Origin of the sequence: Carnobacterium sp. ISL-102 (assembly GCF_018612935.1) — a bacterium.
GTDB classification, from domain to species: domain Bacteria; phylum Bacillota; class Bacilli; order Lactobacillales; family Carnobacteriaceae; genus Carnobacterium_B; species Carnobacterium_B alterfunditum.
The window spans coordinates 1-57671 of sequence record NZ_JAGGRF010000021.1; the positions used below are offsets into that span (position 1 = coordinate 1).

Consider the following 57671-nt stretch of genomic DNA (forward strand, 5'->3'; position numbering starts at 1 on the left):
TTAACAATTAGGGCTCAACTCAGTTCAGTTCAATAGCTAGAAAGTAAGGCGTAAAATAGAATAGCTACAAGTGGCTAACTTAAACTTGAAATTTTCGTAAATTGTTTGATTGAGATTTCAAGTATTTTATATGTAAATAAAATTAGTCCAAAGGCTAAAGCTAAGGAACTTAATTGCATTAAAAAGCTACCTATAGTCGTATGAAGTACATTATTCAAAATAAATGTTACAGCTGCATATGAAATTGCTAGGATCCAAAATTGTTTTTTTTTTATTTTCATTATGTCACTCCTTTTGTACAAGAAAAAGTCTATTTTTATTGTCATGCTGCTTGAAAAAATAAGTGAAATTATTTTTGGTAAAAAACTTTTAAAATATTTGTTAAGTGAAGTATTTCAGGTTATCCTTAGAAAATTCTTCAAATGTGCGAGGTTTTCTATGAGTTAATTCATAAAAACCATTAGTAATTTCTTTAGCTGTTCCCATTCTTGTCATAAAATATAATGCTACTGTCACGTTGACATAGGCTTTATCTAAACCTCTTTTTTTAATGTAATAATTTCTGTATTTCAAATAGCCAGGTTTTGTATACGTAATCTTTCTTCCTGTTACTTTGCTCAAAACCTCTGCTACTTCAAAGTAATCCAAAGCCTCTGGACCGGTTATTGTATGTGCTGTATTTTTGTATTTCTCTGGATTATGAAGTAAAACAGCTGTTGCAAATCCTATGTCAGCGGCGTCGATAAAGCTAGTTTTACTTCTTCCAGCAGGAATAAAAATTTTATTTTCTTCTCTAATTTCAGTAGAGTGAATGCCAGATAAATTCTGCATGAAAAATCCTGGGCGAACATGAGCATAAGGAATTTCTAGTTTTTCAATATATTTTTCGATTTTATGGTGAGGAGGTATTGGATTATTTTCAACACCCATCAAAGAAAGAAAGGTCACTAGTTTAATATTATGAGCTTTAAATGCATCAATGATCGGATATAGATCCTCGGGCTTCCCAAGGTGAGGAGGTCGCATAAGAAATACTCTATCTACACCCTCCAATGCTTTGTCGAAAGTGGTCTTGTCTTGAAAATCAAAATAGACCGTTTCAACCTGATTCCCAAATAGATCACTTAATTTTTGAATATTCGTACCTGCAGCCACTACTGGTTCTTTAAGTTTCACTAATTCTCTTGTTACATAGCTTCCGACATTCCCTGATGCACCCGTCACTAATACCTTCATCATTCTCACTCCTCACTTAATAGTTCATTTGCTTCTTGTAGCAATTGAATGAACAAACTAAATTTTTGATCCCCCATTTTCTCTTCAAGTAAATCCATGGTTCTAAGGTATTCTTTAGCTGTAGATTCCAGGAGTTCATGGCCTTTTTCGGTAACTTCTACCGTATAACTTCTTCTGTCTATTTTAGAGGGTTTTTTAATTAAATATGTTTTTTTAATTAGTGAATCAATCATATCAGTAACAGAAGGTTTTGCTATTCCGAAGAAATTACTTATCATAAGCGGTGTCACTTTATCTTCACTTTTTTGCACATATATTAATGCACCCATCTCACTGGCTCTTATAGGTATACCCATCTTTTTATTCATCTGGAGACGGCAAAACCTTGAAACAACATCCCTGCTATCCATTATACTTTCTTTCATAAATACACCTCAATATAGTTAGTTTAACTAACTATATTGTATCTGATAAAAAATAGTTGTCAATTGATAATTCCCCCTAATTAGTGAGGATTATCAGCATAGATTAGTCTTGGTGGATAATTTCATTATATGAATCAGTTTTAAAATTAATTTAGAAAAAGCTTGCTAATAAAATAGAAATAGTTTAACATTTAAATCGTAATCGTTTCGTTTTAAATATAATTTATAACTGTAATACATAAATTGTACCTTTAAGAGAAACTGAATTAATTAAAAAATAGGTGGGTGTGTAAGAATGAAAAAGGTTAACACAGTAAAGTTATTATTATCATTGATTGGTTCAACTGCCTTATTAGTAGCCTGTGGAACAGAAAGTTCTCAGTCTGGAAGCACCAGTGAAGTAGAAAGCAGTGAGAGCAACAATGAAAAATTGCAAATTGTAACTACTTTTTATCCCATGTACGATTTTACAAAAAATATAGTTCAGGATACTGCTGATATTTCTTTATTAATACCTGCAGGAACAGAACCACATGATTTTGAACCAAGTGCAAAAATGGTTGCAGATATCGAAAATGCTGATGTTTTTATTTACAATAGCGATGATATGGAAACATGGGTACCTAGTGTATTAGAAAACATTAAAGATAGCGAGACAGTAATTGTTAATGCAAGTGAAGGAATAGACTTTATTCATAATGAAGAATTGGAAGAACATGATCATGAAGAAAATCATGTAGAAGATAGTGAAGAAGATCATGTTCATGCTATTGATCCTCATGTATGGTTAGATCCTGTTTTGGCTCAAACAGAAGTATTGACTATTCAGGCAGGTCTTATAGAAGCGGATCCAGATAATGTAGACCTTTATGAAGCTAATGCTGAAACATACATTCAAAAATTAGCTGACTTAGATCAAGAATTTGAAAAAGCATTTGAAGGAGCAGAAAATCGTACTTTTGTTACTCAACATGCAGCGTTTGCTTACCTTGCTCAGCAATATGATTTGACTCAGATTGCAATTTCAGGATTATCTCCTGAATTAGAACCAAGTCCAGCAAAGCTAGCAGAATTGTCTGTTTTTGCAAAAGAAAACAACGTAAACTATATTTATTTTGAAGATAATGCTTCTTCTAAAATAGCTGAAACATTAGCAACTGAGGTTGGCGTAGAATTAGCTGTGCTAAGCCCAATTGAAGGAATAACTCAAGAAGATCAAGATGTAGGTATAGACTATATTCAACTCATGAAAAATAATCTTGAATCTTTAAAGAAAAGTATTAATTAATGGCTCTTAGTTATAATTGAATTAAGTTCGTAGTTTAACCAAAAAGCAATATTTGTTAAGCATGTTTATATGTTAGACTTAGTGAGTATTTTATTTACTACTTTTTAACACTAAGAAATGAGGAACAGCTATGATTGAATTTAAGTACGATACACAATTATTAATAGAAGGTGAAAATTTATCTGAAGATACTATTAATCAAAATATAACTCAAAATTTTGAAGGAGATTGCTTACTTGTTGTTGGCGATTCTGATTTAATAAAATTACATTTCCATACAAATAAACCTTGGGAAATTGTAGAATATTGTTCTTCTTTGGGTGAAATATTTGATATTGTTATCGAGGATATGAGTAGGCAAGAAAGAGGATTGCAAGGTTAATGATAAGGTGAAATATACTGACCCCCAAATGTTAGACCAAAAATCTAACGTTTGGAGGTCATTTTTTTATGGCTAAATATAATTTTGAATTTAAATGGATGGTCGTGAAGGAATACATAAAAGGGCTTGGTAGATATAAAAAGTCTTCTATCCACTGATCATCCATTTCTTCTGACAAAGGACATTTTAGCCCCTTTTCTTTAGCCAGCTGAAGTATTTCAGTAACTTTCGGTCGACCGTTCCCAGTGCTTGCCGAAATAGCTTGTAAACTCACATCATTATCGACCATTTTCATTCTTTTACGACAGTGAAAATTATACAAAATACCTCCGATACAATAGTTTTGCACATGTCTGTGCTCCTTTATTATATGGGAGGTACTGTTATTTTAGTTCAATTATTATTTTGATGGTAGCCTTCTTGACAATGTGTGGTGATCTTTGTGTCACTGGCTGGTAATAATCATGTCACTAATGATAATTCACAGTGGCGGATATCAATATTTTCTAATGATAATAGTAACTCATTAACAAAACTGCTATATAGTTATCTGCATCTTGAAAGAACCGTCAGTACTTTTTCTTTACTGATTATACCAATTAGTAAAATATACTTTAGAATCTGATTTGTCACACTAAGCTAGACAAATCAGACGATTACAACAATGAATGCGGACAATGAAATAATCAGTAAAAGCTGCAGCTGCCCCTTATTCATTACAAGGAGCAGCTTTTTTTGAATGTTTCATAAGGTCTATTTTTTAAATTTCTTTGACACAGAATTTTGATGGAGATGACCTCGATGTTCTGAAAGGTTTACTCTAGACCTAATTCTTTTGTACGCTTCCTCAGAGATTCCTCCTGGTCTACAATAGTCTGAGGCCAGTCAACGAATTTCCGCAACTCTTCAGGATTATAAACCACGTGCCCCGGTAAACTCTCGGGGAGCTTCAGCCAGTGCTTAGCGTAACGTCCTTTCGGATCGTAGCGAATGCCTTGACCCACTACATTAAAAGCGCGCAGTTCACGCATATCCGTTCCAACGCCTGCCTGATAGGCCCAGTTCCCGTAATTGCTTGCAGGATCGTAATCAATCAGCTGTTCTTCAAAGTATTTTGCCCCCCAAAGCCAGTTGACAGCAAGATTTTTCGTCAAAAAGCTTGCTACGTTTTGTCTTGCCCGATTACTCATGTAGCCTGTGGCATTCAATTCCACCATGGCCGCATCAACCAGCGGATAGCCGGTTTCGCCTTTTTTCCAGGCTTCAAAGTGCCTCAAGTCGTCATGCCAGATCAATTCCTTTTCCAACAAACCTTTCTTTAAAAATAAGCGCTCTTGCGTAGCCAGCATGAGCCACTGAAAATACTCACGCCAAAGTAATTCAAAAAACAACCAATAACTGGATTCATTTCTACCGTGTTCGGCTTCCATCTGCATAATAGTCTGATACACCCTTTTCGGCGATAAACAGCCGTTTGAAAGCCAGAATGACAGCTTGGAGCTGTCATCAAAAGAAAGCAGTCCGTCACGTGTCTCTTTGTAGGTGAAGAGGTGCTTCGGATCATCTACATAGGCATGAAGTCGTTCAAGACCTGCCGTTTCTCCACCCTTCACAATACCTGTGCTTCCGGGATATTTGTCCTTTAACTCTTCAAGAGCTATAGGCATTTTAACCAGTCTTATTTCGGGTTGTTTCCCCGATGCTTCCTGAATCACATCCCATTCTGATCCGGTGTATGGATGATTTTTTTTGGGAACAGACAGCTTTGTTTCAATTTTTTTTCTGAATCGTGTAAAGGACATGGGAAATGCCGCAAGTTCGACAGGCAGCTGATCACGCCTGAACAACATATGCCCCTCACTCACATGCCAGTTAGTCTCGGACATCTTTGCCATAAGTCTTGACAAATCCTGACGTTCCTCAAAACCCGGATGGTCATGCACAAAAACATGCTCAATACGCTGGTCGATCAGCCAATTCGATAAAACCGTTTTAATTTTTCCGTGTAAAATTGTAAGTCTGATTCCATAAGTATGCAGAGAAGTTGCCAAATCCTCCAGACTTTCAATCAAAAAGCGTCGTCTATTTGCTCCTATCCGCTTCATATTCAATAGGTCTTCTTCATCAAAACGCTCGTCCCACACAAATACGGCATGCACTCCTTCACCATTTTTAACCGCATTCAAAAACGGCTGATGGTCATGTAGTCTTAAATCGTGGCGAAACCAAATGGCATTCATCTTTACCCACTCCTCTATCACGCTGTATATGTTATTTCTACACTTCTCATTCTGATTTGTCAAATTAAGCTAGACAAAATATCTTCACTCATATAACTAAAAAATACTTCCAAAGGTGTTTGATACTTTAATGATTTTCTTGGAATATTATTTCTCTTGTCTGCAATGGAGGAAACAAACGATTGGTCGACTTGATTAAAGTCCATTTCTTTTGGCAAGCCATCTTTTCGGAGGAGACCGTTAGAATTTTCGTTTAAAGCGTGTTGTGAAGGTGTTCCAGGATCCGCAAAATAAATGGCGATATCGTGGCGGTTGCATAATGATTTCCAGTTAGAAAATTCTTTTCCACAATCAAACGTGATAGAGCGGAATAAGTTTCTTGGAATGACTTGAAACCAATGATTCATAGCTGTTTCAATGTCGCTGGCCTTATGTCCATCAGGTTTCAAGGTAATAATGACTTTCGACAAACGTTCCACTAACGTTATGACCGCACTTTTATGCTGGACACCTACAATGGTGTCGCCTTCTATATGTCCAAATTCTTTAGTGAATTGAGGGTAATCTTTCTCTCTTTCTGAGATATTCCGCTTGAAAGCCTGTTTTCCCCGACGTTCTTTATGACCATTTGGCTTTCTCTTCCCCTTCATTGGGAGTGTGGTTTCATCAAAGATTTTTTCTTTGAATTGGCGGTAAAGGGTACGAACAGAACACTTAATGGACTCTTCCGCCCGACCAATAATGACATCAGGAGTCCAACCTTGAGTAATTTTCTCTTTGATGTAGGTCTGTTGTTTCTTTGAAAGGATGATTTTATGACGGCCACAACGCTTCTTGTTTTCTTGGTACCGCTAGTAATAGTCAAGGGCTGTATGGCCTTCTTTAAAGAAATTAATGACGTTATAAATGGGTGTTCGCGTTCGATTCAAATAAGCAGCGATTTTCGCAACTGGGATACTTTTGTGGTAATAAGATTCTATCATCACTAGCTCATCCGTGGTAAGATGTGTGTAGGTCATTCGTGATCACTCCTATGTCTTCTTTTGTCGGAAATACATTTTGAGTGTACCACGAATGGCTTTTTTATTTGTCTAGCTTAATTTTAAAATCGGCGATTTAAAACATCTCAATACATGAAATCAGATAAAATAATGTATCGAAGAACTTACTTTGACAAGGTTTTTTCTCATCATTTTAATCAAAAAAGATAGAAACTTACTTTAAAAAATAAGTTTCTATCTTTCATAGTGCGTCCAAGCAGACCAAATAATGACTTCTTTTGCGTCATTATCTACCGAATAAACCAACCGGTGTTGAATGTTTAAACGGCGTGAATAGTTATCTTTTAAATTACCAACTAATTTCTCATAAGGCAGCGGATTTTGAAACGGATTCTCTTTTAATACGTCCATTAAATCTTTAAATTTTTGATCTAAATGAGCAGATTTTAAATTTTTAAGGTCTTTCATAGTTGATTTTGCTAATTTTACAGAGTATCCCAATCGATATCCTCCAATGCAACAAATTCATTTTCTTGTTCACGCTGGTGAATCACATCAGCTACTCCATAAGAATGAAGGTACAAGGTTTCTTGAATAGCATCCCAGTCTTTTTTACTGACCATAACCGCTTCACTTTCTTCATTTTTTCCTGAGATATAAACGGGTTCATTAGTTTTATTAACGTCTTTCAATAATTGGTAAAAGACTTTTCTAGCTTGACTAGGGTTTACGATCGACATAAACTATTCCTCCTTTTAGTTTCTTTTATTATAACGTACTTATTCAAGTACGTCAAAACGATATGAATACATGAAAATGCTTAAAATAGTGTATGTAGAATCTTATTTTACTAAGGTTCTTTTTTATCAGTATACCTAATACAATTAATTTTTAGTTACACTGGTGAAAGGGAGGTGACTTATGGGAATCTTTAAAAGTATGATAGAATTTAAATGGCCTATATTGCTTTTTGAATTAATTTTTTTGATTGGTGGAATTTTGCTAATAACTACCGGAATTAAAATACAAAAACAAAGCCAAACCTCAGCTTTAATTAGTATAGTTATAGGGACAATAATTACGTTAATTTCACTTTATATACTCTTTTGGACATTTATAGTTGGATATAATTCTTAACGAGCTGAGATTTACCAATTCTAATTACTTAGATACATGAAATTACATAGAATCATGTATTGAAAGACAAGAGATTAATTTGTACGATTTCTACCGTTTTTTTCTGTTATTATAAAAATAAAAACCAATCAAAATTAATAACAATATAGGTATTCCATAAGCTAAAACTCCTACTAATCGATCTGCTAAAAACAAAATAAAAAACCTCTTTTCAATTTTTATTTATAGTATGACATAAATCAAGGAAATATATTCGTCTAGGTTAATCTTAAATTTGTTTTTTTGAAATTACAATACATGAAATTATATAAAAACGTGTACCAAGAATACTGTCTCTATAGGGTTCTTTTTTTATAGTGACCTTCAATATAGGAACGTATGATATAACGAATGAAATCATGTATCGCTTTTGTTAGAGGAGAGGACTTTTAAATGAGCTACAATATCCAACCATTATATACTCAACAAGAAATAAACGCATTTTTATTCTGTTTAAGACGCAATAAAAATGCGGATCAGGTCAGAAAGATTCATGACAATAAAAACATGACGAAAGAGAAATTCGCCGGCTTCAAGTATTTGACCCTATACAGATCCAATGCCAACTAGGCTACGTTTATGCTTGATAGGGCGTTGAATGATAATGAACTTCTCACTCTTCTTATTTTTTAATTATTACCGTAAAGCATTAACTTTTCAGCTATTTGACCTAATTTACGATTGTTTTTTAATTGAATCACATAGTGATCAGCCTTTGCTTCACGTAGATCATACAGGCCAAAAGTAGCAAACCCATTATCTCCACAACCTTTCTTTTTCACAAATCCCTTATAAAATATAAGATTTACTGGTCATATATATTAATAAGCAACCTACCTATTAATTTTAAATCACGCTGTTCAGCAATACGATAACCACTTTTGGTTATATCCGGAAGGCTGCCTTCTAAAATTTGAGTTATTTTTTCTTTGAAGTCGTAGATAGTAATTCCTTTATACACCGTTTCACCATCTGACAGCCAATCTTTATACACAGGAATGTCCCTGATCAAAACAGGTATTTTAGAAGCGAGAGCCTCAAGTAAGACTATACCCTCCGTTTCCTCATGTGTCAGAAACAAGAATAAATCACTTCCGCAATAGGCATCTCTCAAATCATTTCTATTTACATAGCCGGGGAAATGAAGATTTGGCAAAGACTTTTCAATTATTTCCCTTACTGAATGTGGGACAAGATGTGAGTTTGTATATCCAAACCAGTAAAACTGATATTCCGGCATTTGCTCTGCTATCTTTACAAAGTCTAAAATACCTTTTCTTTCAATATAGTGCCCAACTGAGATGATTGCTTTTTCTTGTTCCTTCAAGTCGTATTTATCACGGAACCTTTTGCGTGCATCGTAATTCCGTTCAAAATAATCAATATCAACTCCATTGGAAAGGCTAAATATAGGACGTTTTAATCCATAACTCTCTAATAACATTTTTGAATACTCTGTAGGTGTAATAACGATATCAGCACTATTATAGCAATAAATTATCCATTTTTTTAAAATTGGTGCAAGCAAATTTGAACCCCGAAAAGAATTTTTAAAATCTTCCATAGTAGAATGTGCATAGTAAATAACCTTTTTGCTTTTCCTCTTTGACATTATGCTCATGATTCGGGAATCCGGAAAAATAGTATTAAGATGAATAATATCAAAATCATCTCTGCTATCCATAGTATAAGGAATACCTAATAGTTTTAAGGTCTTTTCCTGTTGGCGTACCGCTTGTCCTATACCGCTTTTATTCACTATCTTCAAAGATCCTGAATACAATAAAACCTTCATTTATCTTGCCATACAAAATAAACATATCTTAGTATCATCATGCTTTTCCTCCTTAAATTAATTGAGCAGCTGAACTAACCATTGGAAAACGGCGTTTAGTCCAAAACTATAAGCTGCTATTCCAAAAGGCTTTCCTAATAGAATGATCAGTGTAAATTTTAATAATCTCATTTTTGTTGTCCCAGCGAGATAACACAAAAAATCATCTGGAGCAATCGGGAAAATAATTGCTAGTGTAAATAAAACTGAAAAGTTTTTATTTTCTGTCCATTTCATGTACTTGCCATGCAATCTAGGGATAAAGAGTGATTTAATTATTCGCATACCATACCGTTTAGCAATCAAAAAAGCTAAAACCGATCCTATACATATGCCAACATAGTTATAAATAAACCCCATTTGAGGCCCAAATATCACTAATCCCCCGAGCATTCCGATTCCACCAGGTAAGATAGGAAACACAACTTGAATAGCTTGAAAAACAACAAATATGATTGGTGCCCATATACCAAACTTTTCAAGGTAGGCATTTAATGCACTTTCCGAGTATAAAATTTTTGTATACATACCGTAAACAATAAAAAATATGAATGCTACTGTAATTAAAACGGCCAAAACATCCATTTTTTTCCTCTTGTTTTTACTTTCCATAATCGATTACTCCTATTGTATTTATTGCGCACTATCCTAGTCAGATGTATCCCATAGCTTTTAATGATGATGATTTATTGTAGTCTGATAAATTTGTTCAACTCTCTTTGCAAAATCATTTGAAGAACAGTTACCTTTTACAATTTCTCTAGCATTTTTACTTAAACGCTTTTGTAGCCCTTCTTTTTCTAGTATCTCATCTAACTTCTCTTTAAACTGTTGAAATGATTGATATTCCCAACCATTTACACCATCCACAATCACGTTTTCCAGACATTGATCTTTTCTGCAAAGAGCCGGAATCCCGTTAGCTAATGCTTCTATATAAGTCAATCCTTGTGTTTCGCTGTTTGATGCACTAACAAATAGATCCCCCAATTGGTAATAAGAACTCACTTCTTGTGAACAAATCATTCCTGTAAAAATAACATGATTGGAAATACCCAAATCTATTACGCGTTTTTCTAATGCTGCGCGATGTGGTCCATCACCCACTATTAGCAAGGTGATATTCTGTCTGTTTAATTGTGAAAAAAAGAATAATATCTCTTCTAGATTTTTTTCTTTTGCTAGTCGCCCGACATATATAAGCACACGGTCATTAGAGGGAATACCTACCTTGCTCCGAAGTCTTTCTTTTTCTATGTCATCCAACTGGATTTTAACTCTCTCTAAATCTATCCCTGTTGGCACAACTTGTATTTCTTGTTTCACGCCGTAGTCAACTAGTAAGGAACGCACTTTATCAGTAGGCGCGATTACACACTCACTGTGACTCAAAACTTGTTTAGTAAAAATTGCAACCATCTTTTTACCCCATTTTTTATTCGGTGAAAAATAATGAGTATAATCTTCATATAAAGTATGATAAGTATGAATAATTGGTATATCAACTTCCTTTGCTATCTGTTGTGCCATAAAAAATGTACTAAATTCACATTGCGAATGGATGATATCTGGATACCAGTTAACTAATTCCTGAATATATTCCTCATCAACAGAAAAGGCCAGCCTTGCATTAGGATATATTTTACCAACACCAGTAGATCCAATATATATAACCCCATCTTTATGTGATGACTTCCTATTCCCTGATAATGTGAGTATTCTGACCTCATGCCCTAGTTTTTGTAACCCATTCTGTAAATTGACTATAGATGTGACCACTCCATTTATAGCAGGGACGTACTGATCAGTTGTAATTAAGATTTTCAATCGTCTTCCCGCCTTTATAGTTTTATTTATGTCTATCATCTTGAATGATTCATATTAAGAGTTTAAATAACGACTAAAAAATCTTTTTTTCAATCTATCTTGCTACTAACAAATTTTTTTTGGTTTATATCTACCTTCTTTAACTTTCTTGTTTAGACAACCTGAATTCAATTAATTAACTTACAAGATGTTATACTGGGACCAATGAAGTTGGAAATAGTGAGACCTTACTTAATTTTAAACTAATTTTCTAAATAAAAACAATCATATACTTAATTATAAATTATTTGAATTAATCTGCGTATAGTAAAAGTATCAAATTTAAAGGAGACTACATATGACTATTTTATTCCTGTACTACAATGAAGGGGTTGTTCTAAAAGCATATGAACTAGAAGAACACTATTTTGTATAATTTAGCTTTCTTGAATTATGTGAACCATATTCTAGCCCTAATAAGCTTTTTGCTATTGAATTATCAAAAGAATTAGCTGATCTTCACACTAAAGATTTGCAAAATTTAAAGAAAATGCTTAAATTCGATGAAGATTTAAATTCTCCTTTTTCCTAAAATAATTTACTTGTTAGTTTACTATACTCTTTTCTAAAAATAATATATGTTTTTAAATGGAAAAGTATAAATTAGCATGCATTATTTACTTGGAGGAGTACCTATGAAGAAAATAAGATTCCTTACTCTTATGCTATTATTTGCTTTATTTTTTACTGTAATTAAAGATGTTGAAGCTGCAAGTTCGGTTCAGGTTCATTTTTTTAATATTGGTCAAGGTGATGCTACCCTGATTTAAACGCCTAATGAAAATATATTAATTGACGGTGGCGATAAAGGTAAAGGTCCCGAGGTTGTTAAGTACTTAAAGAAATATAAAGTTACTACTTTAACTACGGTTATATCCGCTCACCCGGATGCTGATCACGTCAGTGAATTAGCTTATGTCATTAAAAACATGAAAGCGAATAAAGTTTATGCACCGAATATAAGTTATACTACTCAAGCATATAATGATTTTCTTTTATCAGTAAAAAACAAAAAATTAAAAATTACGGTTGCTAAACAAGGAGTTGAAACTCCTACAATAGCCAAAGATATTACGTTGAAATTTCTTGCTTCAGTAAAAACATATGCTAAAAGTGATTTGAATAACTGGAGTGCTGTTTTACATCTTAAACATAATAAAAAAGCATTCTTATTTATGGGTGATGCCGAAGCAAAAGCAGAAACCGATATGCTAGCAAAAAATTTAATTTCTAAAGTTGACGTTTTAAAAGTTGGTCATCATGGTTCTAAAGATTCAACAACTGCAAACTTATTAAATAAAGCGAAACCTACATATTCTGTCATTTCTGTAGGTAAAAATAGTTATGACCATCCTACTTCAACTGCTTTAAATCGATTAAAAGCTGTAAAATCAACTGTCTATCGAACAGATAAATCTGGTAATGTTATATTTACATCTAATGGTTCAAAAATTACGGTAAAGACGGTGAAATAAAAATGAAAAAAGGTATTATTGATCGTTTTGAAGGTAACCTAGCAGTAATAGAATTTGATTCTGACATGCGTGATATTCCCAAAAAAAAAGTTACCTGAAGGTAGTGAAGTTGGTGACTTGCTTATTTTCGATGGTGATTCGATTACTATTGATAAAGCTGGTACGGATAAATTAAGAACAGAAATAGAAGCTCTGATAAAAGAATTATTCGAAGAAGAATAGAGTTTTCCCGTATAGAAATAGCTCTGCCCTTTCCAGGGTAGAGCTATTTCTTTGTTAACAGCTTTTAAAGAACAATTTGTATCTATAAATTATCAGTATCAGCATCGTTGTGATAAAAAGAAGTTGATTATGCTTCTAAAATCTATAAAGCACAGAGTTGGTCACATCTACGAAAAATTTATATTAAATCTAAGAGTGAAGCAACTGAATTAATCAAATAATTAGGAATAATTGTTTACCTAAAATATCTCCTCAGGTTTTCTGTAATCCAAATGCTTTTTTATTATTTGAAAGTGGGGCAAATGTAAAAGATGTACAAGAAAGTTTAGGACATACAAGTATTCAAATTACTTTAGCTATTTTTACCCACGTTACTAGAAAATCAAAAAATAATATAACCGAAAATTTGCTAATTACGCTACTCGTTAAGCAGAAAAGGTCAATAAAAAAAAGACACTCTCCAAATATTGGAAAGTGCCTTTGAACATTGTAATTGAATGGTACTCGATTTCTCGCGAAATCTCCGTCCCATACTGTATCCGTAAGCGAATGAATTCGCAACGGCTCCAGCAATATTAACGTTTTGAGAATTGTGAAGCTTTACGCGCTTTTTTAAGACCTGGTTTTTTACGTTCAACCATACGTGGGTCACGAGTTAACAGACCTGCTGCTTTTAAAGCAGTACGGAAGTCTGGATCAACTTGTAGTAACGCACGAGAGATCCCATGACGGGCTGCTCCTGATTGTCCAGTGAATCCACCACCATTTACGTTTACATGTACGTCGTAGCTACCTAAAGTTTCTGTAAGAGCTAAAGGTTGTTTAACAACTTCGTGTAAATATGGGAATGGGATATATTCAGTGATGTCTCTTTTGTTCATGATGATTTTTCCAGTACCTGGTACTAAACGTACACGGGCAGTTGAATTTTTACGTCTTCCTGTTGCAATATATTGTGCTTGTGCCATCGATATTCCCTCCTTAAATTAAGTTTGTGATGTCTAATACTTCAGGTAATTGCGCTTGGTGATTATGTTCTGCTCCACCGTAAACATGTAATTTCATGCCTTGAGCGCGACCTAAAGTATTTTTAGGAAGCATACCTTTGACAGACAATTCGATTAATTTACGAGAATCTTTAGTACGTAATGCACCAGCAGAGATTTGTTTCAATCCACCTGGATTACCATCGATGTTACGGTAATAGATTTTGTCAGTTGCTTTTTTACCAGTTAATTTCGTTTTGTCAGCGTTGATTACGATTACGAAATCACCTGTATCAACATTTGGTGTGTAAGTTGGTTTATTTTTTCCACGTAAAATAGCTGCGACAACACTTGACATACGTCCCATTGGGATATCAGTTGCGTCTACCACATACCATTTACGTTCTACTTCATTTGGTTTTGCCATATAAGTTGTACGCACGTTTTATTCCTCCATATTCTTATCTGTTTGTTTGAATGCACAATAAGTTTCCGGGGCTCATCGTGGGGGCAAACAATACCATTTAATATTTTAACCTTTATAATGAATTTTGTCAATTATTTTAATAGAAATAAATTAATTTTTTCATATCTTGAAAATTTTGGATAGGCTTATCGATTTTATATTTTTAACAATGGGGTATGGTGTCACAAGTTTAGTTGTAATTTCTGGAGGAATAGGGGTTGCTTGTAGCTATGTCAAGGATTTAATGCGAATTACAAAGCATTAACGCTTTAGTGCTTATGCTTTGTTTGAGGCTTAAAAGTCTGAAGATTAAGGGTTTCAAGCTTCAGGCGTTCCCATAGCTTTCCACAAGCAAACCCGTCCATTCCAGAAGAAATTTTAGTTTAATCTACCTACACTATTTAGTTTGTACTGCTCTATTTTTTAAAACTACGAACTTTTCATATCAACTGTAACGACTAATCTAAAAAGTAAGCCATCAATAGGTCATCAATAAACTGGCCTTCGATCCAAAATTCATCTTTCAAACGCCCTTCTACTTGGAAGCCGTTTTTTTGATATAAGTGGATCGCTGCCGGGTTCGTAGACAATACGCGCAAGCTTAATTTGTGGATTCCTTGTTTAACCGCTAAAGCCTTGATAGCCGTTAGCAAGGCTGTTCCTACACCTTTACCTTGAAAAGCTGGATGAACGCCTACATCGACTTCCCATACCTTCTGGTGAGTCGTCAAGTTAGTTGGTGGATGGAATCCTAAAAATCCTGCTATTTCTTGGCTATTGGCTGCTAATGCGACTAGTTGGGAACCAGCGGAATAATGCTTCTGGTAATCCGCTACTGTTTCATAAGTCGTCACATGGGGCGTATTACCTAAATGCCAGATTTGATTTTCAATGGTTCTCAATTGGGGAAAGTCTTTTTGTTCACTTAACCGAATAATCCAATTCATTCTGCACCTGCTTTTCTACTACAATGCCTTCTTGATGATCAAAGTCTTTTACAGCTTCTGATGCTTTATAATAGACTTCCATCAAATACAATCCTTGAGGTTTAGCAGTTGGACCAGCTTCATCGCGGTCTTGAACTGCCAGCAGCCGTTTGATCTCATCTGCCGGGCGCAGCCCATTAGCAATTTGCAGTAATGTGCCGACAAATATGCGGACCATATTGTACAAAAAGCCGTTTCCCCTAAAGGTAAAGATCAATTCATTGTTGAAGACATCTTTTACGACACTAGCTTCATAGACCGTGCGCACTTTGTTTTCTCTGCCGCTGTTGCTGGCACAAAAACTGGAAAAATCGTGTTTTCCTTCAATATCTTTTAGCGCATTTTCTAATTTTTCCATATCGATCCGATAAGGGTGATGCAACGTATACAACCGTTTAAACGGATCTGGGATCTCGTTTAGATCGATACGGTATTGATATTTCTTTCCAGATGTATTGTAACGGGCATGAAAATCAGTCTCGACGATCGAAACGTCTTTCACAAAAATCTCATCCGTCGTTAAACTGTTTAATGCACGCTGCATATTTTTAGCTGGGATCATAAACGGGTAATCAAAATGAATGACTTGCCCTTTGGCATGTACCCCAGAATCGGTCCGTCCTGATCCGTAAATGATTACTTTTGTGCCTTTAGTCATGATTTTCAAAGCTTTTTGGATCTCGCCTTGCACTGTACGATCGTGTGTTTGGATTTGAAACCCAGCAAAATGTGTTCCGTCGTATTCCACGATCATTTTATACCGTATCCATTCCATTTGTTCAACTCCTTTTAAACTAACTTGTTCTTAGGGCATTAAAAGTCAAAGAACCTTTCATAGCTTAGCAGAAAGGTTCTTTTTCCTCTTGCATCAATTTCGCAATACGACTAATCCGACTGTCAGTAAAGCATACGCCATCATAGCGGTCGTGTCACGTGAGACCCACTCGAGTTGACGGTATTTCGTTCGTCCTTCGCCGCCTTTGTACCCTCTGGCCTCCATGGCTGTTGCCAATTCTTCTGCACGGTTAAAGGAACTGACGAATAATGGGATCAAAATCGGAACGATGGCTTTCATTTGTTGAAAAATATTGCCTTCTCCAAAATCAACTCCACGAGCACGTTGGGCATTCATAATTTTTTCTGTTTCATCCATCAATGTCGGCACAAAGCGCAATGCGATCGACAACATCAAGGCAATTTCGTAAACAGGTACTTTAACGACTTTCAAAGGACGCAATAAATATTCGATCGCATCCGTTAATGATAACGGCATAGTGGTCAATGTCAGCAATGTCGACATGAAGATGATCAAGACAAAGCGGCAAAAGATAAATACTCCGTTCAGCAAACCTTCTCGAGAGACGATGATCGGACCCCAATCAAAGTAGACCGTACTTCCACCCGTAAAGAGCACTTGCAAGACGACCGTAAAGAGGATCAGCCAGATCAGCGGCTTGATGCCATTGATAAAGAAACTCAACTTGATCGTCGATAAGCCGATCGCTGTTAATGCGAACAGCAATAACAGCAGATAGGTTTGCCAATTATTGGCTAAGAATATGATTCCGATAAAAATAACAGTACTTAAGAGTTTGGCACGCGGATCTAATTTATGGATCCACGAATCCCCAGGAATGTAACGGCCAAAAATCAATTTATCCATCATTCAGCATCACCTGCTTTTGAATCATTTGGCTGCTGTTTCAAGGCTTTAGCGATCTCATCCGCTAAATCAGCTGTTGTTAATGGCAATCCATTGAAGACAAGACCTGTTTTTTGGCTCAAGAGGCTGCCGAATGAAACTGTTGCAGGAACACCTAATTGTTTCGATTCAAGCCAAGCTGCGTCTTTAAACACGTCTTTAGGCGCACCTTCTTTAATGACCGTACCTTTTTCAAGTACCACCATATGATCTGCGTAATTTGCTACGTCATCCATTTGATGTGTGACCAAGATGATCGTCAATCCTTGCGTTCGATATAATCGATAGAACATATCCATCATTTCTTTTCGTCCTTGCGGGTCTAAACCAGCAGTCGGTTCATCTAAGACCAACACTTCAGGTTCCATCGCTAAAACGCCGGCAATTGCCACACGTCTCATTTGGCCACCAGACAGGTCAAATGGTGAGCGTTCCATATAAGACTCATCTAAGCCCACAATTGGCAGCATACGCTTAGCTAATGCAATGCCCTCTTCTTCAGTAGCGCCAAAGTTTTTTGGTCCAAAAGCGATATCCTTTGCGACAGTTTCTTCGAATAATTGCGATTCAGGAAATTGGAAGACGATCCCCACTTTCTTGCGGATGCCTTTCAAATTCTTATTGTTTGATTGTGATGTGATGACACGGTCGCCAATGGTCACCGTTCCTTCACTTGGTTTCATCAGTGCGTTCAAATGTTGCAGCACGGTTGATTTCCCACTGCCGGTGTGACCTACTAGAGCTGTAAAGCTGCCTTCTTTGATATGTAGATCGATATCGTAAAGGGCTTTATTTTGGAAAGGTGTTCCTTTTTGGTAAGTATAGCCTACTTTTTCGAAAGTAATGTCCATAGCCAGTCCACCATCCCTTCCTCAGTCAAATAATCTGCTGGAACCTCAATACCGCGATCTCGCAGATCACTTTTCAGCTTTTCAGCAAATGGCAGATCAAGACCCATTTCAATGAGTTGTTCGCCATAAGAAAAAATCTCTTCAGGCGTTCCTTCTTTTACCAATTCGCCATTTTTCATCACTAATACACGGTTAGCATTTGCCGCTTCATCGATGTCATGTGTGATCGATATAACGGTTAAATTCGCTTTTTCTTTGATCTCCTTGACCGTAGCCAGAACTTCTTGTCTGCCTTGAGGGTCAAGCATACTGGTAGCTTCATCCAAAATAATGATCTGTGGGCGCAAAGCTACTACACCTGCAATAGCTACCCGTTGTTTTTGTCCACCAGACAAACGAGCCGGTTCTTTTTCCATAAAATCTTGCATATTCACTCGTGTGATCGCACTTTTAACGCGTTCGATCATTTCATCTCTAGGAATGCCTTGGTTTTCTAGTCCAAAGGCAACGTCATCTTGCACGGTCGATCCCACAAATTGATTGTCCGGGTTTTGAAAAACCATTCCAACCATCTCACGGATATCCCAAATGTTTTCTTCGCTTAAAATAAGCCCGCCAACCGTCACCTCACCTTGACTAGGAGCAACCAATCCATTAATGGTCTTTGCAAGCGTTGATTTACCAGAACCATTATGACCAATGATCGCGATCCATTCGCCTTCTTCGATTGACAGAGAGATATTGCTTAGCGCTGGTCTATCATCGGTTTCATGATACTGATAAGAGATATCTTTTAACGTTATAATTTTATCCATTGAACATTCCTCACGTTCTTTACACTGAAAAAAGAATGCTTTCTCATCCAGTTTTTTAAATACAAAGTTAGTTAAGCCTAACAAAAAATAAGGCACGTTGCAATAAGCTCAAAAATTATCCCTTTTGTTAACTCTTAAATCACTTATTGCCTTAACAGTATAACATTACACAATCTTTTTCGGGGGGTGTCATGACATTATTTAACAGAATTTTTAATATTTTTATGAAAAAACCTTATTTTAAAATTGATTTCCTCTTTCATGGATGAATGAACACATTTTATGGCTCTACTTGTTCATGAGAGCCACCTTGAGGAAAGAGCGACAAGTCTTTTAGGTCTCACTCATCCCATGAAGCGCTGTTGCATAGACAAGTGACACCTATTCTTTTCTCCACTTGTTCGTCAAAGAGCATTTTTACCCCTTATCCACGAAGGATAGCGACCCCATAGCTCCACAAGCAAACCCTTCCATTTTAGAATAAATTTTATTTTAAAATACCAACACTATTTGTCATATAATCCTATTGTTTAGCATATATATCTTTTTATACTAAAAAAGGAAACAAATATATGGACACCCCCACCTATTTGTTCCCTTTCTTAAGACAAAAAAAAATCACTTTCTTTTGATGAATTTACCCCTCTTGAATGAGCAATCTCAGTTCAAGAGAAGTTTCGAGCTAGACTTAGGACCAAAGTTTATTGATCCCATCATCATAACACTCTTTACATACATCCAAAAAGTGAAGCAAATTGAACTTAACTATTTTTCATATGCACTAAATACACGCGGCAACTCGTCATTTTAGCAGCATCTTCAAAATTAAACTAATTCAATAATAACCATTGGTGCAGCATCGCCGCGACGTGGTTGAGTTTTCATGATACGTGTGTATCCACCTTGACGCTCAGCGTAACGTGGAGCAACATCGCTAAATAATTTCTGTAAGACTGATTGAACAACGATATCTTCGCCTTCTTCTTTAACAGAAGCGACTTCATTGCGTACGTATTCTGCAGCTTGACGGCGTGCATGTAAATCGCCTTTTTTGCCTAAAGTAATCATCTTTTCAGTTGATTTACGGACTTCTTTAGCACGAGCTTCAGTTGTTACGATGCGTTCGTTGATGATCAAATCAGAAGTTAAGTCGCGTAGCATTGCTTTACGTTGTGAACTTGTACGTCCTAATTTACGGTAACCCATTGTACATTTCCTCCCTTGTTACAGTACTAGTCGTCTTGGCGTAAGTTTAAGTCTAATTCAGCTAACTTAAATTTCACTTCTTCAAGTGATTTACGTCCTAGATTACGTACTTTAATCATTTCAGCTTCAGTTTTATCAGTTAACTCTTGAACAGAATTGATTCCAGCACGTTTCAAACAGTTGTATGAACGAACAGATAGATCAAGTTCTTCAATCGTCATTTCAAGCATTTTTTCTTTATGCGTTTCTTCTTTTTCTACCATGATTTCAGCTTTACGAGCTTCATCAGTTAGATTTACAAAGACGTTTAAATGTTCTGTAAGAATTTTAGCTGCTAGACTTACAGCTTCTTCTGGACTAATCGAACCATCGGCCCAAACATCAAGTGTTAATTTGTCAGAAATATTTTTTTGACCCACTCGAGTATTCTCGACTTGATAATTCACACGACTGACAGGGGTGTAAATTGAATCGATTGGCAATACGCCGATAGGCATATCATCTTGTTTATTATGTTCAGCTCTTACATATCCTCGTCCTGATTTTGCTGTCATGCGTATATGGAAACGTGCGCCTTCTGCAACTGTACAAATGTACAAGTCAGGATTTAAAATTTCAACATCGCTATCATAAATGATATCGGCTGCTGTTACAACAGCTGGACCTTTAACATCGATTTCAATCGTCTTGTCTTCACCAGAATATAACTTGAGAGCAAGTTTTTTAATATTTAAAATGATTGATGTTACATCTTCAACAACACCATCGACAGTTGAAAATTCATGTAATACACCATCAATTTGAATAGTAGTTACTGCTGCTCCTGGAAGAGAAGACAACAAAATACGACGTAGTGAGTTACCTAGCGTTGTACCATAACCGCGTTCAAGTGGTTCTACAACGAATTTACCAAACTTGGCATCATCGCTTATCTCAATCGTTTCAATTCTTGGTTTCTCAATTTCGATCATTCTATCTATACCCCTTTCAAAACGTTAAGTTCATGTTAATGAGTGCTACCTACAATAAATGAAGCGGCTCTCAATTAAACACGACGGCGTTTTGGAGGGCGGCATCCATTATGAGGAATTGGAGTTACGTCACGAATTGCTGTAACTTCTAGACCTGTAGCTTGTAAAGAACGGATTGCTGCTTCACGACCAGAACCTGGTCCTTTAACTGCAACTTCTACAGTTTTCATTCCGTTTTCCATACTTACTTTAGCAGCTGCTTCTGCAGCCATTTGTGCTGCAAATGGAGTAGATTTTTTTGATCCGCGGAATCCTAAAGCTCCGGCTGAAGACCATGCAATCGCATTTCCATGTACATCTGTAATCATTACAATCGTATTATTAAAAGTAGAACGAATATGTGCAACTCCGCTTTCTACATTCTTTTTAACACGACGTTTACGTGTAACTTTTTTTGCCATGAGGTTACCTCCTTACTAGTGTTTTATTTTTTCTTGCCTGTAATTGATTTAGCTGGGCCTTTACGAGTACGCGCGTTGTTTTTCGTGTTTTGTCCACGAACTGGTAAACCACGGCGATGACGTATACCTCGGTATGATCCGATTTCAATCAATCGTTTGATATCTTGGCTTACTTCACGACGAAGGTCACCTTCAACTTTTAATTTATCAACTGTCGCACGAATAGCGTCTAATTGATCATTTGACAATTCACGTACACGAATTTCTTCTGATACGCCAGCTTCTTTTAATATTTCTTGAGCTGTGTTTTTACCGATTCCATATATATAAGTTAGAGAAATTACTACACGTTTATCACGTGGAACATCTACACCTGCAATACGAGCCATTAACAATTACACCTCCTGTTTTTTTAAAATGATTATCCTTGGCGTTGTTTGTGTTTAGGGTTTTCGCAAATCACCATAACACGTCCTTTACGACGGATAACTTTGCATTTGTCACAAATTTTCTTTACTGATGGTCTTACTTTCATGAACTATACCTCCTATTTTATTGACGGAGTACAATTATTTAAAGCGATAAGTTATGCGACCACGTGATAAATCGTACGGGGACAACTCAACTGTTACTTTGTCTCCTGGTAGGATTCTAATGTAGTGCATTCGGATTTTACCTGAAACGTGAGCCAATACAACATGGCCATTTTCAAGTTCGACTTTAAACATTGCATTCGGCAAAGTTTCAACGACTATTCCTTCAATTTCAATGACATCGTCTTTCGCCACGCCTAGTACCTCCTTAAAATTGTTTCGCATTTTCACGCGATAAACAGTGAGCGCACTTAGCCCTCACCTTCTATTTTTTTAATCTTCTTATAATAACACAACATATCAGCATTGAAATGTCAACACCTCGAATATTGTACCACAAATTAAATATAGTGACAAGTAGCCTCGCTCGATTACTAATCAAACAACTTTAATCGTGAGTTAGCTGGCAGTGATTTATATCAAGAAAATAATGAAGCCATTGTTCCTCTGTTCAATTACTTAGCGTTCTCAATTATGTTTTGGACATTTTTAAAAACATCTTTAACATCTTCTTCACCATTTACAGTGTACAACACATTACGTTCTTTATAAAAGTCTAGTAAAGGTTCGGTCAACTCAAGGTTAACACTAATACGATTTTCAACTGTTTCAGGTTTATCGTCGTCTCTTTGATAGAAATCATGTCCGCCACAACGATCACACGTACCTTCAACCACTGGTGGTTTATTGATTTTATGATAAGTCGCGCCACATGAACGACAAATGATCCGTCCAGTTAAACGTTGCATTAAAATATCTTTATTAACACTGATGTAAACAACAGCATCTAATTTTTTGTTTAGATCTTTTAAAATTTCTTCCAAAGCGTGCGCTTGGTTAAGCGTTCTTGGAAAACCATCTAATAAAAATCCATTTTCAGTATCTGCTTCAGCCAAACGTTCTTTTACAATTCCGTTTGTAACTTCATCAGGCACCAAATCACCTTTGTCCATATAAGCTTTAGCTTCTAATCCTAAGGCTGTTTCATTTTTGATTGCAGCTCGGAACATATCCCCTGTTGAAATATGCGGCACATGATATGTGTCAACAATTTGTTCAGCTTGCGTTCCTTTTCCTGCACCAGGAAGACCCATTAAAATGAGATTCATAATTTCCCTCCTTAAATGTAAGAATGAGTGCCGAGGAAAATCCCCAACACTTACTTCTTATTGTATAAAGCCTTGATAACTTTTTTTAGACATTTGACCTTCAAGTTGTCTCATAAGTTCTAATGCAACACCAACTACGATAAGTAGGCTAGTACCACCTAGAGAAACAGATTGAGGTAAATCCCAAATGTTTGACGCAAGTATAGGCAGTATTGCAATAACACCCAGATAGACCGCTCCGACTGTACTCAACTGTGATAACGTTGTTGAAATAAAATCCTGAGTGGGTTTTCCAGGGCGCACACTAGGAATATATCCGCCTTGTTTTTGTAAATTCTCAGCGACTTTCTCTGGATTCACTTGAATGAATGCATAGAAATAAGTAAAGACTACAATTAAAACAGTATAAATAACTGCTCCGATTGGTTCTTGCAAATTAAATACTTTATTTAAAATAATAAACCACTGTGCATCTGCATTCGAAGCACTAAAGAATCCTAAGATCGTTTGTGGTGTCATAATAAATGAACTTGCAAAAATTACTGGAATAACACCAGCTGAATTTACTTTTAACGGCAAGTGAGTGTCCTGACCTGAGCCAGCTGAGCGTTTTGAGTATTGAACAGGAATCTTTCTTTTTGCATTTTCGACATAAACGACGGTTACAACAATTGCTACAAAAGCAATGGCAATTAAGACCGAGAAGAGAATAGCTTGCGCCATTTCATCTCCAGCATTTCTTATTTGCGAATTGTAAAAACCACTTAAATCAGAAGGTACTCGAGCAATGATACCTGAAAAGATAATCATTGATATCCCGTTACCAAAGCCTTTAACTGTAATTTGCTCACCAAGCCACATAACCAACATTGTTCCGGCAGTTAGCATAACGGCAATCATAAGGTACGTATCCGTGCCGGGATTGAGAACCAATCCAGATCCCGTTAGAGCGTTAAATCCGTACGAGATACCGATTGCTTGAACAAACGCCAAACCAACCGTTAAGTATCTTGTAACTTGATTTAATTTTCTACGACCTACTTCGCCCTGTTTTGCCCATTCAGCAAGCTTAGGAATAATATCCATCTGTAATAGTTGAACAACAATTGAGGCGGTTATATACGGAGAAACACCTAGCGCAAAAATAGAATAACTGTCTAATGCTCCCCCACCAAATGTATTTAACAAACTGAACAAAGAACTATTTGAGGATAGATCTTGTAAAGCAGCCGCATTAACACCGGGAACCGTTATTTTAGTTCCAAGTCTAAATACGATCAAAATACTTAAAGTGAAGAGAATTCTACTTCGAATGTCCTTTGCTTTAAAGGACTCTATAAGTAGTTTGATCATTTAGATCACCTCAATTGAACCACCAGCAGCTTCAATAGCTTCTTTAGCTGCTTTGGAGAATTTGCTTGCTTGAACAGTAAGTTTACGTTCAACTTTACCATTACCCAAAACTTTAATCCCTGATTTTTCAGATTTGACAACTTTTGTTTCTATGAATAATGCTGGTGTTACGATTGTTCCATCTTCGAAGCGGTTTAGAGCATCAAGATTCACAACAGCAAATTCTTTACGATTGATATTTGTAAATCCACGTTTTGGTACACGACGGAATAATGGTGTTTGTCCACCTTCAAATCCTAAACGTACGCCACCACCTGAACGAGAGTTTTGTCCTTTTTGGCCACGACCTGATGTTTTACCGTTACCTGATGAAGTCCCACGTCCAACGCGATTACGCACTTTACGAGATCCTTCTGCGGGTTGTAATTCATGAAGTTTCATATAGATTAGGCACCTCCTTAAATTAAAGTTTACTTACTTGTTCTCATACTTCTTTAACGTCAACTAAATGTGAGATTGTCTTTACCATACCAACAATAGCTTCGTTGGCAGGTTTAACTACAGTACTGTTGATTTTTTTCAAGCCAAGAGCTTTAACTGTATCTCTTTGGTTTTGAGGACGTCCGATAATGCTACGTTTTAAAGTGATTTCTAAATTAGCCATTTCTTAATGTCCTCCTTATCCTATAATTTCTTCTACAGTTTTACCGCGAAGTTTTGCAACATCTTCAACGCGTTTCAATTGTAGTAGGCCATCAACAGTTGCACGAATCATATTGATTGGTGTACTTGAACCTAATGATTTGCTTGTTACGTCTGCAACTCCAGCTAATTCCAATACGGCACGTACGGGACCACCAGCAGAAACTCCAGAACCGGCAACAGCAGGTTTAATAATGATGTTACCGCCGCTATAACGACCAATAACTGCGTGAGGAATCGTAGTATCAACCATAGGTACTACAATAAGATTCTTCTTAGCATCTTCAATTGCTTTACGGATAGCTTCTGGTACTTCTTGTGCTTTACCAGTACCGAAACCTACGTGTCCGTTTTTATCTCCGACAACAACAATAGCAGCAAAACGTAAACGACGTCCACCTTTTACAACTTTAGTTACGCGATTGATTGAAACGACACGATCTTCTAATTCCAAATGTGTTGGATCGATGTAAACCATGTGTGGTATTCCTCCTTTTTTTAAAATTCTAGTCCATTTTCGCGTGCAGCTTCAGCTAAAGCTTGAACACGGCCATGGTAAAGGTATCCACCACGGTCAAAGACTACTTCTTTAATACCTTTTTCTACAGCACTTTTAGCGATAGCTGTACCAACAGCTGAAGCTTGTGCTGATTTTGTTTCCCCTGAAACTTCTTTGTCTAATGAAGATGCACTTGCTAGCGTTACACCCGCTACGTCATCAATAAGTTGAGCGTAGATGTTTTTATTAGAACGGAACACGTTTAAGCGTGGGCACTCTGCAGTACCAGAAATTTTAGAACGTACACGACCATGTCTTTTCAGACGTAGTTTGTTTTTGTCTGGTTTTGTAATCACAATTGTCACCTCTTTAATTTTATGTTTGATTCTTTAGGCAGCCAGGCTATTATTTACCTGTTTTACCTTCTTTACGACGTACAACTTCGTCAGAATAACGAATTCCTTTACCTTTATAAGGTTCAGGTGGACGCGTACTACGAATGTTAGCAGCTAAAGCGCCAACTTTCTCTTTGTTCGTTCCTTTAACTACTACTTTAGTATTTGCAGGAACTTCAACACTTATTCCAGCTTCTGGAATAAATTCTACAGGATGAGAGTAACCAACGTTCAATACAAGTTTTTCACCTTGTATTTGTGCGCGGTAACCAACACCAACTAATTCTAATGTTTTTTCAAAACCAACAGTTACACCAACAATCATGTTGTTTAAATTAGCACGCATTGTGCCATGTAGTGCACGATTTACTTTCAAGTCATTTGGACGAGAGAAGTTAATTTCGTTGTCTTCTACATTCATTGTGATAACTGGGCTGAAAGAACGACTCAATTCACCTTTTGGTCCCTTAACGGTAACGATGTCCTCATTACGAGTAACCGTTACGCCTTCAGGGATAGTGATTGTTTTATTACCTATACGGCTCACAGCAATACACCTCCTTGATTATTCTTACTTATTACCAAACGTAAGCGATTATTTCGCCACCGATATTTTTTGTTCTTGCTTCTTTATCTGTAATAACACCTTCAGAAGTTGATACGATCGCAATACCAAGTCCGTTAAGAACTTTAGGTACTTCGCCAGCTTTAGCGTAAACGCGCAAACCTGGTTTAGAGATACGTTTCAATCCTGTGATAACGCGTTCGTTATCTTTTCCGTATTTTAAGAAAACGCGGATGATGCCTTGTTTGTCATCTTCCATGTATTCAACGTTTTTAATAAAACCTTCACGTTTCAAAATGTTAGCAATGTCTTTTTTAATTTTTGATGCAGGTGCTTCTAATGACTCGTGACGTGCTTGGTTAGCATTACGTACGCGAGTTAAAAAATCTGCAATCGGATCTGTCATGACCATTGAATTTAGCCTCCTTTATGCGAGTATCGTATTACCAGCTTGCTTTTTTCATGCCTGGAATTTGTCCTTTATAGGCAAGTTCACGGACGCAAATACGGCAAAGTTTAAATTTGCGGTAAACTGAGTGTGGGCGTCCACAGCGTTCACAACGAGTATATGCTTGAGTTGAGAATTTAGCAGGGCGTTTGTTTTTAGCAATTAGTGATTTTTTAGCCACGTAGTTCGCCTCCTATTATTATTTTTGGAATGGCATTCCAAGTTGTGTTAAAAGTTCACGAGATTCTTCATCTGTATTAGCAGTAGTTACAATAACAATGTCCATTCCGCGAGTTTTGTCTACTTTATCGTAGTCAACTTCCGGGAAGATTAATTGTTCTTTAACTCCTAATGTATAGTTACCTCGTCCATCAAAAGATTTATTGCTTATTCCGTGAAAATCACGTACACGAGGAAGTGAAACAGAAACCAATTTATCTAAGAAATCGTACATTCTGTCTCCACGTAGTGTTACTTTAGTTCCAATTGGCATACCTTCGCGTAAACGGAAGCCAGCAATTGATTTTTTAGCTTTAGTGATCAATGGCTTTTGACCAGAAATTACTGTTAATTCTTCAACAGCTTTATCTAAGTTTTTAGCATTTGATACAGCATCACCCACACCCATGTTAATAACGATTTTATTTACTTGAGGTGTTTGCATGATTGATTTGTAACCAAATTTTTCTACCATTGATGGTGTTACTTCTTTGATATACTTTTCTTTAAGGCGGTTCATGAAGTTCATACCTCCTTCCTTATCTATTATTTATCTAAAACTTCACCGGTTTTTTTAGAAATACGTACTTTTTTACCTTCTTCTACTTTAAAGCCAACACGAGTTGGTTCGCCAGTTGAAGCATCTATAAGCATAACATTCGAAACGTGTATAGGGGCTTCCATTTCAATGATTCCACCTTGTGGATTCGCTGAATTAGGTTTTTGATGTTTTTTCATAACATTAACGCCTTCTACGATTACACGATCTTTTTTAGGAAAAGCTTTTAATACAACAGCTTCAGTCCCTTTGTCTTTGCCAGTAATAACTTTTACTTTATCACCTGTTTTAATGTACATGTCTTACACGCACCTCCTTTGTGGATGGTAATTATTAAAGAACTTCTGGAGCAAGTGAAACGATCTTCATGAAGTTGTTGTCACGCAATTCGCGAGCAACTGGTCCAAAGATACGAGTTCCACGTGGGCTCTTATCGTCACGGATGATTACACATGCATTTTCATCAAATTTAATGTATGAACCATCTGCACGACGAGCTCCTGATTTAGTACGAACGATAACTGCACGAACGACTTCACCTTTTTTGACAACGCCACCTGGTGTTGCATGTTTTACAGTACAAACAATAACATCACCAATGTTAGCAGTTTTACGGCCTGATCCGCCTAAAACTTTAATAGTTAAGACTTCACGAGCTCCTGAGTTATCTGCAACTCTCAAACGACTTTCTGTTTGGATCACGGTTGTATCCTCCTTCCAGATTGGGAAACTAGGTTATTTGTTGTAAACCTTAAATAGTAACAGATTCTTCAACAACTTCTAATAAACGGAAATGTTTAGTAGATGATAACGGACGAGTTTCCATAATTTTTACGATATCGCCAATTTTGGCAGTACTGTTTTCATCATGTGCTTTATATTTTTTAGAGTATTTAATACGTTTACCGTAACGGCTGTGTTTCTTTTGAGTTTCAATTACGACAACAATGGTTTTATCCATTTTGTCAGAAACGACACGACCTTGATATACTTTGCGTTGGTTACGTTCTTCGCTCATTGTACGGTGACCTCCTTTGCCAATCAACTATTTTTGTAATTCCGCTTGACGTAACGCAGTTTTAATGCGTGCAATCGATTTGCGAACTTCACTTAAGCGAGCAGTATTTTCTAGTTGGCCAGTAGCTAACTGGAATCTTAGATTGAATAACTCTTCTTTAAATGCTTTTTCTTTTTCAACCATTTCAGCAGTGGTTAACTCTTTAAGTTCATTAGCTTTCATTCGATTCACCACCAATTTCTTTACGTTTTACAATCTTAGTTTTAATGGGTAGTTTATGAGAAGCTAAACGAAGTGCTTCACGAGCTACTTCTTCTGAAACTCCATCAACTTCAAACATGATTTTACCACGTTTTACTGGTGAGACCCAACCTTCAGGTGCCCCTTTACCAGAACCCATACGAACTCCAATAGCTTTAGACGTATATGATTTATGAGGGAAGATTTTAATCCATACTTTCCCACCACGTTTCATGTAACGTGTCATTGCGATACGAGATGCTTCAATCTGACGGTTTGTGATCCATTTTGACTCTAGAGCCTGTAAACCCCATTCACCAAAAGTTACTTCTTTCCCACCTTTAGCTTCACCGCGCATTTTACCTCTAAACTCACGACGGAATTTTACACGTTTAGGTACTAACATGATTATTTCCCTCCTTTCTCAGTGTTCTTTTTTACAGGAAGAACTTCTCCACGGTAGATCCAAACTTTGATGCCTAGTTTACCGTAAGTTGTAGCTGCTTCTTCCCATGCGTAGTCGATATCGGCACGCAATGTATGAAGTGGAACAGTTCCTTCTGAATGTGTTTCGCTACGAGCGATATCTGCACCATTTAAACGGCCAGAAACCATTGTTTTGATTCCTTTAGCTCCAGAACGCATTGTGCGTTGGATAGCTTGTTTTTGAGCACGACGGAAAGCAACACGGCTTTCTAGTTGAGTAGCAATTCCTTCAGCAACTAATTTAGCGTCTAAGTCAGGGCGTTTGATTTCCACGATGTTGATGTGAACTCGTTTGCCTGTTAAATCATTTAATTTTTTACGTAATGCATCAACTTCAGATCCACCTTTACCAATTACCATTCCTGGTTTAGCAGTGTGTACTGAAACGTTAACACGGTTAGCAGCACGTTCAATTTCAACTTTAGAAACAGAAGCTTCGCTTAGTTTTTTTGCAATATATTCGCGGATAGCGATATCTTCGTGTAAAAAGTTTGCAAAATCTTTTTCTGCATACCATTTAGAATCCCAATCGCGGATAATACCTACACGTAAGCCTGTTGGATTAATTTTTTGACCCACAGATTACCCCTCCTTTTTTTCAGATACCACAACTGTAATGTGGCTTGTGCGTTTCAAGATTGGAGCAGCTGAACCTTTTGCACGTGGACGGAAACGTTTCATCGTTGGTCCTTCGTTGACATAAGCTTCGCTTACTACCAAGTTTTCTACGTCTAAATCGTAGTTATGTTCTGCGTTAGCAATTGCTGACATCAAAACTTTTTCGATTGCTGGTGAAGCACCGCGTGGAGTGAATTTCAAAATTGAAATTGCCTCCCCAATGCTCTTCCCTCTAATAAGATCGACAACTAAACGAACTTTACGAGCTGCAATGCGAACAGTTTTTGCAGTTGCCTTAGCTTCTGTAATTTGTTCTGCCATATCGAGTTATCCTCCTCTCAAAATTAACGTTTAGTTTTTTTATCATCCGCAGTGTGACCGCGGTATGTTCTTGTTGGTGCAAATTCACCTAATTTGTGTCCGACCATGTCTTCTTGAATATAAACTGGTACATGTTTACGACCATCATAGACTGCGATTGTGTAACCAATGAAACTCGGGAAAATTGTTGAACGACGTGACCAAGTTTTAACGACAGATTTTTTTCCGCTCTCAGCTAGTGCATTCATTTTTTTCATTAAGTGTTCATCGACAAATGGTCCTTTTTTAAGACTACGACCCATGGGTGAACCTCCTTCCATTCCTTAGGAAAGTTGGTAAAACCAACTAACCTGATTTTATTTTGTTTTACGACGACGTGTGATAAATTTATTAGATTGAGATTTCTTATTACGTGTTTTCAATCCAAGAGCAGGTTTACCCCAAGGAGTCATTGGACCAGCATGTCCGATAGGAGCTTTACCTTCACCACCACCGTGTGGGTGATCGTTCGGGTTCATTACAGATCCACGAACAGTTGGGCGTTTGCCTAACCAACGAGAACGTCCGGCTTTACCAATATTGATCAATTCATGTTGTTCATTACCAACTGAACCGATTGTTGCACGACAAGTTCCTAAAATCAAACGAACTTCACTTGAATTCAAGCGGATCATTACGTATTTGCCTTCTTTACCTAACACTTGCGCGCTAGTTCCAGCAGAACGAATCAATTGTCCACCTTTTCCAGGTTTCATTTCAATATTATGGATTACAGTACCAGCAGGAATGTTATCTAACATAAGAGTATTTCCAACTTTGATATCTGTAGTATCTCCTGAAATGATTTGTTGTCCTACTTGAATTCCTTTAGGAGCAATGATGTATGTTTTAACACCATCGACATATTGTACTAATGCGATATTTGCTGTACGATTTGGATCGTATTCAATAGTTTTGATGATACCAACGATACCGTCTTTATTACGTTTAAAGTCAATTACACGGTAATTACGTTTATGTCCGCCACCACGGTGACGTACCATAATTTTACCAGCATTATTACGACCGGCTTTTCTTCTGTTTGGTTCTAACAATGTCTTTTCAGGCGTTGTTGAAGTGATTTCTGCGAAATCAGAACCAGTCATATTACGACGGCCGTTTGTGGTAGGTTTATACTTTTTGATTCCCACGTGTTTTCCCTCCCGATGTTTATTTTATAGCTTTAATTAAGCTTCAAATAAAACGATTTCTTTTGAATCAGCTGTTAAAGTTACGATTGCTTTACGACGTTTTTTTGTGTATCCAGTATGTTTACCCATACGTTTTAATTTTCCACGTACGTTCATGATGTTAACATTTGAAACTTTTACGTCAAAAATTTCTTCAATCGCTTGTTTTACTTGAGTTTTGTTTGCGCGAACATCCACTTCGAAAGTGAATTTTTTATTATCTTGAGCAGCCATTGCTGCTTCAGTGATAATTGGGCGCAAGATTACGTCACGTACATCCATTATTGAAGAACCTCCTCTAGCTTAGTTAGAGCAGTCTGTGTCAAAATCAATTTTTCATGCGCTACAACATCTAACACAGTAACGTTATCAAAAGCTACAATTTTAACTCCTGGAAGGTTACGAGCAGATAATGTTGCGAAATCATTGTCGTTTTCTACTACAATAAATGCTTTAGAATTAACGTTTAGATTTTTTAACACTTGTGCAAACTCTTTAGTTTTTGGTGCGTCAAAGTTCAATGCGTCAACAACGATTAAATCTCCACTTATTACTTTAGTAGAAAGAACAGATTTAATTGCTAAGCGACGAACTTTTTTTGGAAGTTTGTAGCTGTATGAACGTGGAGTTGGTCCGAAGACAATTCCACCACCGCGCCATTGTGGAGATCTGATTGACCCTTGACGAGCACGACCAGTTCCTTTTTGAGCCCACGGTTTACGTCCACCACCGCGTACTGCACTGCGGTTTTTTACTGAATGATTACCTTGGCGTAATGAAGCACGTTGCATGATGATTGCATCAAAAACAACATTTTCGTTTGGTTCGATACCGAAAATAGCGTCGTTTAAAGTTACTTCGCCATTTTGAGTACCATCTTGTTTAAATAAGGCTACGTTTGGCATTTCCTTGTTCCTCCTCTCTTAATTTTTATTTAGCTTTTTGAAAAGCTGATTTAATTTGGATTAAGGATTTTTTAGACCCAGGTACATTCCCTTTAATAAGAAGTACATTATTTTCAACGTCAACACGAACAACTTCAAGATTCTTGATAGTTACGCGGTTTCCGCCCATACGACCTGGTAGTAATGTGCGTTTGAACACACGGTTAGGATCTACAGGACCCATTGACCCTGGACGACGGTGGTGACGGGATCCGTGGGACATTGGTCCACGACTATGTCCGTGGCGTTTGATAACACCTTGGAATCCTTTACCTTTGGTAGTCCCCGTTACATTAACGATGTCTCCAGCTTTGAAAGTATCAACTTTCACTTCTTGTCCTACTTCATATTCACTAAGCTCAACATCGTTAAATTCACGAATGAAGCGCTTAGGAGTAGCATTTGCTTTTGCTACATGACCCATTGCAGGTTTATTCGACAATACTTCACGTTTCTCTTGGTAACCCAATTGAACTGCTTCGTAACCGTCCGTTTCGACTGTTTTAACTTGTAAAACAACGTTTGGAGTTGCTTCGATTACAGTTACTGGGATTAATTCACCTGATTCAGTGAAGACTTGCGTCATTCCTACTTTTTTTCCTAAGATTCCTTTGGTCATGAGTACACCTCCATTATATTATTTTTTTTAGTTAAAATTAAAGCTTGATTTCGATATCTACGCCAGACGGTAAGTCTAGTTTTGTTAAAGCATCAACAGTTTTTGATGTTGGATTAACAATATCAATCACACGTTTGTGTGTAAGCATTTCAAATTGTTCACGAGAATCTTTATATTTGTGAGTCGCACGGATCACTGTATAAAGAGTTCTTTCTGTTGGCAATGGAATTGGACCAGATACACTAGCACCAGTTCTTTTTGCTGTTTCTACAATCTTTTCCGCTGCTTGATCTAAGATACGATGTTCATATGCTTTTAAGCGGATACGAATCTTTTGTTTTGCCATTATTTTTCCCTCCTTCGCCTATTTTTATAAATTAGACATTGCTCCACGAAAATATCCGTCACACTCGCCGTGGCAAAGCGGCCGGGTGTGTCGCAACCTCTCGTTTCATAGCCATTGGGTTTCTCATTCGAGTACCCAGTACGATTCCCTGTGAAATCAGCACCTTTTATATTATACAAAAAATAACTCTTTTAATCAAGCCTTTTTTGATTATTCAATAAATTAATTTATCCATAGTTGCAAAATAATTTTCAAAATTTATTTTTGCTTTTTATTCTCAGCTTTTTTTCAAAAAAAAAATACGCTAAGTTAGGAATACATCAACATTTCCCATCTTAGCGTATTTTATTTTATTTGTCTATTTATTTGTTTAACTATTTTATTTCTTCTATATTAACATGTCATTGATCTAGATCATGATTTCCAACTATTCCTATACTTTTACGATCCATCCTTCTGGCGCTTCTATATCGCCGTACTGGATGCCTGTTAATTCATCATATAGTTTTTTAGTAATTGGTCCTGTCTCTGTCTCGCTATAAAAGACATGAAAATCATCTTTATATTGGATTCCACCAATTGGCGAGATAACAGCTGCCGTTCCACAAGCACCAGCTTCTTCAAATTCATCTAATCGATCAATGAAGACTTCTCTTTCAACAACATCTAATCCTAAACGTTCATTCGCAAGATACAGCAATGAGTATTTAGTAATACTGGGCAATATAGATGGAGATAACGGTGTAACAAATTTATTATCTTTTGTGATCCCAAAGAAATTTGCCGCGCCGACTTCTTCTATTTTTGTGTGAGTCGTTGGATCTAAATAGATTGCATCACTAAAATTACGTTTATGAGCTTCTGCACCTGGGAGTAAACTACCACCATAATTTCCACCGACTTTTGCTGCGCCGGTTCCGTTACCTGCTGCTCTATCATAATCAGAAACAACAAAGTTTGACGGGGTCAATCCACCCTTAAAGTAAGCACCTACAGGCATACAAAAAATAGAAAACAAGTATTCTTCTGCAGGCTTCACTCCAATATTATCGCCGATCCCGATCATATAAGGGCGAAGATATAAAGAACCCCCAGTACCATATGGCGGAATATATTGTTCGTTCGCTTTTACTACTTTTTTAACGGCTTCAATAAAAATATCTGTTGGTATGCTCGGCATCATTAAACGTCTGCAGCTTCGTTGCATACGCTCTGCATTTTGATCAGGTCGGAATAAATTGATTGAACCATCTTTCGTTCGGTAAGCTTTCATTCCTTCAAAAACAGTTTGTCCATAGTGTAAGGCTGTTGACCCTTCACTAATATGAACTTTATTATCTTCTGATAATGTTCCTTCATCCCAATTCCCATCTTTCCAATAAGAAATATATCGGTGATCCGTTTTAATGTAATTGAAACCTAAATTTTTCCAGTCAATATCTACTGTTTTCATCAATTTAATCACTCCTTAATACTATTGTTGTTTAGTGTAACATATTAATGATAAAATTATGAGAGGAATTTTATTTGAATTAATCATTTCTTAACTTTTTTTATCATTAGAAATATAAAAAAGCCTTGTCGCATTGACAAGGCTTTTTTCTCGGACGGACACGCTCTATCCCAGATAGAGTCATTTTAAATTTTTAATTTTCAAGAGTTGATTAAGCTTCGATTGTAGCTACAACGCCGGCTCCAACAGTACGTCCACCTTCACGAATAGTGAATTTAGTACCTGGGTCGATAGCGATTGGTGCAATCAATTCAACGCTGATTGAAACGTTGTCTCCTGGCATAACCATTTCAGTACCTTCTGGTAACTCAACAACACCAGTTACGTCAGTTGTACGGAAATAAAATTGTGGGCGGTAGTTAGCGAAGAATGGAGTATGACGTCCACCTTCTTCTTTAGATAAGATATAAACTTCACCTGTAAATTTTGTATGTGGAGTAATTGAACCTGGTTTAGCTAATACTTGTCCACGTTGGATGTCTTCACGAGCAACCCCACGTAATAATGCTCCAATATTATCCCCTGCTTGAGCAAAGTCTAACATTTTACGGAACATTTCAACACCAGTAACAGTTGATTTAGTAGTTGCTTCATGGATTCCGATGATTTCAACTTCTTCACCGACTTTAATTTGTCCAGTTTCTACACGTCCTGTAGCAACTGTTCCACGTCCAGTAATTGAGAATACATCCTCAACTGGCATCATGAATGGTTTGTCAGTATCGCGTTCTGGAGTTGGAATGTAAGAATCTACAGCATCCATTAATTCCATGATTTTATCTTCGTATTCTTCAACGCCTTCAAGAGCTTTAAGTGCTGAACCAGAAATAACTGGAGTGTCGTCGCCTGGGAAATCGTATTCTGACAATAAGTCACGAACTTCCATTTCAACTAATTCAAGTAATTCTTCATCATCAACCATATCAACTTTGTTTAAGAAAACAACGATGTATGGAACACCAACTTGGCGAGACAATAGAATATGTTCACGAGTTTGTGGCATTGGGCCATCAGCAGCAGATACTACTAAGATAGCTCCATCCATTTGTGCAGCACCTGTGATCATGTTTTTAACATAGTCAGCATGTCCTGGGCAGTCCACGTGAGCATAGTGACGTTCTGCAGTTTCGTATTCAACGTGAGAAGTGTTGATTGTAATTCCACGTTCGCGTTCTTCCGGAGCTCCATCAATTGAAGCGTAGTCAGTTGCAGTACTTACAAAACCTCTTTTAGCTAATACAGTTGTAATTGCAGCAGTTAAAGTTGTTTTACCATGGTCAACGTGTCCGATAGTACCAACGTTAACATGGGGTTTATTACGAGTATATTTTTCTTTTGCCATTTTTGTATTTCCTCCTCATAGTGAGTTCTTTTTATTGATAGGAATAGAAACTTTCATTTTATCCCCATCATTTGTAAAAATTATAACGATTATTCGTTAGAAAATCAATACTTACGGTCGGAGAGCTAATTAAAATTAGTTAGCTGATCCGCCATTTTTCTTGATAATTTCTTCAGAAATAGATTTTGGTACATCTTCGTAATGATCAAATGTCATTGAGAAAGTACCGCGACCTTGTGTTGCTGAACGTAATGCAGTTGCATAACCGAACATTTCTGCTAATGGAATCATACCTTTAACGATAGTAGTATTTCCACGAGCTTCAGAACCTTCGATACGTCCACGACGAGCAGAGATGTGTCCCATTACGTCTCCTAAATAATCTTCAGGAATTGTAATTTCAACGCCCATCATAGGCTCTAAGATAACTGGATTTGCTTTTTTAGAAGCATTTTTTAATGCCATTGAAGCAGCAACTTTAAAGGCCGTTTCATTTGAATCGACATCATGGTATGAACCATCATAAAGTTTTGCTTTAATATCTACTAATGGATATCCAGCAAGAACTCCGTTGTTTAATGAAGCTTCTAAACCAGCTTTTACTGCTGGGATATATTCACGAGGAACAGTACCACCAACGATTGCATCTTCAAAGTCAAAACCTTTTCCTTCTTCATTAGGAGAGAATTCGATCCATACGTGACCGTATTGACCTTTACCACCTGATTGACGAACGAATTTACCTTCAGCTTTAGTAGAACCACGGAATGTTTCACGGTAAGAAACTTGTGGAGCACCAACACTAGCTTCAACATTGAATTCACGTCTCATACGGTCAACAATGATATCTAAGTGTAACTCACCCATACCGGCAATAATTGTTTCGCCAGTTTCGTGGTCAGTTTCAGCACGGAAAGTTGGATCTTCTTCAGCAAGTTTTTGTAACGCAACACCCATTTTATCTTGGTCAGCTTTTGATTTTGGTTCAATAGCTACTTGGATAACTGGTTCTGGGAAGTCCATTGATTCTAAGATCACTTGATCTTTTTCATCACACAAAGTGTCACCAGTTGTCGTGTTTTTCAAACCAACAGCCGCTGCAATGTCTCCAGCAAATACTTCAGGAATTTCGCTACGAGAGTTCGCATGCATTTGTAAGATACGTCCTACACGTTCACGTTTTCCTTTAGTTGAGTTTTGTACATAAGATCCTGCTTGTAACGTACCAGAATAAACACGGAAGAAAGTTAAACGACCTACATACGGGTCAGTCATAACTTTAAATGCCAATGCTGAGAATGGTTCGCTGTCATCTGCATGACGTTCTGCAGTTTCTTCAGAATCTGGTAAGATTCCTTGGATTGCAGCTACATCAAGTGGTGACGGTAGGTAGTCAATGACTGCATCAAGCATCATTTGAACACCTTTGTTTTTAAATGCTGAACCACATAAGACTGGGTAAAATTCAACTTTAAGTGTTGCTTTTCGGATAGCATTTTTCAATTCTTCTTCAGAAATTTCTTCACCTTCAAGATATTTCTCCATCAAAGCTTCATCTGTATCTGCAGCACCTTCAATTAATTTTGTACGCCATTCATTTGCTAATTCTACGTATTCTTCAGGGATTTCTTCCTCACGGATATCTGTTCCTAAATCATTTGTATAAACTTCAGCTTTCATTGTAACCAAGTCAATGATTCCTGTGAAGTTATCTTCAGAACCGATTGGCAATTGGATTGGATGTGCGTTTGCTTGTAAACGGTCAAGAATCGTTCCTACAGAATATATGAAATCTGCACCGGTTTTATCCATTTTGTTTACAAATACAATACGAGGTACACCATAAGTTGTTGCTTGACGCCAAACTGTTTCAGTTTGAGGCTCAACACCTGATTGTGCATCAAGTAAAGCAACAGCACCATCTAATACTCGTAGAGAGCGTTCAACTTCAACAGTGAAGTCAACGTGACCTGGAGTATCGATAATGTTTACGCGATAGCCTTTCCAAGCAGCTGTTGTTGCAGCAGATGTAATCGTAATACCACGTTCTTGTTCTTGTTCCATCCAGTCCATTTGTGAAGCACCCTCATGGGTTTCACCAATTTTATGGATTTTACCAGTGTAATAAAGAACACGCTCAGTTGTTGTTGTTTTACCAGCATCAATATGGGCCATGATTCCAATATTACGGGTATTGTTTAGAGAAAACTCTCTTTTTGCCATCTTGTAATAACACCTCTCTTAATTTAATTTGAACTAAGAAACTTCAATTTTTCCTTAGAGGACTACGCTGCACAAACGGCACCGCAGTCCTCTTTAGAAAAAATTTTACCAGCGATAATGAGCGAAAGCTTTATTAGCTTCAGCCATTTTGTGAGTGTCTTCACGTTTTTTAACAGCTGCTCCAGTATTGTTAGCAGCATCCATGATTTCTTTAGCAAGACGTTGTTCCATAGTATCTTCTCCGCGTAAACGAGAGTAGCTTACTAACCAACGAAGAGCAAGAGCCGTACGACGTTCTGGACGAACTTCGATCGGAACTTGGTAGTTAGAACCCCCAACACGGCGAGCTTTAACTTCAAGAACAGGCATAATGTTTTTCATTGCTTGTTCAAATACTTCAATAGGATCATTGCCAGTTTGTTCTTTGATCATGCCAAATGCATTATAAAGAATTGTAGCAGCTTTCCCACGTTTTCCGTCAACCATAATACGGTTGATCAAACGAGTAACAAGTTTAGAATTATAAAGTGGATCAGGTAAAACATCACGTTTAGTAATAGGACCTTTACGAGGCATCCAAATTCCTCCTTTCGATAATAGTTATCTTTTTAGAATCATTTTTTATTTTATTTAAGCCTTAAGCTTATTTTTTAGGTCTTTTAGTACCATATTTAGAACGGCTTTGTTTACGATCTGCAACACCGGCAGTATCAAGCGCTCCACGAACGATGTGGTAACGAACTCCGGGTAGATCCTTCACTCGTCCTCCACGTAAAAGAACCACACTATGTTCTTGCAAGTTGTGACCTTCACCTGGGATATAAGCAGTTACTTCAATTAAGTTAGACAAACGAACACGTGCATATTTACGTAACGCTGAGTTAGGTTTTTTAGGAGTCATAGTCCCTACACGAGTACAAACACCACGTTTTTGAGGTGAGTTTACTGTTGTTTGTTTTTTTCTTTTACTGTTGTAACCTCTGTTTAAAGCTGGAGATTCAGATTTTTCTATTTTTGATTTACGAGGTTTACGTACTAATTGATTAATAGTAGGCATCGATTGTTTCCTCCTTCCCTATGTTATTATTCTAGTCCACACATCCAGGCGGTTCTTTTAACAGCAAAAAAATAAGTGCTGCGAAATTGCAACCAACCGTTTCAGTATAGTTTTAAGGCCAATGCACCAGTCAGCACGACTGATAGACAGGAATCTGCGTACAAAAGCACCTTTTGAATCATAACATGGTCTAATATTATTGTCAACAAGTTGCGTTGAAATTGCCAAAAGTTTTTTTATTTTTTTGCACTCCCAACAGTATACTCCTCCTTTCTAATTTTTTAAAGCTTTCTTTGCTAAATGGCATATATTTAACATAAGAAGTTTGATTGAGGTGAAAAAATGCAGACAGGTATTTTATTTTTACTTATTTGGTTTACAGGATGTTGCTTCGGCTCTTTTTTAATGGTGATCGGCTTAAGAGTACCGATTCATCAATCTATTGTTTTCCCACGTTCTCATTGTCCAAATTGTCATAGCACGTTGCATTTCTTTGAATTGATTCCTATTTTATCTTACCTTATCCAAAGAGGGCACTGTCGACATTGCCTACAGCAGATTTCTATTTTACATCCCCTAACTGAAGTTTTGACCGGATCTATCTTTTTATATACCTTTTCTACTTATTTGTTTTTTCCAAAAGAAGGTTTATTTATTACCGGTCTCTTTTCTTTTAGTCTTATTTTTATCATTTCTGATCTTTACTACCAACTCTTGCCTGATCGTTTAATGGTTTTCTTTTTTCTGTGGGTTTTTTTAGGTCGATTGGTGATCCATCCTCATCCTTTTAATTTTTATTTGTTTAGCGGAATTGGGTTCTTCAGTTTTTTTTATCTTCTATATCAGTTCTCATCTACTTCGATAGGCGGTGGAGACGTAAAATTATTAGGCATCATCGGGATGCTGCTTGGTTATGATTTGACTTTGATCGCGATCATGATTGCTTGTTTGTCTGCCCTTCTAGTTAATTTTCCATTGGTGCTCAGTAAAAAAAACAACTATGGAAACTTTATTCCATTCGCTCCTTTTATATTTTTCGGAAGCTTTTCAGCTTATTTCTTACAAGATATTTTTAATACTTGGTTTATCATGAGCTGATAAACTGATATACAAAAAAAAAGAGGAGAACATTGGCGCATGCCAGCTCCTCCTCTCTTTGGATAACGCTCTATCAATCCAGATATTTAGTATGAACAAATTTAACTTCTAAAAATTCTTGTACTCCGTAAACGCCATTTTCGCGACCAACACCTGAATGTTTTACCCCGCCAAACGGTGCTTCAGAAGTAGAGATTGACGTGTTGTTGATCCCAACCAACCCATATTCTAAAGCCTCACTGACTTTTTCAGCCCGCTTCAAGTCCGTCGTAAAGAAATAAGAAGCTAGACCGAATATACTATCATTTGCCATTTTGATGACCGCATCCTCTTCTTCAAAATCAATCAAAGGAATGACCGGACCAAATGTTTCTTCATAAAAAATAGCCATCTCGTTTGTAACGTTGTCTAAAATAGTAGGCGCATAGAAGTACCCGTCAGCATATTCCCCCTCAGTTAATCTTTCACCTCCTGCGAGTACTTTAGCTCCTTTCTCTTTTGCATCATCTACTTGAGCTTGGATAGATTCGATTGCATCTTCATTGATAAGCGGTCCAGCCATCACATCTTTTAACCCATTGCCGACTGTGACTTTACTAACGGCTGCCGTTAATTTTTGAATAAATTCTTTTTTTATTGCCTTATTTACAAAAATACGGTTAGGAGAGGTGCACGCCTGCCCATTATTTCTAAACTTCATTGCCACGAGTCCTTCGACTGCTTCATCAATATCGGCATCAGCAAATACAATAAAAGGGGCATGGCCTCCTAACTCAAGAGAAATTTTCTTTATTGTTTGAGCAGATTGTTCAAACAATATTTTTCCTATCTCTGTTGAGCCTGTAAAAGTTAATTTTCGAACATCATTGCTATCGGTCATAGTTTTTCCGATTTTACTTGATGGTCCCATAACTAGATTGGCTACTCCAGCCGGCAAACCCACTTCATGGAAAATTTCAAAAATCGCAATAGCTGATAACGGTGTGCTGCTTGCCGGTTTTAGGACCACTGTACAACCAGCTGCAATAGCTGGAGCAATTTTACGGATGATCATGTTTGACGGGAAGTTCCAAGGTGTTATAGCTGCTACAACGCCAATCGGTTGCTTTTTGACTTCATATTTATGATTATTAGGAGCTGGAATAGTTTCCCCATAAATACGTCTTGCCTCTTCGGCATTCCAATGTAGATTTTGAATATTGATCAGAATTTCTGTTTTAGCTTCTTTTAAAGGTTTTCCTTGTTCTAAAGTCATGATCAAAGCCAATTGATCTGCTTTTTCTTCAATTTTATCTGCAATAGCATGGATGAGTTTTACACGCTCAACTAATTCCATACCTTTCCATTTTGGAAAAGCTTCTTTAGCTGATTGGATTGCTTTAAGTGTTTCTATTTCTCCACCTTGGGAAACTTTAATCAATTCTTCTCTGGTCGCTGGATTGTTGACCGCCTTTTTTTCTAAAGATCCTTCTATCCATTGTCCATTGATATAAAGTTTCGTTTGCATTTCCGGTAATTCTTCTCGTGTTTTCACCACTAAAATCACTCCTTCAATTTTTGATTTTGCCACTTTCTGTTATTACCTTACCATATCCTATATAATTCCTATACTCTTTGCCCTTTCTCTTTTGTTTTAAAAAAGCAAAAAAAAAAAAGAGAGACTAGGACATAAATCCAAGCCTCACTGCCTATCCAACTATTGATTATAAATGTATTTCTAAAAGTAGCTTTTTTGGTGTAAAGTGAATCTTTAATTGAATATTAGTAACAAGTATAAACCATTAAAAATAGATTTTTATCTACGTTGAATTTGATAAGGCTTTTTTTATTAATGATTCACTTTTTACTTGCACTAGGTTGTTGTTGAGTGATGCAGTGAATATTGCCTCCTCCTAAAAGAATTTCTCTTGCAAAAATCCCGATTACTTTATGGTATGGGAATACATTTTGAAGTGTTTCAATAGCCTTCTTATCTTTTGGATCGTTAAATTGCGGAATGAGAACACCGCCATTAGCAATATAAAAATTAGCATACGAAGCTGCTAAACGATCTCCTTCTTCACGTGGGAGCGTACCATTAACAGCATCTACTCCTTCACTTTCTTCTTTCGTGATCAAGACGTTAGCTGGCAAATCTAATTTAATAATTTCTAACTTTCTTTTTTTAGCATCCACTGCTTGACTTAAAATTGAATAGGCTTCTTGACAAATCTTATACTGAGGATCTTTTTGATCCTCTGTCCAAGCTAAAACCACTTTTCCTGGGGCCACATAATGAAGGATATTGTCTACATGACCATTTGTTTCATCATTATAGATACCATGGGGAATCCAAATAATCTTCTCTACATTTAAATTTTCTTTCAACTTTTCTTCGATTTCCTCTTTTGATAGTGTGGAATTGCGGCCTTCACTCAATAAGCATTCTTCAGTGACGATCAATGTTCCTTCCCCATCCACATGGATGGATCCACCTTCTAAAATAAAGTCATCTAGTCGGTAACAATCTAATCTTTCTATATCACACATTTTTCCTGCTATCTGATCATCTTTATCCCATGGGAAGTAAAGTCCATCTACTAAACCGCCCCAAGAATTGAAAGTCCAGTCAATGCCTCGAACGTCTTTTCCATTTATTACAAAAGTTGCTCCCACATCACGCATCCAAGAATCATTATTCGACATTTCAATAACACGAATTTGTGCAGGTAACATATTTCTAGCATTCTCATATTGTTCATTGCTTACACACATAGTTACCGGTTCGAACTCACTAATTGCAATAGCTACTTTCGTAAAAACTTTTTGAGCCGGTTTTCCACCTAGTCTCCAATTATCTGGTCTTTCAGGCCAAATCATCCAACACCCATCATGCTTCTCGAATTCCCCTGGCATTCTATACCCATCTGCTTTTGGACTAGTCTTTAATTTTTTCATAATTAATCCCTTCTTCCTCTATACTTAAGTAACCAATTCTCTTCACTTTGATAATGAGTTCGCCAATTAATATGAAAACAACAGCTCCTATCGTAATTGGCAAAGTTGCTTTTAGAGTACTTGAACTGCTATCCATTGGAACAGCTATAAAAACAAGCGCAATAATTATTAACGACATTGGAACATAGGCTAGCAGCCTTAAAAACACTTTATTGCCAGCCACTTTAAACGGTCTCTCCATTTTTGGATCTATCTTACGTAATTTCAGAAATGCTGGAAATACTGGTACGTATGCTAATAAGAACATTACTAAATTAAGTGCAAAGAAACTCCAAAACAGGTCTTCATTAGGAATAAAAGGTGCGATAATAACAACAAACGAAGCAACAAGCCCGTTCATCATAGGCGCTCCAAAGGGTATACCATTTTTTCTTCTTTTCTTAAATACACTGGGCATATCTCCGTTATCTGCTGCGTATGCTGCTACACTGTTCACACCCATAGACCAAGAAATCATATTTCCAAAAAGTGTTAGCAAAAATAAAATAGTCATAACCGAAATGAAAATTCCTGTTGGGTTACCCGTTAGGAGTTGAAGACTTTCAATCAATCCACTACTAGTGCTAATTTCTGCTGTTGGAATGGCTACACCAATACCAAATGCTGAGAATATATAAATTGCTGCTATTACTAATCCACCTATAATAATAGCTTGCGGTATTTGTTTTTTAGGATTTTCCATATCGTCAGCCATAGTAGTAATAACCTCGAACCCCAAAAAATTAAAGAGAATAACCGAAACAAAAGATAAGCTTTTGACATCAAACGATGGCAATAAAGATTGTACTGTATATTCATTGGCGACTCCATGCGTTATTGCTCCGTAAATACCAAGTACCCCAACTATTAAAGCCAGAAATACTTTAATCACTGCTGCACTATTCAAAATCCAGACGCTATCACTGACTGGAAAAAAAGCGATCAATGTAACGATCCAAATAAATATTAATTCAATTATAATACCTACAATTGTACTAACTTCCCATCCACTGATTAGGGAAATCATTTCTGGGAAAATAACAGCTAAAGAGGCCATCCATAATGGGAAATTAATCCAATAATACCAAGATACCCGAGCCCCCATTCTCGCACCAAATGCCTTCCTTACCCAATCATACAAACCACCTTCTCCGTTATATGTTGTTCCTAATTCAGAAGCAATCAACCCATACGGTACCAAAAAACCAATCATTAAGAATATCCACCAAAAATATTGAGAATTTCCAATAGCCGCAACTGGAGCTGCAGCTTCTGCAACAAATACCACACAAATTACAGACAAAACGGCATCTATCATTCTAAATTTTTTCTTACCTTCAGGTTTAGTCAAAAGAAACACCCCTCTTTTTCATTATAAGAACTACTCATGCCTACTGTAGATTAAAGATAGCCATGAGTGAGCCCCAGCGAATCTTACTAGTTTTATCTTTGATACAAAAAGTCTAAATCAAGATCTTTAAGCAGTTCATCTAATTCTTCTTTTGTTTCTACTTTTTTTGCTGCGTCAAAATTCTGTTGCTTTCCAAATTTCCCCATCAAGTAAACTAAAAGTCCCCTCATAGCAGTTAAACGGTTCCCAGCTTCTTCAAAAGCAATTGAATAGTCAGAATCTAAAACCTCATCTGTTACCTCTTCTCCTCTTGAAGCTGGCAAACAATGCATAAATTTTGCATGAGAAGCTGCTTTTTTCATCATTTCATCCTTAACTTGGTATTTAGGATAAAAAATAGTCATTCGTTCTTCTTCTGAAAGCTCAGCATCATATAAACCATACCAAACATCAGTATAAACGAAATCTGCATCTTTCATTGCTTCATCTTCGTCTTCCGTTAACTTAAATGTTCCACCGGATAATTTGCAATTTTCATTTGCCAATTGTTGGAGCTGTTCATTCAATTGGAATTTTTTCGGGCCATATTGAATAAAATTCATGCCTAATTTAGTCGTGATCATCATCAAAGATGTACATACTTGAGTAGCGTCTCCAACAAATACAACCTTGCAGTCTTCTATTTTCTTTCCTGCTGGTAGAAACTCAACCATTGTACAGATGTCCCCCATTTCTTGAGTAGGATGATTATAATCAGACATTCCATTGATTACAGGAATCGTTGCATTATTTGCTAAATCATAAACACTTTGGTGTCGGTCTACCCGTGCCATTAAAATATCGACTAATTTAGAAAGAACTACACTAGTATCCTCAATTGTTTCATGTCCACCTAATTGAATTTGGCCAGGTGCTAGGTATTGTGCATGTCCACCAAGTTGTTCCATAGCTGTTTCAAAAGAGACTCTTGTCCGGGTAGATGATTGCTGAAAAATCATACCCAATGTTTTATTTTTTAATAATTGCGGATAATATCCTGCTTTGATCGCTTGTTTAATTTTAAGAGATAAATGAATGATATCCATCAACTCTTCTTTTGTATAATCTTCTGTTGTAATAAAATCTTTTATATATGTCATCTTTTTCTCCTCCTGTATAATAATATTAGTCCATTGAAAACCCTTTCAATTCGACGTCCTTAATTTAACACGCGCGTTCAAAGTTGATAATCTATCTAAAGGTAGATTATCAACTAAACTAATAGTCTTTTACTGAACTAGCAAGTTATGAGTTTTTCTTGTTAACACAAGAGAAACTAGACTAAACTTTTCTAAACTCACTTAAATTTTTCTTTTTTTCTTCCTTTTAATACTAAGGTAAGTTCCCCCCGAATCATTGAAAATGTTAAAGATTACTTGTATACTTAAAATAAATTTCAGTACAGTTATCCTATAAACAGAGGAGTTTTATCATGAAAGAACTCATTTTTTTGTACAATATTCTGTTAATTATTTTGTATTCTGTTTCTTTGACCTCTATTTCTGCTATTTATATCAAAACTAAAAAACCTGTCTATTTGTATATTATTATTATGTTTTTACTCTTTATATTTGATAATACTATTATTTATATGACTGAGTTTTTGAGTGGTTTTGGTAATTCTTACAACCTACAATTTATGGACGTTCCTGCATTTAAAACTATTATTGTCTTAGGTACTGCTTTCTCATACTATCTAATTAATTACTATATTTTACAGCTGAAAACAAATTACATAGACTACATCATTCTAATTATTTATACTATATATTTATTATTTATACCGATGATGAATGATAGTGCGTTGAAAGTTTGGCTTTATTATTTACCTGCTCAACTTTATCTAGCTTATCTTGCAAGTGCAGGATTGTATCATCTTAAAAAACAACCTAATTTATATAAGGATTCTTTTTTCAGTCGTTATACAAAGCTCCTTAGAATTTCTTTATGGTTCTCTTTGTTCATTTTGATTGAGGATACAATTGTTATTTTTAATTTTGATATCTATTCCACCTTGTTATTAAAAATAAACAACCGAAATATTGGAGAGGATATTCTAAGCATTATATATAGTGTTGCTGCTATAAAACATACCATTAAATATCTAAATAATAGTTCACTTGACTTAGAAATAAAACTAACTTCTCCAATTCTTAGTGAAGATACTGTGCTATCTGAAAATTCCTGTACATCCGCTATCTCAAATATTCATAATAATCTTGTAACTGTTCTTGATGAAGAAGAATTTGAACAAGGCTACGATACTTTTGACTCTTTTTGTCAAACTTACCATCTAACTACAAGAGAACAGGATATTTTTCGTGAAATTTTATCTGATAAAAGCAATGATGAAATCAGTGCTATTTTATTTATCTCTATCGGAACAGTAAAAACTCACATGCATAATATTTATCAAAAAGTTCATGTAAATAAACGTACTCATCTATTACATGTTTATCATACCTATAAAGAAGAACCAGCAATAACTAATGTAAAATCATAAAATAGATCAAATATTTATGATTCAGATATATAGGGTCTATAATTTTTAGTATCAATAGATTAATCTAACCACTCACTTAAAATTTCTGACGGGATAGGAGTTGCTTGTAGCCTAAAATGAAGCACTGTGGGCAAATAACGCCCAAGTGTATCATGTTTGTAAGCTGCTAAAGCAGCAACAACCATGACAACTTTTCTTTTAGGCTTCAGGCGTTTCCATGGCTCTTCACAAGCAAATCCGTTATTCCAGAAGAAATTTCTTTCAGAACACCAATACTTTTTCCAAACAATCTATGTATATAACAAAAAAGAAGAATCCTATTTATAGGATTCTTCTTTTAATTAGAAACTGAATCAATAACTTGTGAATAAGAACAAACTTTATTTCTACCACTTTTTTTGCTGCATACAGAGCTTGGTCAGCATGGTTATAAAGTTGGTCGATTTCTATTGTTGTATCATTATAAGTTGTAATACCTATAGAAATTGTAACATGAATCGTTATGGTTCCATTCTTTACAGCAAAAAAAGAATTTTCTACTACTTTTCTTAAGGAATCTGCTTTTTCATATGCTTCTTTATGGTTACAATCGTTGAGCAACACCGAAAATTCTTCTCCACCATTTCTAGAAATAATATCCTTAGGATCTTGACTCATTTTTAAAATTGCTGCTAATTTTTTCAATACTAGATCGCCTTCTAAGTGGCCATAAGTATCATTCACTTGTTTAAAATGTTCAATATCTAAGATCATGATAGAAATACTCTCATTCGATTTTTCAAGTTTACTTTTTGCTTTGTTAAACGCTAAGTCAAAACTACGAACATTATTTAAGCCTGTCAATGGATCGGTAAAGGCATACTTATTGTTTCTTTTAAATATAAGCTCTGTCTCATTCAAGTAATCCATCATATAAACAGCGATGAGTCCTCCTAAGATACAAATGATCCAGTAGGTTGATATTAAAAGTATATTAAGACTCTCACCTGCTGAAAGAATAACGGTCAATACCGTATAAACAATATTACTCAAAGTAAGCATAACTATAATGGAGACCCACCGATTTTTAATTTTTTTAAAGCAAAAACAGAAAATTACCCAGGAAGCAAGGATAAAAATAATATTATAAAATGAATAAGTGCTTACACCCATCATAAACCGAATAAGAATAATTAAAGTAGCCGTGATAAAAGTTGATAACCAATTTCCATAAAGAATGACTAACATGAAGGGGATAATTCGAAGATCGATTATGGAATTCGTGCTGGTTTCAATATTAAAACGCATCAAAACAGCAGCTAAAAGGCCACCTAATAAACCACTTATAATTGCTGTACTTACAGTTTGTATTTCGAAAGAACTCTTTTTCACGAGTTCTTTATACACAAATAATGCTGCAATCAAAACGCATAGATTCAGAAAAAAAACCATTATAAAACGATAACATATTGATTCTCTCCCTTCCGTTCTTTTATTTACTCTTTATAAATAAAACCTTATATTCATCCTGATTATACTACAGTTATTTAACTGTAATGATTAATTCGACAAAATGTAGAAAAGTATACATATTTACTTGAACACCTTAATTATTTAAATGACTATTAAACAAAAATAATTCTATTAAATTTTCAGATACCTTGCCACAACAACAAAAAAAGAAGGGTCTGTCCATCAGTTTCCTGATGAGCAGACCCTTCTTTTTTATTCTCAGCTGATTATGTTTCAGCCTCTTTTGTTGTTATTTAGGTTCGATTTGGTCGTTGATGCTGTAAACATTTTCGCTCACAACGCCAACGCCTTTAGGTTTCATTTTACGGTATTTAGCCATTCCGGTACCAGCTGGAATAACTTTACCAATGATAACATTTTCTTTCAATCCTAATAACGGATCACGTTTTCCACGAATAGCAGCATCGGTTAAGACACGTGTTGTTTCTTGGAATGACGCAGCAGATAAGAAACTATTTGTTTCAAGGGAAGCTTTTGTAATTCCAAGCAATACAGGACGAGCTGTTGCAGGGATTCCGCCAGCTACCAATGTAGCAATGTTTTTATCTGTGTAGTCATGGATATCAATTAATGTACCTGGTAAAATATCTGTTTCACCTGGATCCATTACGCGTACTTTACGCAACATTTGACGAACCATAACTTCGATATGTTTGTCGCCGATTTCTACTCCTTGCATACGGTATACTTTTTGTACTTCGCGTAGCAAGTAGTTCTCAACAGCAAGCACATCACGAACACGTAATAATTCTTTAGGGTCAATTGAACCTTGGTCTAATGCTTCACCACGGTGAATAATATCTCCTTCTTCAACATTCATACGTGCAGAAAATGGTACTTGGTAAGAACGAGTATCTGTTTCTCCCTTGATCGTAACTTCTTTAGTTCGAGCTGCTGGATTTTCATCGATCGATACGATCGTCCCAGTAACTTCAGTTATTACAGCTTGACCTTTAGGGTGACGAGCTTCAAAAATTTCTTGGATACGAGGAAGCCCTTGAGTAATATCGGCTCCGGCCACTCCACCTGTATGGAACGTACGCATTGTTAATTGGGTACCAGGTTCTCCAATTGATTGAGCGGCAATTGTTCCAACTGCTTCTCCAACTTCAACTTCAGAACCGGTTGCTAAGTTACGGCCATAACAATGTTTACATACACCATGTTTAGTATTACATGTAAATACGGAACGAATCGTAATTTCTTCGATCCCAACAGCTATTATTTCTCTGGCAATGTCTTCAGTAATGATTTGGTTTTCACCAATAATAACTGTTCCATCTTCAGGGTTAAAGACTGTTTTACGAGTGTACCGTCCTAATAGGCGCTCCTCAAGAGGTTCAATAACTTCATTTCCTTCTTTGATTGCACGGATAACTAATCCACGGTCAGAACCACAGTCTGTTTCACGAATGATAACATCTTGTGCAACGTCAACTAAACGACGAGTCAAGTAACCTGAGTCAGCTGTTTTCAAAGCTGTATCGGTCATCCCTTTACGAGCTCCATGGGTAGAGATAAACATTTCTAAAACAGACAAACCTTCACGGAAATTAGACGTAACCGGCAATTCCATGATTTGACCATTCGGTGCAGCCATCAATCCACGCATACCAGCAAGCTGAGTAAAGTTGGAAATATTACCACGGGCACCAGAGTCACTCATCATAAAGATCGGATTAAGGTCATTCAAACTTTCCATTAAGCGGACTTGAATGTTATCTTTTGTTTTGTTCCAGATATCAATAACACGTTCATAACGTTCTTCATCCGTAATCAAACCACGACGGAATTGTTTCGTTACTTTTTCAACTTGTTCATGAGCATTATCTAGAATTTCTTGTTTTTCTTCTAATACTACGATATCGGCAATCCCAACTGTAATACCAGCTTTTGTAGAATATTTGTATCCTAGATCTTTCATTCTGTCTAGCATTTTAGACGTTTCAGTAATTTTGAATCGTTTAAATACTTCAGCAATGATGTTTCCAAGATTTTTCTTCTTGAATGGTTTGATCAATTCTTGAGCTTGAATGTGTTCAAGAATGTTTATACCACCCTCAACAAAATAGCTGTCTGGAGTTTGCACTTCCAAGTTGCTTTGTGTTGGTTCATTCATATAAGGAAATTCAGCTGGCATAATATCGTTAAAAATCAATTTACCAACCGTCGTGATCATTACTTTATCTTTTTGCCATTCAGTGAATGGTTTATCTGGAATGTCAGTTGGTTTGATTGCGATTCTAGAGTGTAAATGAACGTAACCGCTTTGGTAAGCAAGCATCGCTTCATTCAAACTACTAAATTGCATTCCTTCGCCTTCGCGCCCTTTTTCTTCCATAGTTAGGTAATAGTTCCCTAAGACCATATCTTGAGAAGGTGTTACAACTGGTTTACCATCTTTTGGATTTAAAATGTTTTGAGCAGCTAACATCAACATACGAGCTTCAGCTTGTGCTTCATCACTTAATGGTACATGGACAGCCATTTGGTCACCATCGAAATCGGCATTGTACGCTTCACATACTAATGGGTGAAGACGGATAGCTTTACCTTCAACAAGAATAGGTTCAAACGCTTGGATCCCTAGTCTGTGTAACGTTGGTGCCCGGTTCAATAGAACTGGATGTTCACGGATAACTTCTTCTAAAACTGGCCAGATAGCATCATCTTGACGATCGATTTTACGTTTAGCATTTTTAATATTGCTTGCAATATCGCGTGAAACTAATTCTTTCATTACAAAAGGTTTGAACAATTCGATAGCCATTTCTTTCGGTAAGCCGCATTGGTACATTTTCAAGAAAGGTCCAACAACGATAACGGAACGTCCTGAGTAATCGACACGTTTACCTAACAAGTTTTGACGGAAACGTCCTTGTTTCCCTTTAAGCATATGTGACAATGATTTTAATGGGCGGTTACCTGGTCCAGTAACTGGACGACCACGACGACCATTATCGATCAAAGCATCAACAGCTTCTTGCAACATACGTTTTTCATTTTGCACGATAATATTAGGTGCATTTAAATCTAATAAACGTTTCAAACGATTGTTACGGTTGATAACACGACGGTACAAATCATTTAAATCACTTGTAGCAAAACGTCCACCTTCTAATTGAACCATTGGACGAATTTCTGGCGGGATGATCGGAATAACATCCATTACCATCCATGATGGGTGGTTTCCAGAATTACGGAATGCTTCTAAGATGTCTAAACGACGAATAGCACGTGTCCGCTTTTGACCTGTAGTTGTTTTTAAAATTTCTTTTAATTCTTCAACTTCTTGATCCAATTTAACATCATTTAAGAGTTGTTTGACCGCTTCTGCTCCCATTTCAGCTTGGAAATCATTGCCGTATTGTTGGCGTTTTTCACGGTATTCTCTTTCAGTTAATAATTGTTTCTTTTCTAGTGAAGTACTACCTGGTTCGATGACCACATAAGAAGCAAAGTAAATGATTTCTTCAAGAGCACGTGGACTCATATCTAATACAAGACCCATACGACTTGGAATACCTTTAAAGTACCAAATATGAGAAACAGGTGCTGCTAATTCAATATGACCCATACGTTCACGACGAACTTTTGAGCGTGTAACTTCTACTCCACAACGGTCACAAACAATTCCTTTATAACGGATACGTTTGTATTTTCCACAAGCACATTCCCAGTCTTTAGAAGGTCCAAAAATACGTTCACAGAACAAACCATCACGTTCAGGTTTTAAAGTACGGTAGTTAATGGTTTCTGGTTTTTTCACTTCACCATATGACCAACTACGGATTTTATCTGGAGAAGCCAAACCAATTTGCATGCTTTCAAAATTATTAACGTCTATCAAGGGGCTAACCTCCCTTTATTTTGTTGAGCTGCCCTACCTGCTCTATTTTTTTATTTATAGATAGTGGTGTCTATCTTTCGTTCAAATTCGTCTATCACATGGAATCTTTTACTTTTACTTTTAAGAAACAGCAACATTTTTTCATAGCTGTAACACCTTTAAAGGAATCCTCGAAAAACTGCTTAAGTATGTTTCAACTTAAGAGCCATTCGAGTTCTGCCTATATTAGTCTTCTTTTGATCTTTCTTGTTCAGCTGCTTCAGCGCGAATTTTTTCTTGCTCTTCAGCGTATTTGTTTAATGCATCTGGATTCACAATGTCATCATCGTCATCCATATCGCGTAATTCAATCAATTCATCATTTTCGTTTAACACTTTCATGTCTAAACCTAATGATTGCAATTCTTTTACTAATACGCGGAATGATTCTGGAACACCTGGTTTTGGAATTTTTTCGCCTTTAACAATTGCTTCATAAGTTTTCACACGACCAACAACATCATCGGATTTGTAAGTTAAGATTTCTTGTAACGTATAAGCTGCCCCATATGCTTCAAGAGCCCAAACTTCCATTTCTCCAAAACGTTGTCCACCGAATTGAGCTTTACCACCCAATGGTTGTTGTGTAACTAATGAGTAAGGTCCGGTTGAACGAGCATGTAACTTATCATCAACCATGTGGGCCAATTTGATCATGTACATGACACCAACAGAAATGCGGTTGTCGAAAGGTTCTCCTGTGCGTCCATCGTATAATACGGTCTTAGCATCAGCAGCCATTCCAGCTTCTTTAACAGTATCCCATACATCTTCATCTGACGCTCCATCAAATACCGGTGTTGCAATATGGATGCCTAATTGACGAGCAGCCATCCCAATATGCAATTCTAATACTTGTCCAATATTCATACGTGATGGTACCCCTAATGGGTTCAACATAACGTCAACTGGCGTTCCGTCAGGCATAAATGGCATATCTTCTTCTGGCATGATCAAAGAGACAACCCCTTTGTTACCATGACGTCCGGCCATTTTATCCCCTTCGTTGATTTTACGTTTTTGAACAATATACACACGTGCTAACATATTTACACCTGGTGATAATTCATCTCCAGCTTCGCGTGTAAAGATCTTAACATCATGAACTGTTCCGCCACCACCATGTGGTACACGAAGAGAAGTATCTCTGACTTCACGAGCTTTTTCACCAAAAATAGCATGTAATAGACGTTCTTCAGCGGATAATTCTGTTACCCCTTTAGGAGTCACTTTACCAACTAGTAAGTCGCCATCTTTGACTTCAGCACCAATGCGAATAATTCCCATTTCGTCTAAATCTTTCAAAGCGTCGTCTCCAACATTTGGAAGTTCACGAGTGATTTCTTCAGGCCCAAGTTTTGTATCACGTGCTTCTGATTCAAATTCTTCAATATGAATAGAAGTGTATACATCATCTTTGACTAGACGTTCGCTCATGATAATAGCATCTTCATAGTTGTACCCTTCCCATGTCATGAAGGCTACTAATGGGTTTTGGCCTAATGCCATTTCCCCATTTTCCATAGAAGAACCATCTGCTAAGATCTCACCTTTGTCAACACGGTCGCCTTTTTCTACGATTGGGCGTTGGTTGTAGCAAGTACCTGAATTTGAACGACGGAATTTTGTTAACGCGTATTTGTTCAAAGCGCCGTTTTCTTGACGTACACGGATTTGATCTGCGTCTACATATTCAACAATACCATCATTTTTACAAATCATTGCAGCTCCAGAATCTCGAGCAGCTACGTGTTCCATGCCGGTTCCGACAAGCGGACCTTCAGGATGGATCAATGGAACAGCTTGACGTTGCATATTTGCTCCCATAAGGGCACGGTTACTATCATCATTTTCCAAGAAAGGAATACAAGCTGTTGCAACTGCGACTACTTGTTTAGGAGAAACATCCATATAGTCAACACGACTAATAGGGACTTCTAAGTTTTCTTCCACATAACGAGCAAGCACGATATCACTTGCAAATGTGCCATCTTCATTTAACGGAGCATTTGCTTGAGCAACAACATAGTTATCTTCTTCATCAGCAGTTAGGTAATCGATATGATCCGTAACAAGACCTGTTTCGCGGTTGACCCGACGATAAGGTGTTTCAATGAAGCCAAATTTATTTACTTTAGCGTAGCTTGATAGACTATTGATCAATCCAATATTTGGACCTTCTGGTGTTTCGATCGGACACATACGGCCATAATGGGAATAATGCACATCTCGAACTTCATATCCAGCACGGTCTCTAGTTAAACCACCAGGTCCTAATGCAGATAGACGTCGTTTATGAGTCAATTCACCTAATGGATTTGTTTGGTCCATGAATTGTGACAATTGAGATGAACCAAAAAATTCTTTGATGGATGCCACGACTGGACGAATATTGATCAATTGTTGTGGTGTTACTGTAGCCATATCTTGAATAGACATACGTTCACGAACCACACGCTCCATACGAGACAAACCAATACGGAATTGATTTTGCAACAATTCACCCACTGAACGAATACGACGGTTTCCTAAGTGGTCAATATCGTCTACGTTACCGATACCTTCTTGTAAGTTAAAGAAATAACTCATAGAAGCTAATATATCAGCTGGTGTTGCATTTTTAGTTTCATCTGCGATTATTTTATTCCCAAGCATATTTATAACGCGTTCTGGGTCTCTTTGAGAAAAGACCTTTACAGATTGTAATTCTACAGGTTCTGGAACGACGCTGTCTTCTGATGGGTAATAAGTCACGCTGTTTAAACCATCATTTAAATAAGGTGTTAATTTATCAATTTGATCGCGGTCTAAGAACGTACCTGATTCAACAATAATTTCTCCCGTTTCAGGATCAACTAAAGTTTCAGCTAAGGTTTGATTGAACAATCGAGTTGCTAAGTTTAATTTTTTATTCACTTTATAACGACCAACATTTGCTAAGTCGTAACGTTTTGGATCAAAAAAGCGAGCTGTCAACAAGCTTCTTGAGCTGTCAGCTGTTTTGGGTTCACCTGGACGAAGACGTTCATAAACATCTTTCAAGGCTTCTTCTGTACGAGAATCACTAGCATTCTTGTGCAAATCTTTTTCCATTGTTAAACGAAGACTTTCGTTGTCTCCAAAGATTTCAAAAATTTGATCATCAGATCCAAATCCTAATGCACGAACCAATACAGTTAATGGTATTTTACGTGTACGGTCAATACGAACATAAGAAAGGTCTTTTGCATCAGTTTCGAATTCAAGCCATGCTCCACGGTTTGGGATAAGTGTTGAGCCAAATCCTTCTTTACCATTTTTATCTAATTTACCATGGAAATAAACACCTGGAGAACGGACTAGTTGAGAAACGATTACTCGTTCTGCTCCGTTGATAACAAATGTACCCATTTCTGTCATTAATGGGAAATCGCCAAAGAATACTTCTTGTTCTTTAACTTCTCCACTTTCTTTGTTAATTAAACGTAACTTAACATAAATTGGAGCTGAATAGTTTGCATCATGTGAGCGAGCTTCTTCAACGGTGTATTTAGGTTCTTGTAACTGGTAATCAGTAAATTCTAATGATAAATTTCCAGCAAAGTCATCAATTGGAGAAATATCTTTAAACATTTCACGCAATCCTTCATCTAAGAACCACTGGTAAGAATTAGTTTGAATTTCAATTAAATTTGGAAGTTCTAAAACCTCGTGGATACGTGAAAAACTTCTGCGTGTACGGTGCTTACCGTAATTTATTAAATGGCCTGCCAACCTATTCACCCCTCAAACTGTTTTTAGTGCGATCATTTTAAGCAAATCGTTATATTTCATTCCTGTTACTTTTGTTAAAAATGAATAACAAGCTGAATATTTACCTATTTTTTGACAAAAAAAAACCAAAAGATTCGTGAACTTTTAAAAAAAATCCATTTTCTTTTGTTTTCTTCTTTAAAAATCTACTCTGGACAATATTTCAGAACAAATTTCCTTCTTTAAGACACACTATATGCATTAGATAATTTTACAGCATGCTCCTACTTAAGTCAAGCATTTTTCGCTTTAAAGCTTTGAATGATCCAATATCCTTTATCTTTAACGATTACTTGAGCATTGCCGAAAGTTTCTTCCATTTTCGCTTTCGCACTTGGTGCACCTTGTTTTTTTTGAATAACGATTGTTAATGTTCCGCCATTTTTAAGAAGATCAAAAGCGCCCGTTAAAATACCATGCACCACGTTTTTTCCAGCACGAATAGGAGGATTGCTGACAATTGCCGCAAACTCTTTACCTTCAACCGATTCATAAATATCTGAAGTGTGGATCAATACATTTGA

At 36.6% G+C, this 57671-nt stretch carries 68 protein-coding genes and 3 pseudogenes (1 of these 71 running past the window's edge); 10 read left to right on the plus strand and 61 right to left on the minus strand.

Annotated elements, in window-relative coordinates:
* Positions 1–74: 74 nt before the first annotated feature.
* From J7E16_RS08225 to J7E16_RS08235, 3 genes are all read right to left on the minus strand, one after another.
* Positions 75–281, minus strand: a complete 207-nt coding sequence (locus tag J7E16_RS08225) for a hypothetical protein (RefSeq protein ID WP_214890811.1) — start codon at positions 279–281, stop codon at positions 75–77.
* Between the two features lie 100 nt (positions 282–381).
* On the minus strand, positions 382–1239 hold the full coding sequence (locus J7E16_RS08230) for an SDR family oxidoreductase (protein ID WP_214890812.1): 858 nt from the start codon (positions 1237–1239) through the stop codon (positions 382–384).
* Positions 1240–1241: 2 nt separating this feature from the next.
* Positions 1242–1661 (minus strand): MarR family winged helix-turn-helix transcriptional regulator, encoded by a 420-nt coding sequence (locus J7E16_RS08235; RefSeq protein ID WP_214890813.1) that lies wholly within the window; start codon positions 1659–1661, stop codon positions 1242–1244.
* Between the two features lie 295 nt (positions 1662–1956).
* On the opposite strand from J7E16_RS08235, the gene J7E16_RS08240 reads away from it, so the two are divergent.
* Positions 1957–2949, plus strand: a complete 993-nt coding sequence (locus tag J7E16_RS08240) for a metal ABC transporter substrate-binding protein (protein ID WP_214890814.1) — start codon at positions 1957–1959, stop codon at positions 2947–2949.
* 130 nt (positions 2950–3079) lie between these two features.
* On the plus strand, positions 3080–3331 hold the full coding sequence (locus J7E16_RS08245) for a fatty acid kinase subunit FakA-related protein (RefSeq protein WP_214890815.1): 252 nt from the start codon (positions 3080–3082) through the stop codon (positions 3329–3331).
* Positions 3332–3389: 58 nt separating this feature from the next.
* Here the strand turns inward: J7E16_RS08245 and J7E16_RS08250 are convergent, their stop codons facing one another.
* The 5 genes and pseudogenes from J7E16_RS08250 to J7E16_RS08270 form a co-directional block, all read right to left on the minus strand.
* The gene (locus tag J7E16_RS08250) at positions 3390–3680 is read right to left on the minus strand and encodes a hypothetical protein (RefSeq protein ID WP_214890816.1); all 291 of its coding nucleotides are present in this window, start codon (positions 3678–3680) and stop codon (positions 3390–3392) included.
* A gap of 466 nt (positions 3681–4146) precedes the next feature.
* Positions 4147–5571: a DASH family cryptochrome gene (locus tag J7E16_RS08255; protein WP_214890817.1), complete on the minus strand. Its 1425-nt coding sequence runs from the start codon at positions 5569–5571 to the stop codon at positions 4147–4149.
* 59 nt (positions 5572–5630) lie between these two features.
* Positions 5631–6590 (minus strand): annotated as a pseudogene (locus J7E16_RS08260) (IS30 family transposase).
* A gap of 216 nt (positions 6591–6806) precedes the next feature.
* Positions 6807–7073 (minus strand): Txe/YoeB family addiction module toxin, encoded by a 267-nt coding sequence (locus tag J7E16_RS08265; RefSeq protein WP_214890818.1) that lies wholly within the window; start codon positions 7071–7073, stop codon positions 6807–6809.
* Positions 7058–7312 (minus strand): type II toxin-antitoxin system Phd/YefM family antitoxin, encoded by a 255-nt coding sequence (locus tag J7E16_RS08270; protein WP_085559758.1) that lies wholly within the window; start codon positions 7310–7312, stop codon positions 7058–7060. The genes J7E16_RS08265 and J7E16_RS08270 overlap by 16 nt, the downstream gene beginning before the upstream one ends.
* 181 nt (positions 7313–7493) lie before the next feature.
* Between J7E16_RS08270 and J7E16_RS08275 the strand changes: the two genes are divergently transcribed.
* Together J7E16_RS08275 and J7E16_RS08280 are read left to right on the plus strand one after the other, a co-directional pair.
* Positions 7494–7709, plus strand: coding sequence for a DUF8460 domain-containing protein (locus J7E16_RS08275; RefSeq protein ID WP_214890820.1), 216 nt, complete (start codon positions 7494–7496; stop codon positions 7707–7709).
* 432 nt (positions 7710–8141) lie between these two features.
* Positions 8142–8228 (plus strand): annotated as a pseudogene (locus tag J7E16_RS08280) (tyrosine-type recombinase/integrase); the annotation flags it as partial.
* Here the strand turns inward: J7E16_RS08280 and J7E16_RS11440 are convergent.
* The 4 genes and pseudogenes from J7E16_RS11440 to J7E16_RS08300 form a co-directional block, all read right to left on the minus strand.
* Positions 8229–8512, minus strand: a pseudogene (locus J7E16_RS11440) (transposase); the annotation flags it as partial.
* 41 nt (positions 8513–8553) lie between these two features.
* The gene (locus J7E16_RS08290) at positions 8554–9543 is read right to left on the minus strand and encodes an LTA glycolipid anchor biosynthesis glycosyltransferase, IagA/BgsA family (RefSeq protein ID WP_214890824.1); all 990 of its coding nucleotides are present in this window, start codon (positions 9541–9543) and stop codon (positions 8554–8556) included.
* Between the two features lie 57 nt (positions 9544–9600).
* Positions 9601–10194, minus strand: a complete 594-nt coding sequence (locus J7E16_RS08295; protein ID WP_214890825.1) for a TVP38/TMEM64 family protein — start codon at positions 10192–10194, stop codon at positions 9601–9603.
* 60 nt (positions 10195–10254) lie between these two features.
* Entirely contained in the window at positions 10255–11409 is a 1155-nt protein-coding gene (locus J7E16_RS08300) for a glycosyltransferase family 4 protein (RefSeq protein ID WP_214890827.1), read from the minus strand.
* A gap of 674 nt (positions 11410–12083) precedes the next feature.
* Between J7E16_RS08300 and J7E16_RS11520 the strand changes: the two genes are divergently transcribed.
* Genes J7E16_RS11520 through J7E16_RS08315 form a run of 4 tightly spaced genes read left to right on the plus strand, consistent with a single transcriptional unit; the run spans position 12084 to position 13145 of the window.
* On the plus strand, positions 12084–12218 hold the full coding sequence (locus J7E16_RS11520; RefSeq protein ID WP_285439393.1) for a hypothetical protein: 135 nt from the start codon (positions 12084–12086) through the stop codon (positions 12216–12218).
* Positions 12219–12233: 15 nt separating this feature from the next.
* A complete protein-coding gene (locus J7E16_RS08305) occupies positions 12234–12923 on the plus strand; it encodes a ComEC/Rec2 family competence protein (protein ID WP_214890879.1) in 690 nt (229 codons plus the stop codon).
* Positions 12924–12925: 2 nt separating this feature from the next.
* Complete coding sequence (locus J7E16_RS08310; protein ID WP_214890887.1) at positions 12926–13021, plus strand: DUF3006 domain-containing protein; 96 nt, start codon at positions 12926–12928, stop codon at positions 13019–13021.
* Positions 13022–13040: 19 nt separating this feature from the next.
* A complete protein-coding gene (locus J7E16_RS08315; protein ID WP_251006129.1) occupies positions 13041–13145 on the plus strand; it encodes a hypothetical protein in 105 nt (34 codons plus the stop codon).
* A gap of 575 nt (positions 13146–13720) precedes the next feature.
* On the opposite strand, the gene rpsI is transcribed toward J7E16_RS08315, so the two are convergent.
* The 41 genes from rpsI to rpsL form a co-directional block, all read right to left on the minus strand.
* A complete protein-coding gene (gene rpsI, locus J7E16_RS08320) occupies positions 13721–14113 on the minus strand; it encodes a 30S ribosomal protein S9 (RefSeq protein ID WP_214890830.1) in 393 nt (130 codons plus the stop codon).
* 13 nt (positions 14114–14126) lie between these two features.
* Positions 14127–14573: a 50S ribosomal protein L13 gene (gene rplM / locus J7E16_RS08325; protein WP_214890831.1), complete on the minus strand. Its 447-nt coding sequence runs from the start codon at positions 14571–14573 to the stop codon at positions 14127–14129.
* Between the two features lie 482 nt (positions 14574–15055).
* On the minus strand, positions 15056–15544 hold the full coding sequence (locus J7E16_RS08330; RefSeq protein ID WP_214890832.1) for a GNAT family N-acetyltransferase: 489 nt from the start codon (positions 15542–15544) through the stop codon (positions 15056–15058).
* Complete coding sequence (truA, locus tag J7E16_RS08335) at positions 15519–16358, minus strand: tRNA pseudouridine(38-40) synthase TruA (RefSeq protein WP_214890833.1); 840 nt, start codon at positions 16356–16358, stop codon at positions 15519–15521. Before truA ends, J7E16_RS08330 begins: the two co-directional genes overlap by 26 nt.
* A 93-nt stretch (positions 16359–16451) precedes the next feature.
* Positions 16452–17249 carry an energy-coupling factor transporter transmembrane component T family protein gene (locus tag J7E16_RS08340; protein ID WP_214890834.1) on the minus strand — a complete coding sequence of 266 codons (798 nt, stop codon included), beginning with the start codon at positions 17247–17249 and terminating at the stop codon, positions 16452–16454.
* Complete coding sequence (locus J7E16_RS08345; protein WP_214890836.1) at positions 17246–18136, minus strand: energy-coupling factor ABC transporter ATP-binding protein; 891 nt, start codon at positions 18134–18136, stop codon at positions 17246–17248. The genes J7E16_RS08340 and J7E16_RS08345 overlap by 4 nt, the downstream gene beginning before the upstream one ends.
* Positions 18112–18951: an energy-coupling factor ABC transporter ATP-binding protein gene (locus J7E16_RS08350; RefSeq protein WP_034546893.1), complete on the minus strand. Its 840-nt coding sequence runs from the start codon at positions 18949–18951 to the stop codon at positions 18112–18114. Before J7E16_RS08350 ends, J7E16_RS08345 begins: the two co-directional genes overlap by 25 nt.
* 825 nt (positions 18952–19776) lie before the next feature.
* Complete coding sequence (gene rplQ / locus J7E16_RS08355) at positions 19777–20157, minus strand: 50S ribosomal protein L17 (RefSeq protein ID WP_034546895.1); 381 nt, start codon at positions 20155–20157, stop codon at positions 19777–19779.
* Positions 20158–20183: 26 nt separating this feature from the next.
* Entirely contained in the window at positions 20184–21128 is a 945-nt protein-coding gene (locus J7E16_RS08360; protein ID WP_034546897.1) for a DNA-directed RNA polymerase subunit alpha, read from the minus strand.
* A gap of 74 nt (positions 21129–21202) precedes the next feature.
* Positions 21203–21589, minus strand: coding sequence for a 30S ribosomal protein S11 (rpsK, locus tag J7E16_RS08365; protein ID WP_034546899.1), 387 nt, complete (start codon positions 21587–21589; stop codon positions 21203–21205).
* Positions 21590–21612: 23 nt separating this feature from the next.
* Complete coding sequence (gene rpsM / locus J7E16_RS08370; RefSeq protein WP_034546901.1) at positions 21613–21978, minus strand: 30S ribosomal protein S13; 366 nt, start codon at positions 21976–21978, stop codon at positions 21613–21615.
* 32 nt (positions 21979–22010) lie between these two features.
* Positions 22011–22124: a 50S ribosomal protein L36 gene (rpmJ, locus tag J7E16_RS08375; protein ID WP_007722194.1), complete on the minus strand. Its 114-nt coding sequence runs from the start codon at positions 22122–22124 to the stop codon at positions 22011–22013.
* Between the two features lie 34 nt (positions 22125–22158).
* Entirely contained in the window at positions 22159–22377 is a 219-nt protein-coding gene (infA, locus tag J7E16_RS08380) for a translation initiation factor IF-1 (protein WP_034546903.1), read from the minus strand.
* A gap of 260 nt (positions 22378–22637) precedes the next feature.
* The gene (locus J7E16_RS08385) at positions 22638–23291 is read right to left on the minus strand and encodes an adenylate kinase (RefSeq protein WP_034546905.1); all 654 of its coding nucleotides are present in this window, start codon (positions 23289–23291) and stop codon (positions 22638–22640) included.
* A 57-nt stretch (positions 23292–23348) separates the two neighbouring features.
* Positions 23349–24644 (minus strand): preprotein translocase subunit SecY, encoded by a 1296-nt coding sequence (secY, locus tag J7E16_RS08390; protein ID WP_214890838.1) that lies wholly within the window; start codon positions 24642–24644, stop codon positions 23349–23351.
* Entirely contained in the window at positions 24645–25085 is a 441-nt protein-coding gene (rplO, locus tag J7E16_RS08395; protein ID WP_034546908.1) for a 50S ribosomal protein L15, read from the minus strand.
* Between the two features lie 43 nt (positions 25086–25128).
* Positions 25129–25308 (minus strand): 50S ribosomal protein L30, encoded by a 180-nt coding sequence (gene rpmD / locus J7E16_RS08400; protein ID WP_034546910.1) that lies wholly within the window; start codon positions 25306–25308, stop codon positions 25129–25131.
* Positions 25309–25323: 15 nt separating this feature from the next.
* The gene (gene rpsE / locus J7E16_RS08405; RefSeq protein WP_034546912.1) at positions 25324–25824 is read right to left on the minus strand and encodes a 30S ribosomal protein S5; all 501 of its coding nucleotides are present in this window, start codon (positions 25822–25824) and stop codon (positions 25324–25326) included.
* A gap of 20 nt (positions 25825–25844) precedes the next feature.
* A complete protein-coding gene (rplR, locus tag J7E16_RS08410) occupies positions 25845–26201 on the minus strand; it encodes a 50S ribosomal protein L18 (RefSeq protein ID WP_214890840.1) in 357 nt (118 codons plus the stop codon).
* 49 nt (positions 26202–26250) lie between these two features.
* Positions 26251–26787: a 50S ribosomal protein L6 gene (rplF, locus tag J7E16_RS08415; protein ID WP_214890841.1), complete on the minus strand. Its 537-nt coding sequence runs from the start codon at positions 26785–26787 to the stop codon at positions 26251–26253.
* Positions 26788–26818: 31 nt separating this feature from the next.
* Entirely contained in the window at positions 26819–27217 is a 399-nt protein-coding gene (gene rpsH, locus J7E16_RS08420; RefSeq protein ID WP_034546918.1) for a 30S ribosomal protein S8, read from the minus strand.
* Between the two features lie 31 nt (positions 27218–27248).
* Positions 27249–27434, minus strand: coding sequence for a type Z 30S ribosomal protein S14 (locus J7E16_RS08425; protein ID WP_007725695.1), 186 nt, complete (start codon positions 27432–27434; stop codon positions 27249–27251).
* An 18-nt stretch (positions 27435–27452) separates the two neighbouring features.
* Positions 27453–27992, minus strand: a complete 540-nt coding sequence (gene rplE / locus J7E16_RS08430) for a 50S ribosomal protein L5 (RefSeq protein WP_034546920.1) — start codon at positions 27990–27992, stop codon at positions 27453–27455.
* Positions 27993–28018: 26 nt separating this feature from the next.
* Complete coding sequence (gene rplX / locus J7E16_RS08435) at positions 28019–28330, minus strand: 50S ribosomal protein L24 (protein WP_034546922.1); 312 nt, start codon at positions 28328–28330, stop codon at positions 28019–28021.
* Positions 28331–28364: 34 nt separating this feature from the next.
* The gene (rplN, locus tag J7E16_RS08440) at positions 28365–28733 is read right to left on the minus strand and encodes a 50S ribosomal protein L14 (protein WP_034546924.1); all 369 of its coding nucleotides are present in this window, start codon (positions 28731–28733) and stop codon (positions 28365–28367) included.
* Between the two features lie 49 nt (positions 28734–28782).
* Positions 28783–29049, minus strand: a complete 267-nt coding sequence (gene rpsQ / locus J7E16_RS08445; protein ID WP_034546926.1) for a 30S ribosomal protein S17 — start codon at positions 29047–29049, stop codon at positions 28783–28785.
* Between the two features lie 27 nt (positions 29050–29076).
* Entirely contained in the window at positions 29077–29271 is a 195-nt protein-coding gene (rpmC, locus tag J7E16_RS08450) for a 50S ribosomal protein L29 (RefSeq protein WP_013712026.1), read from the minus strand.
* Entirely contained in the window at positions 29261–29695 is a 435-nt protein-coding gene (gene rplP / locus J7E16_RS08455) for a 50S ribosomal protein L16 (RefSeq protein WP_034546927.1), read from the minus strand. Before rplP ends, rpmC begins: the two co-directional genes overlap by 11 nt.
* A gap of 2 nt (positions 29696–29697) precedes the next feature.
* Positions 29698–30354, minus strand: a complete 657-nt coding sequence (gene rpsC / locus J7E16_RS08460; protein WP_034546928.1) for a 30S ribosomal protein S3 — start codon at positions 30352–30354, stop codon at positions 29698–29700.
* Between the two features lie 3 nt (positions 30355–30357).
* Complete coding sequence (gene rplV / locus J7E16_RS08465) at positions 30358–30714, minus strand: 50S ribosomal protein L22 (protein ID WP_013712029.1); 357 nt, start codon at positions 30712–30714, stop codon at positions 30358–30360.
* 23 nt (positions 30715–30737) lie between these two features.
* Positions 30738–31016 carry a 30S ribosomal protein S19 gene (rpsS, locus tag J7E16_RS08470; RefSeq protein ID WP_034546929.1) on the minus strand — a complete coding sequence of 93 codons (279 nt, stop codon included), beginning with the start codon at positions 31014–31016 and terminating at the stop codon, positions 30738–30740.
* A 54-nt stretch (positions 31017–31070) separates the two neighbouring features.
* Positions 31071–31904, minus strand: coding sequence for a 50S ribosomal protein L2 (gene rplB, locus J7E16_RS08475; protein ID WP_214890842.1), 834 nt, complete (start codon positions 31902–31904; stop codon positions 31071–31073).
* Positions 31905–31940: 36 nt separating this feature from the next.
* Positions 31941–32225, minus strand: coding sequence for a 50S ribosomal protein L23 (gene rplW, locus J7E16_RS08480; RefSeq protein WP_034546933.1), 285 nt, complete (start codon positions 32223–32225; stop codon positions 31941–31943).
* A complete protein-coding gene (rplD, locus tag J7E16_RS08485; RefSeq protein ID WP_034546935.1) occupies positions 32225–32848 on the minus strand; it encodes a 50S ribosomal protein L4 in 624 nt (207 codons plus the stop codon). The genes rplW and rplD overlap by 1 nt, the downstream gene beginning before the upstream one ends.
* A gap of 25 nt (positions 32849–32873) precedes the next feature.
* Positions 32874–33506 carry a 50S ribosomal protein L3 gene (rplC, locus tag J7E16_RS08490; protein WP_034546936.1) on the minus strand — a complete coding sequence of 211 codons (633 nt, stop codon included), beginning with the start codon at positions 33504–33506 and terminating at the stop codon, positions 32874–32876.
* Between the two features lie 37 nt (positions 33507–33543).
* Positions 33544–33852 (minus strand): 30S ribosomal protein S10, encoded by a 309-nt coding sequence (gene rpsJ, locus J7E16_RS08495; protein ID WP_034546937.1) that lies wholly within the window; start codon positions 33850–33852, stop codon positions 33544–33546.
* A 433-nt stretch (positions 33853–34285) separates the two neighbouring features.
* Positions 34286–35305, minus strand: coding sequence for a branched-chain amino acid aminotransferase (locus tag J7E16_RS08500; RefSeq protein ID WP_214890881.1), 1020 nt, complete (start codon positions 35303–35305; stop codon positions 34286–34288).
* Positions 35306–35516: 211 nt separating this feature from the next.
* Positions 35517–36707 (minus strand): elongation factor Tu, encoded by a 1191-nt coding sequence (tuf, locus tag J7E16_RS08505; RefSeq protein ID WP_034546944.1) that lies wholly within the window; start codon positions 36705–36707, stop codon positions 35517–35519.
* A 135-nt stretch (positions 36708–36842) separates the two neighbouring features.
* Positions 36843–38930 (minus strand): elongation factor G, encoded by a 2088-nt coding sequence (gene fusA / locus J7E16_RS08510; protein ID WP_214890843.1) that lies wholly within the window; start codon positions 38928–38930, stop codon positions 36843–36845.
* Positions 38931–39035: 105 nt separating this feature from the next.
* A complete protein-coding gene (rpsG, locus tag J7E16_RS08515; protein ID WP_034546947.1) occupies positions 39036–39506 on the minus strand; it encodes a 30S ribosomal protein S7 in 471 nt (156 codons plus the stop codon).
* 67 nt (positions 39507–39573) lie between these two features.
* A complete protein-coding gene (gene rpsL / locus J7E16_RS08520; RefSeq protein WP_034546948.1) occupies positions 39574–39987 on the minus strand; it encodes a 30S ribosomal protein S12 in 414 nt (137 codons plus the stop codon).
* Between the two features lie 342 nt (positions 39988–40329).
* On the opposite strand from rpsL, the gene J7E16_RS08525 reads away from it, so the two are divergent.
* The gene (locus J7E16_RS08525) at positions 40330–41085 is read left to right on the plus strand and encodes a prepilin peptidase (RefSeq protein ID WP_214890844.1); all 756 of its coding nucleotides are present in this window, start codon (positions 40330–40332) and stop codon (positions 41083–41085) included.
* A gap of 73 nt (positions 41086–41158) precedes the next feature.
* On the opposite strand, the gene J7E16_RS08530 is transcribed toward J7E16_RS08525, so the two are convergent.
* From J7E16_RS08530 to ptcA, 4 genes are all read right to left on the minus strand, one after another.
* Positions 41159–42592 (minus strand): NAD-dependent succinate-semialdehyde dehydrogenase, encoded by a 1434-nt coding sequence (locus J7E16_RS08530; protein WP_214890882.1) that lies wholly within the window; start codon positions 42590–42592, stop codon positions 41159–41161.
* 329 nt (positions 42593–42921) lie between these two features.
* The gene (gene aguA, locus J7E16_RS08535; protein ID WP_214890845.1) at positions 42922–44022 is read right to left on the minus strand and encodes an agmatine deiminase; all 1101 of its coding nucleotides are present in this window, start codon (positions 44020–44022) and stop codon (positions 42922–42924) included.
* Positions 44003–45379, minus strand: a complete 1377-nt coding sequence (locus tag J7E16_RS08540) for an APC family permease (RefSeq protein ID WP_034549004.1) — start codon at positions 45377–45379, stop codon at positions 44003–44005. The genes aguA and J7E16_RS08540 overlap by 20 nt, the downstream gene beginning before the upstream one ends.
* A gap of 125 nt (positions 45380–45504) precedes the next feature.
* On the minus strand, positions 45505–46551 hold the full coding sequence (ptcA, locus tag J7E16_RS08545) for a putrescine carbamoyltransferase (protein ID WP_214890846.1): 1047 nt from the start codon (positions 46549–46551) through the stop codon (positions 45505–45507).
* A gap of 332 nt (positions 46552–46883) precedes the next feature.
* On the opposite strand from ptcA, the gene J7E16_RS08550 reads away from it, so the two are divergent.
* Positions 46884–47954, plus strand: coding sequence for a helix-turn-helix domain-containing protein (locus J7E16_RS08550; protein WP_251006130.1), 1071 nt, complete (start codon positions 46884–46886; stop codon positions 47952–47954).
* 321 nt (positions 47955–48275) lie between these two features.
* On the opposite strand, the gene J7E16_RS11590 is transcribed toward J7E16_RS08550, so the two are convergent.
* The 4 genes from J7E16_RS11590 to J7E16_RS08570 form a co-directional block, all read right to left on the minus strand.
* A complete protein-coding gene (locus tag J7E16_RS11590; RefSeq protein ID WP_214890848.1) occupies positions 48276–49340 on the minus strand; it encodes a diguanylate cyclase in 1065 nt (354 codons plus the stop codon).
* Between the two features lie 355 nt (positions 49341–49695).
* A complete protein-coding gene (gene rpoC, locus J7E16_RS08560; RefSeq protein WP_214890850.1) occupies positions 49696–53316 on the minus strand; it encodes a DNA-directed RNA polymerase subunit beta' in 3621 nt (1206 codons plus the stop codon).
* Positions 53317–53541: 225 nt separating this feature from the next.
* Positions 53542–57108, minus strand: a complete 3567-nt coding sequence (gene rpoB, locus J7E16_RS08565) for a DNA-directed RNA polymerase subunit beta (RefSeq protein WP_214890852.1) — start codon at positions 57106–57108, stop codon at positions 53542–53544.
* 272 nt (positions 57109–57380) lie between these two features.
* Positions 57381–57671, minus strand: partial view of a class I SAM-dependent methyltransferase gene (locus tag J7E16_RS08570; protein ID WP_214890854.1) — the 3' portion only. It continues 324 nt past the right edge of the window; 291 of the gene's 615 nt are visible here — the last part of the coding sequence; its start codon lies off the right edge, out of view — the gene reads right to left on this strand; the stop codon is at positions 57381–57383.

What these genes read in the sequence shown, in the direction of transcription:
- J7E16_RS08225 (WP_214890811.1), bottom strand. Translation starts at nt 281, where the DNA reads ATGAAAATAAAAAAAAAACAATTTTGGATCCTAGCAATTTCATATGCA.
- J7E16_RS08230 (WP_214890812.1), bottom strand. Translation starts at nt 1,239, where the DNA reads ATGATGAAGGTATTAGTGACGGGTGCATCAGGGAATGTCGGAAGCTAT.
- J7E16_RS08235 (WP_214890813.1), bottom strand. Translation starts at nt 1,661, where the DNA reads ATGAAAGAAAGTATAATGGATAGCAGGGATGTTGTTTCAAGGTTTTGC.
- J7E16_RS08240 (WP_214890814.1), top strand. Translation starts at nt 1,957, where the DNA reads ATGAAAAAGGTTAACACAGTAAAGTTATTATTATCATTGATTGGTTCA.
- J7E16_RS08245 (WP_214890815.1), top strand. Translation starts at nt 3,080, where the DNA reads ATGATTGAATTTAAGTACGATACACAATTATTAATAGAAGGTGAAAAT.
- J7E16_RS08255 (WP_214890817.1), bottom strand. Translation starts at nt 5,571, where the DNA reads ATGAATGCCATTTGGTTTCGCCACGATTTAAGACTACATGACCATCAG.
- J7E16_RS08270 (WP_085559758.1), bottom strand. Translation starts at nt 7,312, where the DNA reads ATGTCGATCGTAAACCCTAGTCAAGCTAGAAAAGTCTTTTACCAATTA.
- J7E16_RS08275 (WP_214890820.1), top strand. Translation starts at nt 7,494, where the DNA reads ATGGGAATCTTTAAAAGTATGATAGAATTTAAATGGCCTATATTGCTT.
- J7E16_RS08290 (WP_214890824.1), bottom strand. Translation starts at nt 9,543, where the DNA reads ATGAAGGTTTTATTGTATTCAGGATCTTTGAAGATAGTGAATAAAAGC.
- J7E16_RS08295 (WP_214890825.1), bottom strand. Translation starts at nt 10,194, where the DNA reads ATGGAAAGTAAAAACAAGAGGAAAAAAATGGATGTTTTGGCCGTTTTA.
- J7E16_RS11520 (WP_285439393.1), top strand. Translation starts at nt 12,084, where the DNA reads ATGAAGAAAATAAGATTCCTTACTCTTATGCTATTATTTGCTTTATTT.
- J7E16_RS08310 (WP_214890887.1), top strand. Translation starts at nt 12,926, where the DNA reads ATGAAAAAAGGTATTATTGATCGTTTTGAAGGTAACCTAGCAGTAATA.
- rpsI (WP_214890830.1), bottom strand. Translation starts at nt 14,113, where the DNA reads ATGGCACAAGCACAATATATTGCAACAGGAAGACGTAAAAATTCAACT.
- J7E16_RS08330 (WP_214890832.1), bottom strand. Translation starts at nt 15,544, where the DNA reads ATGAATTGGATTATTCGGTTAAGTGAACAAAAAGACTTTCCCCAATTG.
- truA (WP_214890833.1), bottom strand. Translation starts at nt 16,358, where the DNA reads ATGGAATGGATACGGTATAAAATGATCGTGGAATACGACGGAACACAT.
- J7E16_RS08340 (WP_214890834.1), bottom strand. Translation starts at nt 17,249, where the DNA reads ATGATGGATAAATTGATTTTTGGCCGTTACATTCCTGGGGATTCGTGG.
- J7E16_RS08345 (WP_214890836.1), bottom strand. Translation starts at nt 18,136, where the DNA reads ATGGACATTACTTTCGAAAAAGTAGGCTATACTTACCAAAAAGGAACA.
- J7E16_RS08350 (WP_034546893.1), bottom strand. Translation starts at nt 18,951, where the DNA reads ATGGATAAAATTATAACGTTAAAAGATATCTCTTATCAGTATCATGAA.
- rplQ (WP_034546895.1), bottom strand. Translation starts at nt 20,157, where the DNA reads ATGGGTTACCGTAAATTAGGACGTACAAGTTCACAACGTAAAGCAATG.
- J7E16_RS08360 (WP_034546897.1), bottom strand. Translation starts at nt 21,128, where the DNA reads ATGATCGAAATTGAGAAACCAAGAATTGAAACGATTGAGATAAGCGAT.
- rpsK (WP_034546899.1), bottom strand. Translation starts at nt 21,589, where the DNA reads ATGGCAAAAAAAGTTACACGTAAACGTCGTGTTAAAAAGAATGTAGAA.
- rpsM (WP_034546901.1), bottom strand. Translation starts at nt 21,978, where the DNA reads ATGGCTCGTATTGCAGGTGTAGATGTTCCACGTGATAAACGTGTAGTA.
- rpmJ (WP_007722194.1), bottom strand. Translation starts at nt 22,124, where the DNA reads ATGAAAGTAAGACCATCAGTAAAGAAAATTTGTGACAAATGCAAAGTT.
- J7E16_RS08385 (WP_034546905.1), bottom strand. Translation starts at nt 23,291, where the DNA reads ATGAATCTCATTTTAATGGGTCTTCCTGGTGCAGGAAAAGGAACGCAA.
- secY (WP_214890838.1), bottom strand. Translation starts at nt 24,644, where the DNA reads ATGATCAAACTACTTATAGAGTCCTTTAAAGCAAAGGACATTCGAAGT.
- rplO (WP_034546908.1), bottom strand. Translation starts at nt 25,085, where the DNA reads ATGAAACTTCATGAATTACAACCCGCAGAAGGATCTCGTAAAGTGCGT.
- rpmD (WP_034546910.1), bottom strand. Translation starts at nt 25,308, where the DNA reads ATGGCTAATTTAGAAATCACTTTAAAACGTAGCATTATCGGACGTCCT.
- rpsE (WP_034546912.1), bottom strand. Translation starts at nt 25,824, where the DNA reads ATGGTTTACATCGATCCAACACATTTGGAATTAGAAGATCGTGTCGTT.
- rpsH (WP_034546918.1), bottom strand. Translation starts at nt 27,217, where the DNA reads ATGGTCATGACAGATCCGATTGCAGATTTTTTAACTCGCGTACGTAAT.
- rplE (WP_034546920.1), bottom strand. Translation starts at nt 27,992, where the DNA reads ATGAACCGCCTTAAAGAAAAGTATATCAAAGAAGTAACACCATCAATG.
- rplX (WP_034546922.1), bottom strand. Translation starts at nt 28,330, where the DNA reads ATGTACATTAAAACAGGTGATAAAGTAAAAGTTATTACTGGCAAAGAC.
- rpsQ (WP_034546926.1), bottom strand. Translation starts at nt 29,049, where the DNA reads ATGAGCGAAGAACGTAACCAACGCAAAGTATATCAAGGTCGTGTCGTT.
- rpmC (WP_013712026.1), bottom strand. Translation starts at nt 29,271, where the DNA reads ATGAAAGCTAATGAACTTAAAGAGTTAACCACTGCTGAAATGGTTGAA.
- rplP (WP_034546927.1), bottom strand. Translation starts at nt 29,695, where the DNA reads ATGTTAGTACCTAAACGTGTAAAATTCCGTCGTGAGTTTAGAGGTAAA.
- rplV (WP_013712029.1), bottom strand. Translation starts at nt 30,714, where the DNA reads ATGGCAGAACAAATTACAGAAGCTAAGGCAACTGCAAAAACTGTTCGC.
- rpsS (WP_034546929.1), bottom strand. Translation starts at nt 31,016, where the DNA reads ATGGGTCGTAGTCTTAAAAAAGGACCATTTGTCGATGAACACTTAATG.
- rplW (WP_034546933.1), bottom strand. Translation starts at nt 32,225, where the DNA reads ATGGATGTACGTGACGTAATCTTGCGCCCAATTATCACTGAAGCAGCA.
- rplD (WP_034546935.1), bottom strand. Translation starts at nt 32,848, where the DNA reads ATGCCAAACGTAGCCTTATTTAAACAAGATGGTACTCAAAATGGCGAA.
- rplC (WP_034546936.1), bottom strand. Translation starts at nt 33,506, where the DNA reads ATGACCAAAGGAATCTTAGGAAAAAAAGTAGGAATGACGCAAGTCTTC.
- rpsJ (WP_034546937.1), bottom strand. Translation starts at nt 33,852, where the DNA reads ATGGCAAAACAAAAGATTCGTATCCGCTTAAAAGCATATGAACATCGT.
- J7E16_RS08500 (WP_214890881.1), bottom strand. Translation starts at nt 35,305, where the DNA reads ATGAAAACAGTAGATATTGACTGGAAAAATTTAGGTTTCAATTACATT.
- tuf (WP_034546944.1), bottom strand. Translation starts at nt 36,707, where the DNA reads ATGGCAAAAGAAAAATATACTCGTAATAAACCCCATGTTAACGTTGGT.
- fusA (WP_214890843.1), bottom strand. Translation starts at nt 38,930, where the DNA reads ATGGCAAAAAGAGAGTTTTCTCTAAACAATACCCGTAATATTGGAATC.
- rpsG (WP_034546947.1), bottom strand. Translation starts at nt 39,506, where the DNA reads ATGCCTCGTAAAGGTCCTATTACTAAACGTGATGTTTTACCTGATCCA.
- rpsL (WP_034546948.1), bottom strand. Translation starts at nt 39,987, where the DNA reads ATGCCTACTATTAATCAATTAGTACGTAAACCTCGTAAATCAAAAATA.
- J7E16_RS08525 (WP_214890844.1), top strand. Translation starts at nt 40,330, where the DNA reads ATGCAGACAGGTATTTTATTTTTACTTATTTGGTTTACAGGATGTTGC.
- J7E16_RS08530 (WP_214890882.1), bottom strand. Translation starts at nt 42,592, where the DNA reads ATGCAAACGAAACTTTATATCAATGGACAATGGATAGAAGGATCTTTA.
- aguA (WP_214890845.1), bottom strand. Translation starts at nt 44,022, where the DNA reads ATGAAAAAATTAAAGACTAGTCCAAAAGCAGATGGGTATAGAATGCCA.
- J7E16_RS08540 (WP_034549004.1), bottom strand. Translation starts at nt 45,379, where the DNA reads ATGATAGATGCCGTTTTGTCTGTAATTTGTGTGGTATTTGTTGCAGAA.
- ptcA (WP_214890846.1), bottom strand. Translation starts at nt 46,551, where the DNA reads ATGACATATATAAAAGATTTTATTACAACAGAAGATTATACAAAAGAA.
- J7E16_RS08550 (WP_251006130.1), top strand. Translation starts at nt 46,884, where the DNA reads ATGAAAGAACTCATTTTTTTGTACAATATTCTGTTAATTATTTTGTAT.